Annotated in this window: 37 protein-coding genes; 24 read left to right on the top strand and 13 right to left on the bottom strand. The window is 59.4% G+C overall.

Annotated elements, in window-relative coordinates; genetic code table 11:
* Positions 1 to 565, top strand: a 565-nt coding sequence (locus tag HMPREF3130_RS11545; RefSeq protein ID WP_246815143.1) for an SIS domain-containing protein, incomplete at its 5' end; no start/stop codon positions are given.
* Positions 566 to 658: 93 nt separating this feature from the next.
* Here HMPREF3130_RS11545 and HMPREF3130_RS09520 read toward each other — a convergent pair.
* Together HMPREF3130_RS09520 and HMPREF3130_RS09515 are read right to left on the bottom strand one after the other, a co-directional pair.
* Positions 659 to 1900: an HNH endonuclease signature motif containing protein gene (locus HMPREF3130_RS09520; RefSeq protein ID WP_070429829.1), complete on the bottom strand. Its 1242-nt coding sequence runs from the start codon at positions 1898 to 1900 to the stop codon at positions 659 to 661.
* Between the two features lie 218 nt (positions 1901 to 2118).
* On the bottom strand, positions 2119 to 3180 hold the full coding sequence (locus HMPREF3130_RS09515; protein ID WP_070429828.1) for an esterase/lipase family protein: 1062 nt from the start codon (positions 3178 to 3180) through the stop codon (positions 2119 to 2121).
* Positions 3181 to 3204: 24 nt separating this feature from the next.
* Between HMPREF3130_RS09515 and HMPREF3130_RS09510 the strand changes: the two genes are divergently transcribed.
* From HMPREF3130_RS09510 to groL, 10 genes are all read left to right on the top strand, one after another.
* Positions 3205 to 4875 (top strand): bifunctional ADP-dependent NAD(P)H-hydrate dehydratase/NAD(P)H-hydrate epimerase, encoded by a 1671-nt coding sequence (locus tag HMPREF3130_RS09510; RefSeq protein WP_016422108.1) that lies wholly within the window; start codon positions 3205 to 3207, stop codon positions 4873 to 4875.
* Positions 4872 to 6485, top strand: a complete 1614-nt coding sequence (locus tag HMPREF3130_RS09505; protein ID WP_016422109.1) for a bifunctional alanine racemase/tRNA (adenosine(37)-N6)-threonylcarbamoyltransferase complex ATPase subunit type 1 TsaE — start codon at positions 4872 to 4874, stop codon at positions 6483 to 6485. The genes HMPREF3130_RS09510 and HMPREF3130_RS09505 overlap by 4 nt, the downstream gene beginning before the upstream one ends.
* Positions 6486 to 6515: 30 nt before the next feature.
* On the top strand, positions 6516 to 7166 hold the full coding sequence (gene tsaB / locus HMPREF3130_RS09500) for a tRNA (adenosine(37)-N6)-threonylcarbamoyltransferase complex dimerization subunit type 1 TsaB (protein ID WP_070429827.1): 651 nt from the start codon (positions 6516 to 6518) through the stop codon (positions 7164 to 7166).
* The gene (gene rimI / locus HMPREF3130_RS09495; protein WP_049190359.1) at positions 7163 to 7642 is read left to right on the top strand and encodes a ribosomal protein S18-alanine N-acetyltransferase; all 480 of its coding nucleotides are present in this window, start codon (positions 7163 to 7165) and stop codon (positions 7640 to 7642) included. The genes tsaB and rimI overlap by 4 nt, the downstream gene beginning before the upstream one ends.
* Before the next feature lie 38 nt (positions 7643 to 7680).
* A complete protein-coding gene (locus HMPREF3130_RS09490; protein ID WP_016422112.1) occupies positions 7681 to 9417 on the top strand; it encodes a pyruvate dehydrogenase in 1737 nt (578 codons plus the stop codon).
* Between the two features lie 55 nt (positions 9418 to 9472).
* Complete coding sequence (locus HMPREF3130_RS09485) at positions 9473 to 9901, top strand: hypothetical protein (RefSeq protein WP_042388422.1); 429 nt, start codon at positions 9473 to 9475, stop codon at positions 9899 to 9901.
* Between the two features lie 58 nt (positions 9902 to 9959).
* Positions 9960 to 11039 (top strand): tRNA (adenosine(37)-N6)-threonylcarbamoyltransferase complex transferase subunit TsaD, encoded by a 1080-nt coding sequence (gene tsaD / locus HMPREF3130_RS09480; RefSeq protein ID WP_049170057.1) that lies wholly within the window; start codon positions 9960 to 9962, stop codon positions 11037 to 11039.
* A 103-nt stretch (positions 11040 to 11142) separates the two neighbouring features.
* Positions 11143 to 11784 carry a hypothetical protein gene (locus tag HMPREF3130_RS09475; RefSeq protein WP_049169953.1) on the top strand — a complete coding sequence of 214 codons (642 nt, stop codon included), beginning with the start codon at positions 11143 to 11145 and terminating at the stop codon, positions 11782 to 11784.
* Between the two features lie 156 nt (positions 11785 to 11940).
* The gene (gene groES, locus HMPREF3130_RS09470; protein WP_005510054.1) at positions 11941 to 12240 is read left to right on the top strand and encodes a co-chaperone GroES; all 300 of its coding nucleotides are present in this window, start codon (positions 11941 to 11943) and stop codon (positions 12238 to 12240) included.
* A gap of 19 nt (positions 12241 to 12259) precedes the next feature.
* On the top strand, positions 12260 to 13864 hold the full coding sequence (gene groL / locus HMPREF3130_RS09465) for a chaperonin GroEL (protein WP_016422116.1): 1605 nt from the start codon (positions 12260 to 12262) through the stop codon (positions 13862 to 13864).
* A 119-nt stretch (positions 13865 to 13983) separates the two neighbouring features.
* Here groL and HMPREF3130_RS09460 read toward each other — a convergent pair whose 3' ends face one another.
* Positions 13984 to 14307, bottom strand: a complete 324-nt coding sequence (locus HMPREF3130_RS09460) for a WhiB family transcriptional regulator (protein WP_016422117.1) — start codon at positions 14305 to 14307, stop codon at positions 13984 to 13986.
* A gap of 137 nt (positions 14308 to 14444) precedes the next feature.
* A complete protein-coding gene (locus tag HMPREF3130_RS09455; RefSeq protein WP_038629374.1) occupies positions 14445 to 14813 on the bottom strand; it encodes a DUF5319 domain-containing protein in 369 nt (122 codons plus the stop codon).
* 263 nt (positions 14814 to 15076) lie between these two features.
* On the opposite strand from HMPREF3130_RS09455, the gene guaB reads away from it, so the two are divergent.
* From guaB to guaA, 4 genes are all read left to right on the top strand, one after another.
* On the top strand, positions 15077 to 16606 hold the full coding sequence (gene guaB / locus HMPREF3130_RS09450; RefSeq protein WP_016422119.1) for an IMP dehydrogenase: 1530 nt from the start codon (positions 15077 to 15079) through the stop codon (positions 16604 to 16606).
* Between the two features lie 50 nt (positions 16607 to 16656).
* Positions 16657 to 17805, top strand: a complete 1149-nt coding sequence (locus tag HMPREF3130_RS09445) for a GuaB3 family IMP dehydrogenase-related protein (protein ID WP_016422120.1) — start codon at positions 16657 to 16659, stop codon at positions 17803 to 17805.
* Between the two features lie 119 nt (positions 17806 to 17924).
* Entirely contained in the window at positions 17925 to 19673 is a 1749-nt protein-coding gene (locus tag HMPREF3130_RS09440) for an FAD-dependent oxidoreductase (RefSeq protein WP_049169947.1), read from the top strand.
* Between the two features lie 13 nt (positions 19674 to 19686).
* Positions 19687 to 21261, top strand: coding sequence for a glutamine-hydrolyzing GMP synthase (gene guaA / locus HMPREF3130_RS09435; protein ID WP_070429826.1), 1575 nt, complete (start codon positions 19687 to 19689; stop codon positions 21259 to 21261).
* A 4-nt stretch (positions 21262 to 21265) separates the two neighbouring features.
* Here the strand turns inward: guaA and HMPREF3130_RS09430 are convergent, their stop codons facing one another.
* Positions 21266 to 22027, bottom strand: coding sequence for a hypothetical protein (locus HMPREF3130_RS09430; RefSeq protein ID WP_070429825.1), 762 nt, complete (start codon positions 22025 to 22027; stop codon positions 21266 to 21268).
* A gap of 65 nt (positions 22028 to 22092) precedes the next feature.
* On the opposite strand from HMPREF3130_RS09430, the gene HMPREF3130_RS09425 reads away from it, so the two are divergent.
* The 3 genes from HMPREF3130_RS09425 (at position 22093) to HMPREF3130_RS09415 (ending at position 24962) form a co-directional block, all read left to right on the top strand.
* Positions 22093 to 22398, top strand: a complete 306-nt coding sequence (locus HMPREF3130_RS09425; protein ID WP_038629377.1) for an antibiotic biosynthesis monooxygenase family protein — start codon at positions 22093 to 22095, stop codon at positions 22396 to 22398.
* Between the two features lie 204 nt (positions 22399 to 22602).
* Positions 22603 to 23298, top strand: coding sequence for a hypothetical protein (locus HMPREF3130_RS09420; protein ID WP_070429889.1), 696 nt, complete (start codon positions 22603 to 22605; stop codon positions 23296 to 23298).
* Positions 23298 to 24962 carry a Y-family DNA polymerase gene (locus HMPREF3130_RS09415; RefSeq protein ID WP_049169939.1) on the top strand — a complete coding sequence of 555 codons (1665 nt, stop codon included), beginning with the start codon at positions 23298 to 23300 and terminating at the stop codon, positions 24960 to 24962. The genes HMPREF3130_RS09420 and HMPREF3130_RS09415 overlap by 1 nt, the downstream gene beginning before the upstream one ends.
* Positions 24963 to 25002: 40 nt before the next feature.
* On the opposite strand, the gene HMPREF3130_RS09410 is transcribed toward HMPREF3130_RS09415, so the two are convergent.
* Positions 25003 to 25683, bottom strand: coding sequence for an AMIN-like domain-containing (lipo)protein (locus HMPREF3130_RS09410; RefSeq protein ID WP_049169936.1), 681 nt, complete (start codon positions 25681 to 25683; stop codon positions 25003 to 25005).
* A gap of 164 nt (positions 25684 to 25847) precedes the next feature.
* Here HMPREF3130_RS09410 and HMPREF3130_RS09405 point away from each other — a divergent pair, with 164 nt between their 5' ends.
* Positions 25848 to 26759, top strand: a complete 912-nt coding sequence (locus HMPREF3130_RS09405) for a sucrase ferredoxin (RefSeq protein WP_070429824.1) — start codon at positions 25848 to 25850, stop codon at positions 26757 to 26759.
* 24 nt (positions 26760 to 26783) lie between these two features.
* Here the strand turns inward: HMPREF3130_RS09405 and HMPREF3130_RS09400 are convergent, their stop codons facing one another.
* The 3 genes from HMPREF3130_RS09400 to HMPREF3130_RS09390 all read right to left on the bottom strand — a co-directional run bounded on the left by HMPREF3130_RS09400 (position 26784) and on the right by HMPREF3130_RS09390 (position 29462).
* A complete protein-coding gene (locus tag HMPREF3130_RS09400) occupies positions 26784 to 27416 on the bottom strand; it encodes a methionine ABC transporter permease (RefSeq protein WP_224433327.1) in 633 nt (210 codons plus the stop codon).
* Positions 27417 to 27481: 65 nt separating this feature from the next.
* Complete coding sequence (locus HMPREF3130_RS09395) at positions 27482 to 28531, bottom strand: methionine ABC transporter ATP-binding protein (protein ID WP_049190340.1); 1050 nt, start codon at positions 28529 to 28531, stop codon at positions 27482 to 27484.
* Between the two features lie 64 nt (positions 28532 to 28595).
* Positions 28596 to 29462: a MetQ/NlpA family ABC transporter substrate-binding protein gene (locus HMPREF3130_RS09390; protein ID WP_016422131.1), complete on the bottom strand. Its 867-nt coding sequence runs from the start codon at positions 29460 to 29462 to the stop codon at positions 28596 to 28598.
* A gap of 247 nt (positions 29463 to 29709) precedes the next feature.
* Here HMPREF3130_RS09390 and HMPREF3130_RS09385 point away from each other — a divergent pair, with 247 nt between their 5' ends.
* The 5 genes from HMPREF3130_RS09385 to HMPREF3130_RS09365 all read left to right on the top strand — a co-directional run bounded on the left by HMPREF3130_RS09385 (position 29710) and on the right by HMPREF3130_RS09365 (position 36817).
* Positions 29710 to 32949, top strand: a complete 3240-nt coding sequence (locus HMPREF3130_RS09385; RefSeq protein WP_070429888.1) for an error-prone DNA polymerase — start codon at positions 29710 to 29712, stop codon at positions 32947 to 32949.
* 18 nt (positions 32950 to 32967) lie between these two features.
* Positions 32968 to 34932 (top strand): alpha/beta hydrolase family protein, encoded by a 1965-nt coding sequence (locus tag HMPREF3130_RS09380; RefSeq protein WP_016422133.1) that lies wholly within the window; start codon positions 32968 to 32970, stop codon positions 34930 to 34932.
* Between the two features lie 31 nt (positions 34933 to 34963).
* A complete protein-coding gene (locus HMPREF3130_RS09375; RefSeq protein ID WP_016422134.1) occupies positions 34964 to 35503 on the top strand; it encodes a tRNA (cytidine(34)-2'-O)-methyltransferase in 540 nt (179 codons plus the stop codon).
* Positions 35504 to 35570: 67 nt separating this feature from the next.
* On the top strand, positions 35571 to 36428 hold the full coding sequence (locus tag HMPREF3130_RS09370; RefSeq protein WP_070429823.1) for a bifunctional methylenetetrahydrofolate dehydrogenase/methenyltetrahydrofolate cyclohydrolase: 858 nt from the start codon (positions 35571 to 35573) through the stop codon (positions 36426 to 36428).
* Between the two features lie 20 nt (positions 36429 to 36448).
* A complete protein-coding gene (locus HMPREF3130_RS09365) occupies positions 36449 to 36817 on the top strand; it encodes a DUF3017 domain-containing protein (protein WP_005510063.1) in 369 nt (122 codons plus the stop codon).
* Positions 36818 to 36823: 6 nt separating this feature from the next.
* Here the strand turns inward: HMPREF3130_RS09365 and HMPREF3130_RS09360 are convergent, their stop codons facing one another.
* The 4 genes from HMPREF3130_RS09360 to HMPREF3130_RS09345 form a co-directional block, all read right to left on the bottom strand.
* The gene (locus tag HMPREF3130_RS09360; RefSeq protein WP_048731552.1) at positions 36824 to 37960 is read right to left on the bottom strand and encodes a homoserine O-acetyltransferase MetX; all 1137 of its coding nucleotides are present in this window, start codon (positions 37958 to 37960) and stop codon (positions 36824 to 36826) included.
* 45 nt (positions 37961 to 38005) lie between these two features.
* Complete coding sequence (locus HMPREF3130_RS09355; protein WP_048731554.1) at positions 38006 to 39328, bottom strand: O-acetylhomoserine/O-acetylserine sulfhydrylase; 1323 nt, start codon at positions 39326 to 39328, stop codon at positions 38006 to 38008.
* A 651-nt stretch (positions 39329 to 39979) separates the two neighbouring features.
* Entirely contained in the window at positions 39980 to 42202 is a 2223-nt protein-coding gene (locus HMPREF3130_RS09350; protein ID WP_049190323.1) for an NADP-dependent isocitrate dehydrogenase, read from the bottom strand.
* A 265-nt stretch (positions 42203 to 42467) separates the two neighbouring features.
* On the bottom strand, positions 42468 to 43457 hold the full coding sequence (locus tag HMPREF3130_RS09345; protein ID WP_070429822.1) for a molecular chaperone DnaJ: 990 nt from the start codon (positions 43455 to 43457) through the stop codon (positions 42468 to 42470).
* Positions 43458 to 43478: the final 21 nt, after the last annotated feature.

The raw sequence follows: 43478 nt of genomic DNA, 5'->3' as shown, positions 1-43478 counted from the left end.
CCCGGACGAGGTCACTCGCGAGTTTGAAGAGCTGGAGACCATCCCGGCACTGATTGACAAGGTCGTCGCTAAGGGCGATGAGTTCATCGACACGGCCAAGGAAATCGGTGCTATTCCGACGATGCTCTTCCTCGGCCGTCACGTTGGTTTCCCAGTCGCACTTGAGGGTGCGCTGAAGCTCAAGGAGCTTGCCTACATTCACGCAGAGGGGTTCCCGGCAGGCGAGCTCAAGCATGGCCCAATTGCACTCATCGAGGATGATCTTCCGGTCGTCGTCGTAGTGCCATCGCCGAAGGGGCGCGCCGTGCTGCACTCCAAGATTGTCTCCAACATCCAGGAGATTCGTGCCCGTGGTGCCAAGACCATCGTGATTGCCGAAGAAGGGGATCAGTCGGTGGTTCCTTTTGCGAACTACCTGATTGAAATCCCGGAGACGTCCACGCTGCTCCAGCCGCTGTTGTCTACGATTCCGATGCAGTTCCTGGCAGCTGAGATCGCTCGCCAGTGCGGTAACGAGGACATCGATAAGCCGCGCAACCTGGCTAAGTCAGTCACCGTCGAGTAGTTCGTCCTGCTTTCGTCGGTACTGCTCAATCTCCGCATCGAGTTCTTCATCCGTGAGGGACTCGATGCGTTTTGCTTCTTCCTCGGATAGGTCCTAGACCTCATCGGATACATGGCAAAATGACAACATCCAATCGAGGTTGCGTTTCTGAATCGTCTTCATCTTCCGTGTCACACGCTGATGAAAAGTTTGCTTGCCGACGTTCTTTAGCGGCCCAACCGGAACGCTAGTCGCGGTGTCCCCATTACGGGAAGTCCACACTTCTGTTCCGTCGGGGTATCTGTCGATATCCCAGCCCTCGTGCGTTTTTAGATTGTGGTGTCGGCGGCAGAGACAGTGCAGATTCTCAGTGTCAGTCGGCCCGCCCTGCTTGGGATTGTCGTGGTTGTACGGCTGAATATGGTCCAGGTCGCACTTGGCTGCCGGGACGTCGCAGCCGGGGAAGCGGCAGGTACCGTCACGCCCACGGACGCGAGCCACCTGGCTCTCAGTGGGGCGGTAACCATCCACCTTGCTGTCGGCGGAGATACGGATGTGAGTTGCGCGAGCAAGCCATTCTTCGGTGGCTACCTCGCTCAACCAGCCGACGCCATCAATCCATGCTGGCCCACCGCCGACCTCGCGGTAGACATTGATGACAATCTCGGCATTGGTCGATTTCTGTGCCAGCTGTAGTAGCGCTTCCGCCTGCGTGCACTGTTCACCACGATTGATTGCTGTGTTGCGAATCCCCTGGATCCTGGCCATGAGTTCGGTCGCGCGGTCGTTTTCAAGGATTGCTGTGACCTTTTTGTGCTTGCCATCGCCCGTGTCGGAGAGTGCGACCGCTTCGCCTTCTGGAACCCGTTGGGTGCCGTCGTTGCGGGCGCAGTCGTTGTACTCAGAAACCAAGTCGCCGATTAGACGAGACAGCGTGTAGACACCAACCATTGCTTGTCGAGGTCGCGTCGGAGTGAGCATTTCCAAAAGATGGGGCTCTACCGTGTCGAACTGATCTGGTGACAGCCCGGCAACGCCATTGGCGATGGCGCGGAGATGGGCTAACGAGAAACAGAAGGTGGATTCGATGAGAGCCCGGACTTTTGGTAGGCGTTCGAACATCAGCGCAATTTCGCACAGCGTAGAACACTTGCCGCGGCTAAGGCCGGTTCGAATGCTTATGCGGGCAAGATGGTGATTGACATCGACCTCCTCACCGGGAGCGCAGATATCGATCAGTTGAAGGTCTGCGGCGTTGATGGCACGGGCCGCGCTGCTAATGGGGTCGTCGGATTGCTGGTTGGCCCATGAGGGCTTTTGACCTGGTGCTGGAAGTTCTGTGGGCGGCGATGACATTGGTTATCCCCCTGATTACTACGTGTCCGCCGGAGAATTGAAGATTGAGTTCTGTGGTGGAGAGAAGCATGGAGAGGCTGTGTCAACCAGTCCCGCCAACCCCTGTGCACCGGACAAAGAACTTTCGCTTACAAATTTTCCCTACAACCCAAATCGTACACCTGTTTGAAAAACTGTCAATAGAATTCTGGAAATATGTTCTAAAATTCTGTGCTGAATTAGATCCGGCCCCTCCGTCCGAGCCTCCTCCGTCCGAGGCCCCTCGGCAGGGCGCCGTACAAAGGCAGGACTCGCTGTCGCGGATGATGCGGAACATCACCAGCTTCAGCGCCATCCAGTTCCTCCAAGAACTCGTGAATGCGTTCGAGCGTATTGGGGGAGTAGAGCAGTGCGAGGTGATCAGACCAGTCGCCACCGCCAGTGGCATTGTTGACGTTCGTAATGTGGTGACCCTCTTGTTCGGGCAAAAAGGCGCCGGTCCACGGGCGAACCACGGTGTCAAAAGGGGTGCCGATATTCAGGTAGTGCGGACCACGTCGGGTAATGCCACGCGCTGCGCGGTTCAGAGTCGCAATGTAGTCAGAGTCCAGCAGCTGTTGAATGCAGGCACGGCCGACAAGGCGGTCGACGAGTTTGTGCATCGGTAGGCCGCATCGCTCAAGGGCACTGAGCCTTCGGCGCATGCCCCACGCAGTAGTGCCTCGGTGGTTTCCCGCAAGAGAGATGACTGCCCGCACGGGGCTGTTGTCGGAGGCGTACTGCTCGGCTGCTTCTTCGTTGAGGCCACGGTTCAGAGCTTCGTCGTAAAGCGAATCGATGCTCGCGTTGGCGTAGCTGCGGCAGTGTAGACCGCCCTGGGAATGACCGATGAGGTCGATGCGGGGTAGGGAGAGGTGGGCACGGAAGCGGGCGAGAAGGTCGGTGACTTCAGCGAGCGCATCGCTCAAATCGGTGGTGGCTTTGACGCTACGGAGACGGCTGACCAGCGCGGCGGGGTCGGAGCCGTAATCGAGTGAGAATACGGGGCGATTCCGGGCGAGGAACGGCCCCAACATGGCGAAGGAGTTGAACGAGTTCATCCAGGTGCCGTGAACCAGGACAATTGGTGTGCGACCGTTGTATCTGTCCAGGTCAGGAGTGACTTTGCCGTCGAGGATTTCGCGAACGTCCTGCACGCCGTGGGGGATCCATTCGGGATGACGCAACGAGCGCAGGTATGCCTGCGGAAAGGCGCGCAGTAGAGGGCCGAAAACTCGCGTGCTCGGGGAGTAGTCATCCATAGGGGCTAATCGTAGGCTGGGGTTATGACATACTGCTACACAGCTGCCGAAATTCGCGCCGCGGAACAGCCCTATCTGGACGCACAAACGCGTGACGACGAACTCATGCGCCACGCAGCCGCCGCTGTGTCGGAGGTGGCGGAGCGGATGCTCTCAGAGGCATCTCCGGAGCCTGGTCGCGGTCGCGTGCTGCTGTTGGTCGGATCGGGAGGCAATGGTGGCGATGCACTCTATGCTGGCCGAAACTTGTCCTCGGATGGGCATGGCGTGGATGCGGTTTTGCTGGGCTCGAAGCCGCATGAACGGGCGCTGAAAGCTTTTGAACTCGCAGGTGGGCGGGTGCTGCCGTTGGGGTGTGACCGGGAGACGGATTTATCGAAGATTCTGTGGTCGATTAGTGAAGACTACGCATTGATCATCGACGGCATCGTGGGGCTCGGAGGTCACGGCGCGCTGCGTGAAGAGGCCGCGTGGTTGGTGCGCGAAGCGCGGTTGGGCAAAGTTCCCATTCTCGCGGTTGATGTGCCGAGCGGCGTAGAAGCCGATACTGGGCGTACTTTTGACCCGCCTGCCCAGACCATCAATCCAGACCCTGATTTGGAGGAGGGACAGAACCCGTACTTGCCATCTCACGTCGAGGCCACGACAACGGTGACTTTCGGCGGTCTGCGCTACGCGCACTCGCTGTCCGAATCCTGTGGCACCGTCGAATTACACGAAATTGCGCTCGATGCCTTCTCCCTCGAACTTCCAGGACTGGGGCAGACGCTCTATGAAAACGGTACCTACAATGCCGTCCACCACCAGACTCCGACCGTGGAGTTCTACGAAGCCCTAGGCGGGAGCTTTCCGGCACCACTTGGCGCGATGACCCCGCTCGAACCCGGTGCTGCAGACCACAAGTACTCCACTGGAGTTACAGGAATCGCCGCCGGTAGCGAGGCGTATCCCGGCGCAGGTCAGCTGTGCGTCACCGCTGCCGTGCATGCGACCAGTCCCGCGGTCATCTATGTCGGCGACGCGGCCGCACGTAACCGCATCACCGCAGCCTTGCCGACGGTCATTACGCAGCAGGACTCGGTGGATCGCAAAGAGGTACGCGTCGATGCCTGGGTCGTCGGTCCCGGTCGGGGCACTGATGAGAAAGCCGCCGAGGAACTGCGAGACATTCTGGCCACTGACAAACCAGTGGTCATCGACGCTGACGCACTGACACTGCTGTCGAAGCATGAGGACATCCGACAGCTCGTTCGTGAGCGCGGCCAGGAGCGCAACCTGCGCACTGTTCTCACGCCGCACGCCGGTGAATTCGAGCGCCTGACCGGGCACGAGGTCACTAACCCCATCGCAGATGCGCGTGAACTTGCCGAGCAGTTCTCCTCCGAAGTGTTGCTCAAGGGACGCCGCACTGTGATGGTCAATCCGACAACGCAGCGCACAGTCGTGATTGACGCGGGTAGCTCCTGGGCAGCCACGCCGGGCTCTGGCGATGTACTGTCCGGGCTCCTCGGCGCCTGGGTAGCGCGTGGCGAAGCCCTCTATCTACCAGCAATTATTCATGCGCGCGCCGCATTTTTGGCCGCGCAGACAGAGTTCGGACCAGCACCCTGCAGCGCCCAGGACATCGCCGAATCCATCCGAGATGCCACCGCATGGTTCACCAACGAAGGCAGCAGTGGCAAAATACGGCTATGACTTCCTCGGCACCAGCCATCCTGACCCATACCGTTAATCTCGACGCGATCACCCACAATGTGAAGACCGTCAAGGCCATCGCAGGGGTGTCGGAATTCATGGCCGTCGTCAAGGCGGACGGCTACTCGCAGGGTGCGCTGCAGACCGCGCGTGCCGCGCTGGCCGGCGGGGCAACGCAGCTCGGTGTCGCAACAATCGACGAGGCGCTCTCCCTCCGCGAGGAACTCCGCGCCACGCTTGACGACGGCCACGCCATCCCCATCCTTGCCTGGATCTGGGACGCAGCGGCCACCTCGTTGGTGCAGCGAGCTGTGGCTGCAGATATTGACCTCGGTCTGCCGTCGATGGTTCATGCGCTGGCCGTGGCCAATGCCGGGCGGGCGCTGTCGGTGACACCACGTGTGACGGTGATGGTCGATACGGGCTTGGGGCGCTCGGGATTCTCTATGGCCAATGGGGACTTTGAGCATGCGGTCGCTCAGCTGGTTGAGCTGCACAAGACCGGTGCTCTGAACGTCACCGGTGCTTTCACGCACTTTGCGTGCGCGGATGAGCCGGGCCACGAGAGCGTCGATAAGCAGGCACAGAATTTCTGTGCTGCGATTGCGGCACTGCGTGAGGCGGGGCTGGACGAGCTGATTAACCATGCGGCGAATTCGCCGGCATCGTTGTCACGTCCTGACCTGGCCTTCGATATGGTGCGTCCAGGGCTGGCGATTTATGGTGGCGAGCCAATTGTGGGGATCACCCATGGATTGCGTCCGGCGATGAGGTGGGAAGCGTCGGTCATATTGGTCAAGAAGCTGCCGGCGGGGCAGTCGGTGTCCTACGGACAGACGTGGACAGCTGACCGCGATACCACCATCGGCATCGTGCCCTGTGGCTACGCCGACGGTATGATGCGCTCGGCCTCCGGGCATTTCGAGGTCAGCATCAATGGCACGCGCTATCCGCAGGTAGGGCGCGTGTGTATGGATCAATTCGTCGTCGACCTGGGGCCCGACACCGAAGTCGAGGCCGGCGACACTGCGGTTATCGTCGGTGATCCCACACTGGGGGAGCCCGGTCTCGATGACCTCGCGGAGGCATCCGGCACCATTAACTACGAAATCCTCACCGCACCGAAGGGGCGTAGCGAGCGAAAGTGGGTGCGCAGCCGGCTCGCGCCAACCGCAGAGGACATGCGTGACCTCGGCGAGGAGATTGGCCGGGAGTTGGCAGCTGGGGATCTGGTGATTCTCGATGGCCCACTCGGCGCGGGCAAAACGACCCTCACGCAGGGCATCGCCCGTGGCATGAACGTGCGCGGTCGCGTGACGTCGCCGACGTTCACAATCGCCCGCGAGCACCGTCCGCTTGCAACCGACGGCGTCACCCTCATCCACGTCGACGCCTATCGACTCTTTGGCGAAGAGGGCCCCGGCTCCGATGGCGAGGCCTTCGATGCGCTGGACTCGCTCGATTTGGATACCGACCTCGAGGACAGCGTCGTGGTCGCCGAGTGGGGAATGGGGCTCGCCGAGGTGCTCTCCGAGCGCTATCTACAGGTGAGTATCGATCGTTCGCGTGACGACGATGCCCGCGTCGTCACCTGGAAGTGGAGCAAGTAGCTCCAAGTCGGTTCAAGTAGGTTACTGAGTATGAACATTTTGGCCGTTGACACATCGACTCCACAGGTCACCGCGGGAATTGTCCGCGATGGTGAAACCGTGGCCGAAAAGCTGCACCTGGATGCCCGTGCGCACAACGAGGTGCTGGTGCCGCTGATTCAGCAGTGCCTCACTGACAGTGGGGTGGCGGCAACCGAGCTAGATGCCGTGGTTGTCGGCTGTGGGCCGGGGCCGTTTACGGGCTTGCGCGTTGGTATGGCCACCGCAGCCTCCTTCGCCGACGCTCTGGGAATTCCCTGCTACGGCATCTGCAGCCTGGATGCGCTCGCGGGTGGCGTTGGCGATGAACTGGTCGTCACCGATGCCCGCCGCCGCGAGGTGTACTTCGCCGCCTACCGCGATGGCCAGCGGGTTTTCGGTCCGGCAGTGGCCAAGCCAGCCGACGTCATGGAGCTGCTCAAGGAAGAACTTGCAGCAGAAGCCGCCGACTTCGCGCCGAGCCAGGCCCGCGGCAGTCTCAGCCACATCGAGCAAATTGCCGGGCTTGAGGTTGCTGCCGAACAAGTCTTTCCCACTCCGACAGCCATGGTTGAAGCGGTCGACTTTGACTCCGCGCCGGGCCCACTGGTGCCGCTGTACTTGCGCCGTCCGGATGCCGTTGTCCCGAAGGCTATGAGATGAGCGTCGTCAAGCTAGTGCGTCTCGGACCTCCTGCGGCCAAGGCGTGTGCGGCGATTGAGGCGGAGCTGTTTGCCGGCGACGATCCCTGGCCGGAATCGGCCTTTATGGCAGAGCTGGCCGCGCCGAACAATTTCTACGTCGGGCTGATTGCAGATGTAGACGAGGACGAAGAACTGTGCGGCTATGCGGGGATTACCAAGCTGGGGCCTGCGGGGGCCGCCGAATACGAGATTCACACCATCGGGGTGGGGAAGAAGTGGCAGCGCCGGGGCTTTGGGACGCAGCTGATGGACGCGCTGATGGCAGCTGTGGCGGAGGATCCGGGCCCGGTGTTTTTGGAAGTTCGCACAGATAACGAACCCGCAATCGCTATGTATCGGCGCTATGGCTTCGAAAATATGGGGCTGCGAAAGAACTATTATCCGGGCTCTGGGGCGGATGCGTACACGATGTGTCGGCCTGAGTTGGCCAGCTAGATGTTGACGTATTGACTAATCTGCGTTAAACCAGGCACATGGCTAAAACCTTTGCAAAACAGCTCGTAGAAACCCTAGAGAAGCAGGGGGTCAAGCGAATCTTCGGACTCGTTGGAGATAGTTTGAACCCCATTGTCGACGCTGTGCGCGAGTCCTCCATTGAGTGGGTGCACGTTCGCAACGAAGAGGCTGCCGCCTTCGCCGCCGGCGCGGAGTCCCTGGTCACCGGCGAATTAGCAGTGTGTGCGGCCTCCTGCGGCCCGGGTAATACCCACCTCATTCAGGGCCTGTATGACTCCCACCGCAACGGCGCAAAGGTGCTGGCGCTGGCATCGCACATTCCTTCCCGCCAGATTGGCTCGAACTTCTTCCAGGAGACCCATCCGGAGTTCATCTTCAACGAGTGCTCCGGTTACTGCGAGATGGTCAACTCCGCTGAGCAGGGTGGCGTTGTTTTGCATCACGCTATCCAGTCGACCATGACTGGCCACGGTGTTTCCGTGCTGGTTCTGCCGGGCGACATTACAACGCATGAAGTGGAAAATGATGAGTTCGTCACCTCCACAATCAGCAGCGGTCGCCCAGTCGTATTCCCTGACGCCGGTCAGGCCGCCGCGCTTGCCGACGCAATCAACGAGGCTAAAACGGTCACGCTTTTCTGTGGCGCAGGCGTGAAGGACGCCCGCGAACAGGTGCTCAAGCTTGCGGAGAAAATTAAGTCGCCGGTGGGACATGCGCTGGGTGGCAAGATGTACATCCAGTACGACAATCCCTATGACGTCGGCATGTCCGGCCTGCTGGGCTACGGCGCCTGCCACGATGCCTCCAACGATGCTGATCTGTTGATTCTGCTCGGTACTGACTTCCCGTACAACGACTTCCTGCCGACTAAGAACGTCGCACAGGTCGATATCGATGGTCGTGCCATCGGTCGTCGTACCACGGTGAAGTACCCAGTCGTCGGCGATGTGGCTGCCACAATCGAAACCATCCTGCCGCACCTGGATGAAAAGACCGACCGCTCCTTCCTGGACAAGCAGCTGCGGAACCACGAGCGCCTGCTCAGCCACGTCATCGAGGCATACACCCACGACGTTGAGAACATGCGACCGATTCACCCGGAGTATGTGGCCGACCTGATTGATAAGTACGCCGATGACGATGCCGTCTTCACCGTGGATACCGGCATGGGCAATGTCTGGGCTGCACGCTACGTCACGCCGAATGGCAAGCGAGAGCAGATTGGTTCTTTCCGTCACGGCACTATGGCCAATGCACTTTCGCAGGCCATTGGTGTGCAGGCTGCTGACCGGGACCGTCAGGTCATTACCTTCAACGGTGACGGTGGCCTGTCAATGCTGCTCGGTGAGCTCATCACCGTGAAGCAGGAGCAGCTGCCCATCAAGATGTTTGTGTTCAACAACTCCTCGCTCGGCATGGTCAAGCTGGAAATGCTGGTTCAGGGGCTGCCGGAGCACGAGACCGACCACGACGCAGTGGACTACGCCGGAGTCGCAGAGTCGTTGGGTATCAAGGCCATCCGAATTGAAGATCCGGCCGATGCGCCTCGCCTGATTCAAGAGGCGCTGGCATACGACGGTCCGGTGCTGGTGGATATGATCACCGACCCGAATGCCCTGTCCATCCCGGCAAACATCACCTGGGACATGCTGATGGGATTCTCCAAGGCCGCTACTCGCACCGTCTTCGGCGGCGGCGTTGGTCAGATGATCAACATGGCACGGTCGAACCTCCGCAACATCCCGCGGCCATAGTGGGGGTAGCGCTCTCGAGATGCGGGAGCGGGTGCGGTGCGGTACCTCTGTTTCCATGATTAAAGGTTTTCTGGTGAACCCTGACCTGACGCATCGCATCGTCGAATTTGAGTTGGAGGCCGCTGCTACATTCCTCGGCGGAGTTTCCTCCGACCGTGTTTCGGTGGCGTTTCAGGAAGACGGCGCCGATTACGCCGCTCTCTACAACCCGACGGCCAAGGCTGAGGGCGCTGAACCGAATCCGGTCGCGTCCCTCGGCCGCAATGAGGCTGCTACGGGCAACTCGGCTTTCTTTACCGACCCCACCACCGCAATTTGCGGAACGGTCGTATTTGTCGACGCCGAGGGCAAGGATATCGGCGACGAGGAAATCGAGCGTATTAAGCACGGTATGCGCGCCGTGCGTCACTACCGCGATGACTACCCAGAGGAATACGCTCTCTGGCGTGCCGCTGTGCGGAACCTCGGTCGCCTCGAAATTTAAACTCGGTCGCTGGTAAGTGACCCGGTGGTGCGCTAGTACCATGACTGCTATGACCGAGTTGACCCTGCTGGCAATCGAGAGTTCCTGCGATGAGACTGGCGCTGCAGTGATGCGTGTGCGCTACGACGACACCGACACCAGCGCCCCCGCCATTCCCGAGGTGGAAGTGCTTGCCGACGTCGTCGCATCCTCCATGGAACAGCACGCCCGCTTCGGTGGTGTGGTCCCGGAGATTGCTTCCCGCGCTCATTTGGAAGCCCTGCAGCCAGTAGTCTCCGAGGCGCGCGCGCAAGCAGCTGCCAAGCTCGGTATCGATACTTTTATCCCAGATGCCGTCGCCGCTACCGTGGGACCCGGTCTCGCCGGTGCGCTGCTGGTCGGTTCGGCAGGCGCGAAGGCTTATGCCGCCGCCTGGGGTGTGCCTTTCTACGGCATTAATCACCTTGGTGGCCACGTTGCTGTCGGAGCTCTCGACGGCGCGGATCTATCCAACGCAGTGGCGCTCTTGGTTTCCGGCGGGCACACGCAGCTGCTGCGCGTGCAGGGGGTTGGTCGTCCGATGGAGGAGCTCGGATCGACGCTTGACGACGCAGCCGGAGAGGCATACGACAAGGTTTCGAGGTTGCTTGGGTTGGGTTACCCGGGCGGCCCGATTATCGATAAGTTGGCTAAGCAGGGAAATCGCAAGGCCATCGCGTTTCCTCGCGCCATGATGCGCCAGCAGGATGCGCGCCATGACTTCTCCTTCTCCGGCTTGAAAACCGCCGTGGCCCGCTATGTCGAAGCGGCAGAGAAGGAAGGTCGTGAATACTCCGTAGAGGACGTCTGTGCTTCCTTCCAGGAGGCGGTCTGCGATGTATTGACCAAGAAGGCCGTTCGCGCAGCTCAGGATGTGGGGGCCACTACGCTGCTGCTCGGTGGTGGTGTGGCTGCGAACTCGAGGTTGCGTGAACTCGCAGCGGCGCGAGCTACCTCGGCAGGAATTACGCTGCACGTGCCACCGATTAAGCTGTGCACCGACAACGGTGTCATGATTGGCGCAGCTGCCGCCTACCTCATTGCCGCGGGGGTCAAGCCCTCTGGCTACGCCTGCCCGACCGACCCCTCCATGCCTGTGGAAGATCCTGTAATGCAATAAGCAGTGATTGCCCCTCGGATCCATGTTAAATTTCGTTAACTGACTTTGACTTGTTTCTCTGCCATGGATCGCAGGACAATTACAGGAAAGCGCTTGCCCAAAAATGAGTAAAGACTACAGCGAGTGGGAACTTCAGCCATCCGATAATTCGCATAATCAGACTGAGCTGTTTGCGCCGCAGGGTGAACTGCAAACAACGCAAGCACCGCAAGTTGAACATCAGCGCGGTCGTGCTCGGGGAGTGCTATGGGCAGTCATCGCGCTGCTGCTTGTGGTGATTGTCGCTGTAGCGGCGGTGCTTTACCTAGTTGTGAGTGGTCGAGGTGAGCAATGGTTTGGTGCAGGTGCCAAGGATGAAGTAACGCCGAAGCTCACTGTTACTGCGACTGCGACGGAGACCGTGAAGGTGAAGTCGCCGGAGAAAGCCAAGAAGGAAACTACGAGTACGGCTACGCCCGATTATCCGATTAGTGGGGATTGCGAGGCATCGGCGTTCCCGACTACGGAGGAAAACTTTACGATTGTCGCCTGTGACGGATGGTGGGCGCTGGGTGGGCGCGCAAACAGTGGTGGACTGGCGGTCTACCAATGGGACGAAGGTGCCTGGCAAAGGAGGGAGCCAGACAGTCGTTACACAACCGGTTCTGGTGGCCCGTGCTTTAGCGATGAGTACATCAAGGAACACGGAATGACGGTTACTGTGTTCGGTCGTATGGCGTGTAACCCCGACAAGCTGACCAATTAGCATTAGCGCTCACTATTGTTGAGTGTTAGCACTTGCAGGGGTAGAGTGCTAACGAAGGTTGTTTGACACACAGTTGTTCACCCGCGACGACGGCTGTGCACGGCAGACCAACCGGCACAAGAACATCACATCACCGCATGTATGGAGGAATTCATCGTGGCGAACGTCAACATCAAGCCGCTGGAGGACCGCGTCCTCGTCCAGATCAACGAAGCAGAGACCACCACGGCTTCTGGCCTGGTTATCCCGGACTCCGCTAAGGAGAAGCCGCAGGAAGCTACCGTTATCGCAGTTGGTCCGGGTCGTTGGGCCGATGACGATGACCGCATTCCTATGGACGTCAAGGAGGGTGACATCGTCATCTTCTCCAAGTACGGCGGCACTGAGCTGAAGTACCAGGGCGAAGAGTACCTGCTGCTGTCGCAGCGCGACATCCTGGCTGTTATCGAGAACTAAAGGGAGGACGTACCCACACATGGCGAAGCTTATTGCTTTTAACGAAGAGGCTCGCGAAGGCCTCAAGCGCGGTGTGGACACGCTTGCCGACGCAGTCAAGGTCACGCTTGGCCCGAAGGGTCGCAACGTTGTCCTGGACAAGGCCTTCGGCGGTCCGCTGGTCACCAATGATGGTGTGACCATCGCCCGCGACATCGACGTTGAGGATCCGTTTGAGAACCTCGGCGCGCAGTTGGTTAAGTCCGTTGCGGTCAAGACCAATGACGTTGCCGGTGACGGTACTACTACCGCAACGCTGCTGGCACAGGCGCTGGTCCACGAGGGTCTGCGCAACGTTGCAGCCGGCGCAAACCCGATTTCGCTGAACCGTGGTATTCACGCTGCATCCGACAAGGCGGTTGAGCTGCTGAAGCAGCGCGCCACCTCGGTCAGCAGCTCTGCTGCCATCGCACAGGTGGCAACCGTTTCCTCGCGCGACACTGAAATTGGTGACCTGGTTGCAGGTGCCATGGACAAGGTTGGCAAGGACGGCGTCGTCTCTGTGGAGGAGTCGCAGTCGATTGCCACCGAGCTGTCCGTGACCGAGGGCGTGTCTTTCAACAAGGGCTTCCTCTCGCCGTACTTCATTACCGACGTCGAGGCTCAGCAGGCAATTCTTGACGGTGCACAGGTGCTGCTGGTCCGTGAGAAGATTTCCTCCCTGCCGGAGTTCCTGCCGATTCTGGAGAAGATTGCCGAGTCCGGCAAGCCGACTCTGATTATGGCTGAGGATATCGAGGGCGAGGCGCTGTCCGCACTGGTCATCAACGCTATGCGCAAGACCTTGAAGGTTGCCGCAGTGAAGGCACCGTACTTCGGTGACCGTCGTAAGGCGTTCATGGATGATCTGGCAGTTGTCACCGGTGCAACCGTCGTTACGGCTGACACTGGCATGCAGCTGAAGGACGTAGGACTTGAGGTGCTGGGTAACGCACGCCGTATCACCATTACCAAGGACGAGACCGTTCTGGTTGACGGTGCCGGCACCGCTGAGGCTGTGGAAGAGCGTCGTAACCAGATCCGTGCCGAGATTGAGCGCACTGACTCTGACTGGGATCGCGAGAAGCTGGAAGAGCGTCTGGCGAAGCTCTCTGGCGGCGTGGCTGTCATTAAGGTCGGCGCTGCTACCGAGACCGAGGTCAACGAGCGCAAGCTGCGTGTCGAGGATGCCATTAACGCTGCTCGTGCGGCAGCTCAGGAAGGCGTCATCGCCGGCGGCGGTTCCGTACTGGTGCAGATCTCCCGTGAACTCGAGGCATTCGCTGACGAGTTCGAGGGCGACGAGGCAGTCGGTGTCCGTGCAGTTGCCAAGGCTCTGACCCGTCCGGCTTTCTGGATTGCTGAGAATGCTGGTAAGGACGGTGCTGTCGTTGTCTACCACATTGGTGAGCTGGAGAACGGCAACGGCTACAACGCTGCTACTGACACTTACGAGAACCTGATTGAGTCCGGCGTCATCGACCCGGTCAAGGTCACTCACTCCGCAGTCGTCAACGCAACCTCCGTGGCGCGTATGCTGCTGACCACCGAGGCTTCCGTTGTGGATAAGCCGGAGGAAGAGCCGCAGCACGATCACGCTCACTAATTGTCAGTGAGCTAGTGCCCGGGCCTTTGGCACGTAAAATGCTCCCCACCTTTCAATCTGAGGGTGGGGAGCATTTTGGTTTTTATGTGAACCGGCTGGAGTCCGAGAGAGGGGAGGGACTACATGGCAGTAACTAGAACGCGTTCAAGTTCGCGTTCACGTGCGGCCGGCTTAGCTCGAAGGATTTCATTTCGTTCAGATTCGCTGAGACCGCCCCAGACACCGTATGGCTCACCAACCTTGAGTGCGTGACTACGGCACTGCATAAGAACAGGGCAAGAACGGCAGATAGCCTTCGCACGGGCTTCACGCAGGCTGCGTGCGCGTCCGCGCTCGCCTTCCGGGTGGAAGAAGGTCGCGGAGTCCTGCCCGCGGCAAGAGCCGTGCAGCTGCCAATCCCACAAATCCGCATTGGGCCCGGGCAAGTGGTCGATGTACGTCATCGGAATTGATGTCTCCTTCATTGAGCTTTCTTGAAGCAGTGAGCTCAAGTGTGGAGGCCAACAATGAACGGTTGGTAAACCTAAGGAGGCCAGCCGGGATACTACGCAAACAATTCCGTCAAACTCTTACCAAATTTTTAGAAACGGCCAGGTCGTCGAGAACGCAAACCGTCGACAAAGCCTGCGCAGTAGTCCCATGGGGCGTAACGGGAGGGGTCTGGATCGAATTGTGGCTCGTGAACCGGGGATGCCTGGCCAGACAGGAGCATCAGGTAGTGGTTTTCCAAAACCTCCCAGTTATAAAAGTGCTCGTCACCGCAGTCCTCACACAACATGCAGACGCCCAGTAATCCCTCTGGGCTCAAAGCGGTGCGGAATAGGCGAACTGCGGCCAGATCTTCAAGAACCTCTCGACGTTCCTGGTCTGTCAGTGGAGCAAACGGCTCATCCGGCTCGAGAAAGCTTGCCGGGTCATTGGGATCTCCTTCGAACGGATCCCGCGGCATGGATGAGAAAAAGTTGTGGTTCACAACCACTACCGTAACAGCTCTGTACGGCAATCCTGTCGATTGGCGATGCACTTAGTTGGGGTTTAGTTCACCTTGGAATAACCCTCAGCTAGCTTTCGGCTAACCCTTGTCGGGCACCTGTCGCTCCGCCTAATTGTCGCGTTTCATCACTGAAGGACTACCCTGTATATAACGTTTGGCAACCACGAAGCGATAGCGCCCCTGGCCGGATGTCGGCAAGGGTGGAGCAGGAGGAGTCCATGACCAACCCCACGGGAATTAGCCTCGGCGGAGACAATCCCAACAAGATTCCACTAGTCGGCCTTACATTCGATGACGTCCTGCTGCTGCCGGATGCTTCGGACGTTATCCCCTCCGGCGTTGATACTTCGACGCAGCTCACTCGTGAGCTGCGTCTGAACATTCCGGTTGTGTCCGCTGCTATGGACACCGTCACCGAGGCCCGCATGGCTGTTGCCATGGCCCGCCAGGGCGGTATGGGTATCCTGCACCGCAACCTGTCTATCGAGGAGCAGGCTCAGCAGGTCGAGATTGTGAAGCGCTCTGAGGCTGGCATGGTGTCCGACCCGGTGACCTGTTCCCCGGATGACACCATCGCCGAAGTAGATGCCAAGTGCGCTCGTTACCGCATCTCGGGCCTGCCGGTCGTCGACAAGGACGGCAAGCTGGTCGGTATCTGCACCAACCGCGACATGCGTTTTGAGGCAGACCTGAACCGCAAGGTTTCCGAAATCATGACCCCGATGCCGCTGGTCGTGGCTGAGCAGGGTGTGTCTGGCGATGCGGCGCTGAACCTGCTGCGCGCTCACAAGGTGGAGAAGCTGCCGATCGTCGATGGCGAAGGCCGCCTGACTGGTCTGATTACCGTCAAGGACTTCGTCAAGAAGGATCAGTACCCGAATGCTTCCAAGGATGGTTCCGGCCGTCTGCTGGTCGGTGCTGGCATCGGTACCGGCGAGGACTCCTGGAAGCGCGCGCACGCATTGGCTGACGCAGGCGTAGACGTGCTCGTTGTTGATACCGCTCACGCCCACAACTCAGGTGTACTTGAGATGGTCTCCCGCGTTAAGAAGGAATTCGGCGAGAACATCCAGATTATCGGCGGCAACCTGGCTACCCGTGGCGCTGCACAGGCCATGATTGACGCGGGTGCAGATGCCATCAAGGTCGGTATCGGCCCAGGCTCGATTTGCACCACTCGCGTTGTCGCAGGTGTGGGCGCCCCGCAGATCACCGCCATCATGGAAGCCTCTGTCGCAGCTAAGAAGGCTGGCGTTCCGATTATCGCCGATGGCGGTATGCAGTTCTCCGGCGACATCGCCAAGGCTCTGGCAGCCGGTGCATCCTCCGTCATGCTCGGTTCGATGCTGGCCGGTACCGCTGAGGCTCCGGGTGAGGTCACCTTCGTCAACGGCAAGCAGTACAAGATGTACCGTGGCATGGGCTCGCTGGGTGCTATGCAGGGCCGCGGCCTGACCGGTGAGAAGCGCTCCTACTCCAAGGACCGCTACTTCCAGGCTGATGTCAAGAGCGAAGAGAAGCTGGTTCCGGAAGGCATTGAGGGTCGTGTTCCGTTCCGCGGCAGTATCGACTCCATCGTTCACCAGCTGGTCGGTGGTCTGCGTGCAGCTATGGGCTACACCGGTTCCGCTACCGTCGAGCAGCTGCACGACGCACAGTTCGTCCAGATCACCGCTGCAGGCCTGCGCGAGTCGCACCCGCACGATATCCAGATGACTGTCGAAGCGCCGAACTACTACCAGCGCTAAACTGGCTTAGTCGAGTTAAATTCCACGGAAAGGGCATGTGAGGAAAGCTCATGCGCGACATCGTTGAAATCGGTATTGGCCGCGAGGCACGCCGGACCTACGAGTTGGACGATATTGCACTCGTTCCCACTCGGCGTACCCGGTCGTCCAAGGACGTCGATACCTCCTGGCGAATTGACGCCTACGATTTCGAACTCCCGATGATGATGCATCCGACAGATGCCATCGCCAGCCCGGAATCCGTCGCTGAGTTTGCTCGCCTGGGCGGTTTGGCGGTTCTGAACGCCGAGGGTATCTGGGCCCGTCACGCCGATGCGCAGGACAAGATCGCCGAGCTGGTGGAGTTGGCAAAGAATGCCGCCACCAAGCGTGAATCCGAGGCAGTGAACCGCAAGCTGCAGGAACTGCACTCTGCTCCAATTGATACTGACCTGTTGGTTGAGCGCATCAAGGAGATTCGCGCAACCGGCGCGATTACTGCAGTTCGTGTCTCCCCGCAGCATGCCCGTGAGCTGGCTCCGCTGGCTATCAAGGCCGGCATCGACTTGTTGGTTATCCAGGGCACGCTGATTTCCGCAGAGCATGTCACGGCTCAGGGTGAACCGTTAAACCTCAAGGACTTCATCGGCAGCCTGGACGTTCCAGTTATCGCCGGTGGCGTTGTCGACTACCAGACTGCGCTGCATCTGATGCGTTCAGGTGCCGCTGGTGTGATTGTCGGTACGGGCTTTACGACGTCCCCGGATGCGCTCGGTATCGATGTGCCAATGGCTACCGCTATTGCGGATGCTGCAGCTGCTCGTAAGGACTACCTCGATGAGACCGAGGGGCGCTACGTCCACATCATTGCCGATGGCGGCATTGATACCGTCGGTGACATTGCCAAGGCAATCGCCTGCGGTGCGGATGCTGTGGCACTGTCCAGTGTGCTGGCAACCGTCCACGAAGCTCCGGGGCAGGGCTACGCCTGGCCGTCTGTTGCGGCACACCCGAAGTACCCGCGCGGTGCGGTGTGGCCGGTCGTCGACGATGAGAAGGAATTGGTCAGCCTGGAAGAGGCTCTGTTTGGCCCTTCCGCTTCGCCGTTCGGTGACCGCAATCTCGCCGGTGGCCTGCGTCGCGCAATGGCAAAGTGCGGCTTTACCAACTTGAAGTCCTTCCACCGCGTTGAGCTGTCGGTACGTCCGAAGGGTTTTTAATTAAAGTAATCGGATAGTTTTTTCGCAAAACTACCTTACTGAAAAGCCACCTCCGCTTAGGGTTAGGAACATGAGTTCCGCGCATTAGCGTTACGCCCTTAGAGAAGGTGGCTTTTCCCATGAGTAAACAACGTGATTTCGATGTTGTAATCGTCGGTTCCGGTTTTGGTGGTTCTGTTTCTGCTTTGCGGTTGACCGAAAAGGGCTACCGAGTGGCAGTTCTCGAAGCTGGTCGACGGTTCGAAGATAAAGACTTTGCCAAGACCAGCTGGCGGCTTCACAAGTACCTGTGGGCTCCCAAGCTGGGACTCTTTGGCGTCCAGCGCGTGCACATGTTGAAAGATGTCATGATTCTCGCTGGTGCCGGCGTCGGCGGTGGTTCTCTTAACTACGCAAACACTCTGTATAAGCCGGGCACTGAATACTTCCAGCACCGTCAGTGGGGGCACATTACCGACTGGGAGTCAGAACTCACTCCGCACTATGACAATGCATCTCGCATGCTCGGGGTGGTCACCAACCCATCCGACACGCCTGCCGACGTCGTCATGCGTGAGGTAGCCGAAGATATGGGAGTGGGCCATACTTTCCGCTCGACTCCGGTGGGTGTGTTCTTCGGAGCCAAGACAGGTGGACAGGGTGCGCCAGGGCAAACAGTTTCCGATCCTTACTTCGGGGGGATTGGCCCGGACCGTACTGCTTGTACGGAATGTGGTGAGTGCATGACTGGTTGCCGTCACAATGCCAAGAACACCCTGGTTAAAAACTACCTCTACTTGGCGGAGAAGTTCGGTGCGCAGGTCTTTGACCGCACTACCGTTACTGGCCTGCATCCTCAGGCTGATGGCTCCTGGGTTATTGACACTGAGCGCACTGGCCGTTGGGTAGCTAAGGGCAAGCAGCAGTTTAGCGCTAAGCGCGTCATTCTCGCCGCCGGTGCCTGGGGCACCCAGAATTTGCTGCACCGCCAGCAGGCCGATGGGCACTTGCCGCTGCTGCCGAAGTCTTTGGGCAAGCTGACCCGCACCAACTCCGAGGCTATTTTGGGCGCGATGGGTACGAAGGTGGACCCGGAAAATGACTTCTCTAACGGTGTAGCCATCACTTCGTCATTCTTCCCAGACGAGGACACCCATATCGAGCCAGTGCGCTACGGTAAGGGCTCTAATGCCATCGCAATGCTGCAGATGATTATGACCGAAGGAGGTCGTCGGACTCCGCGATGGTTGCAGGCTGTGGGAACCGTCGTAAAGCATCCTAACTACCTGACGCAGCTCGTGAATCTGCGTAAGTGGTCGCAGCGCACCGTGATTTCTCTGGTGATGCAGAATCGCGACAACTCGATTACGACGTACCTGCAAAAGATCGGGCCGGTGCGTTTCCTGATGAGTAAGCAGGGCGAGGGGGAGCCGAATCCGACGTGGATTCCGTCGGGTAACGAAGCTACGCAACGTGCGGCGGACAAGCTCAGTGCACGTGGTCGGAATGGTCGTGTGCTGGCTGGGGGCACTATCGGTGAGTTGGCAAACATTCCTTTGACAGCTCACTTCATTGGCGGCGCAACGATTTCGGATTCACCCGAAAACGGCGTTGTTGATCCGTACTTGCGTGTGTGGGGTTACCCGACGCTCTCGATTCACGACGGTTCGGCGATGGCAGCCAACCCGGGAGTGAACCCGTCACTGTCGATTTCCGCGAATGCGGAGCGTGCAACGTCGCTGTGGCCGAATAAGGGTGAGGAAGATCAGCGTCCGGCGCAGGGTGAGTCCTACGTGCGCCTGGATCCGATTGCTCCGGTGAACCCGGCTGTGCCGGAAGATGCTCCGGCTGCACTGAACCTGGGTATGCCCGCAGTCCGTAAGTCTTGATAAGCTTTAGGGCGTGTCTGAACAGGTGACTAAGCCCGTCCTCGTCGTGGACTTCGGTGCGCAGTATGCGCAGCTCATCGCGCGACGTGTGCGCGAGGCAAAAATTTATTCCGAAGTGGTCTCGCATGATGCGACGACCGAAGAAATTAAGGCCAAGAACCCGGCCGCGCTGGTGCTGTCCGGCGGCCCGTCCAGTGCCTACGCCGAAGGTGCCCCGAAGCTCAACCCAGAGTGGCTTGAGCTGGGCATTCCGGTGTTTGGTATTTGCTACGGCTTCCAGGCGATGACTGAGGTGCTCGGCGGCACGATTGCTGCTACCGGTGACCGTGAGTACGGCCGCACGCAGCTGAACGTCGTCGATGGTGGCGGTGTCGCTCACACTGGTGTGCCGGAGACACACGAGGTGTGGATGAGCCACGGTGACGCGGTGTCTAAGGCACCGGAGGGCTTCACCGTTACGGCGTCCACCAAGGGTGCTCCGGTAGCGGCTTTCGAGTGCTTGGAAAAGCGCATGGCCGGTGTGCAGTACCACCCGGAGGTCAACCACTCGCCGTATGGTCAGCAGGTTCTGGAGAAGTTCCTGTATGAGATTGCTGGCCTGGAGCCGGACTGGACTGCCGCTAACATCGCGGAAGAGCTGATTGAGCAGGTCCGTAATCAGGTCGGTGAGACCGGTCGCGCAATTTGCGGTCTGTCTGGCGGCGTTGACTCCGCAGTTGCCGCCGCACTTGTGCAACGCGCTATTGGTGACCGTCTGACCTGTGTCTTCGTCGACCATGGGCTGCTGCGCCAGGGCGAGCGCGAGCAGGTTGAGAAGGATTTCGTTGCCGCAACTGGTGCGAAGCTGATTACCGTCGACGATTCCAGGGTCTTCCTGGATGCTCTGGCTGATATCACCGATCCGGAGACCAAACGTAAGACCATCGGCCGTGAGTTCATCCGCTCCTTCGAGCGCGCTGTCGCACAGGCGCTGGAGGGCGCTCCGGAGGGCGAGACCGTGGACTTCCTGGTCCAGGGCACCCTGTACCCGGATGTGGTTGAGTCCGGTGGCGGTTCTGGTACCGCCAACATTAAGAGCCACCACAACGTCGGCGGTCTGCCGGATGACGTTGAGTTCACCCTCGTTGAGCCGCTGCGCCTGCTGTTCAAGGACGAGGTCCGTGCGGTCGGCCGCGAACTGGGGCTGCCGGAAGAAATCGTCGCTCGCCAGCCGTTCCCGGGCCCGGGTCTTGGTATCCGCATCATCGGCGCTGTCGATGAGGAGCGTCTGGATACCCTCCGTCGCGCCGACGCCATTGCACGCGAGGAAATGACGGCCGCAGGTATGGACGAGGTTGTCTGGCAGTGCCCGGTCGTCCTGCTTGCCGACGTCCGCTCGGTTGGTGTCCAGGGTGATGGTCGTACTTATGGCCACCCAATCGTGCTGCGCCCGGTTTCCTCTGAGGATGCGATGACCGCTGACTGGACTCGTGTTCCCTACGATACGCTGGAGAAAATCTCCACCCGTATTACCAACGAGGTGCCAGAGGTCAACCGAGTGGTCCTGGATGTGACCTCCAAACCACCGGGAACCATTGAGTGGGAGTAAGCCACTAGTTGGCGAGGGCCGTGTCTGTGAGTTGTGCAAACTCGCGGGCACGGCCCTTTTCCGTCAGGGCCGAATTGTTCTTGGTGATGGTGATGCGCTTATCGGTGGTTAGGGTGTGGAGGGCTGCGCTCACGGCATCGTCGTCAAGCATGGCGAAATAGGGGAGCTGGTCGGTGAAGAAGACGTAGCCGTCGCGTAGACGCGCGATGAAGAGGACTGCGAGGATGCGGGCCTCTGGTGAGTCGGCAGGGTAGGGGCAACGCTGGGCGAAATTGTCAGGAAGGTGTGCAGCGAGGGGGAGGAATCCGAATTGCCGCGGCAGGATTGCGCAGGTAGCGGTGATGACGGCCAGAACTAGGGTCACGATGCAAGCGACCGGTGTAGAGGAGATTCGTTCGGCGACGGCGGCAATGATCCATGCTCCGGGGAAGATGAGCAGCACGCTTATACTGCTATTCCACGAGATGTCGTTTGGTGACTCACGCATTGGCTCTGCGAAGTAGGAGGGCCGAGTTTCTTTGGTGGATGTTTTTGCCTGGCGCACGAAAAGAGTGGCGCCGATGAGCACCAGTAAAAGCGCTATCATGATCCACCAGCCAATGGCGCCGATGATGTGGGCTTTAAGCAGCGCGAGCAGTGCGATCACTGCGGTGGTGGCACCAATTGCCGTCCCCAGTCGCACGGGGCTATTGATAAATTTTGTCGTGCGTTCGGCCCCGTCTTGGTAAGAGCCTGAAGAGTGTTGGTGCCGGCTGGAATCTGTCATACTTCTTAAGTTTAGTAACGGTGGAGCTATAGATTGTTGAGAGTTGTGTGGCTAGTGTTAAGGCCATGAGCATTGTAAAAATTAACGCTATTACTGTTCCTGAGGGCGCGGGAGAAGAGCTCGAACGTCGCTTTTCCGCTAACTCTTCAAAGATGACCGATGTGCCGGGTTTCATTGGTTTCCAACTGCTGCGTCCGACTGCAGGAGAGAGCCGCTACTTCGTCTTTACCGAGTGGGAGAGCGAGGAGGCCTACCAGGGGTGGCGTGAGGGCCGTGCCTTCAAGGCTTCGCATGAGGGCGAAAAGCGCAAGCCGGTGTCGTCGTCGGCTGATTTGCTCGAATTCGATGTAGTTCTGGATGTGAAGGCCTAAGTAGTACGAAATGTAGTACTCGGCTGAGGTTAGAGCGTCGCGCGGTGGTGTGCGGCGCTTTTCTTTGCACATTAATATCGAACGTACGTGCTATTTAGGGTAGTGTTTAATCCGCTTGCTGGGAAAGAATATTCGAGCAGTGTTCGTGGTGGGCAGGGCAGTGAGATGGCAGTGGGATAGCAGCGGGATGAGGTGGAACAAGAAGTGACAACGGCGGTCAATATTGCTGCGGGGCAGTCTAGGGAACAGACTATTGCGGCATTGCGGCAGGCGATGGCAGCCCAGTCTGGTGGGACTGCAACTGGTGCAACCTTTGGGCTCGGTGAGGCTCTGCCGGTGCCGGAGGCGTTGGAAAATACGTTGGCGGGAGCAGTGCGAAAAGGGGCTGTCAGTGTCATTGAACAGCCCGGTGCGGTATTGGCAGGCCTAATCGCGGAAGTTACGAAGACAGGTCATGTTGCGCTAGTTGGACTCGCTGAACAGGGGTTGCTCTCCGTAGTGGAGTTGGGCGGGAAGCTATCGAACATTGTCTGTGTACCAGATCCTGGAATGCAGCCACTTGAAGTAATTGGGCTGTTGGCGGACGGCGTTGACTTGGTGGTGGCTTCGTTGGCGCGCACTCCGCCGCCGTCGAAGGCACGTCCGCTGCAGGCACGACTGCGCACGAGTGGTTGTGCTCTGGTTTTTGTCGGGCAGCAGTGGCCGGGCGCTGAGTCGGAAATTTCCAGCTCTGTTGCTGGTGTTTCCGGGCTTGGTACTGGTTATGGCCGGATTCGAGCAGTGGATTACCAAGTCAGTGTGTCGGGGACGCGGTTTCCGCGGAGGCAGTGCCGTTGGCGGGTGGGGGAACAGGTGGAACAGAACAATGTGGTCGCGTTTCCCGCGCAGAGGAGGTCCTAGTGGTAGCGGCGGAATCGAGCCGTGTGGTGGCGCTATGGCTTCCTGATTGGCCAGTGCAGGCAGCACATCTAGCATCTGTGACGTCGCAGGCTAATCCGCTCAGTCCAGTTGCGATTGTGGGTGATAGCGGAGTAGCTGCTTGTTCTCCGAGTGCGCGCCGTGCAGGGGTACGGCGCGGGCAAAGCCGTCGCCATGCGGAAGCGTTGTGCCCGGAGCTGGAGGTTGTCGAGGAAAGTGCGGTGCGCGACGCTGCAGAATTCGAGTCCGTGCTGCAACGGTTGGAGGCGGTGGCAGCTGGGGTCGAAGCTCTACGGCCAGGCTTGGCGGTTGTGGCAGCGCGAGGGGTAATGCGTTATTACGGCGGACAGGATGTGGCCTTGGAAAAGCTGCTTGATGCCGCTGCGGTACCGGGCGTGGACTGCAGCTTGGGGCTCGCGGACGATATTGTGACAGCTATTTTGGCAGCGCGCAGGGGAGTGCTGGTAGCTCCCGGGGAAGATGAAGGCAAAAGATTTCGGCAGGGAATCTCTCTGGTGGAGCTGAGGGCGGAAAGTGCACTGGAGATGCCCGCAGAGCTTGCGAAGTCGTGGCAGGAACTCGGCCTGCGCACATTGGGGGATGTCGCTGCGTTGCCTAAGCGGGATATAGCCAACAGGTTTGGGGCGCAGGGGGCTAGATGGCACGATTTGGCCTGCCGTGGGGAAGTGCGGTTGGTGGCACCGCGATCTTTGCCGCCAGGACTGGCGGTGAGCTACCAGTCTTGGGAGAGTCCACTCCGAAGAGTGGATGAGGCCTCATTCGTCGCGCGCTTTCTAGCTGGGCAACTGCATGAAAAACTTTTTAACCATGGGTATTCGTGTTACCGCTTAGCGGTGGTGGCGCAATTTAGTGACGGCTCAGAGGTGCGCAGAGTATGGCGCTGCACTGAGCCACTGGCAGAACAGACTACGGCTGACAGGGTTCGGTGGCAGCTCGATGGCTGGCTGAATAACAGGAATCGGCAGCAGCCACGAGGGGACAGCGGCACTGTTGCTGGAACTGTTGACGGCGCTGAGGAAAATGATGGAGATGACAGCCGCGGAATTGTAGAGCTGCAGTTAGAGCCACTGGATGTGGCCGCCGCCGGGACCGTAAAGCAGGATCTGTGGCACGGTAGTGATGATGCGCGAGCCAAAGCGCGCCGGGCTGCCGAGCGTGTGCAGGGGTTACTGGGGTCAGAGGCAGTACAGCAACCAATCATGCAGGGCGGGCGTGGCCCAGGGGAAAGAGTGGGATTTGTCGCTTTCGGAGAAAAACCCAAAAACACAAAAACCGCGGAAAATAATCAGCCGTGGCCGGGAGCCGTTCTTGCTCCCAATCCGGCAACTATTCCCGCGACTGCTAATGCTGAGGTGGAAGTGCTCGATGACAATGGGCAGACCGTGGGCGTAACTGGGCGAGCGACCATGACGGCGGAACCATCTCTGGTGCGGCATGGAGTGACAACGTACCGCGTGTCATCGTGGGCTGGGCCCTGGCCGATTGACGAGCGCTGGTGGGTACCCGATGAGGCTCGCCGAGCGGCAAGACTGCAAATCCGTGCGGTAGCGCATGACGGTACCATCGTCGCCTGGTTGCTCATAGGGCATGCCGGCGCATGGAGAATCGAGGGGGCTTACGCGTAGAGGCGTAGCGAGGGGCCGGCACCGGGGAGGGGCAACCCGATTACTTCGATTGGAAGTCAATAACCAGGCGGTTCGGGTTGTTCAACGAGAAAACCTTGAACGGGGTCTTATCGCCCTTGAGCCCGACGACATACTGAGTCTGTCCCTCGAAGGTTCCGGCGCCAACGACTTCCTTAATAACGGACGTCGATGTCGGCTTGACCGGGTCAGAGGGGAAGTCCTCCATCTGGAAATCAAAGGGGTAACCCATGCTCCGCAAGTCGATTACCAGCTTGGCTGTGCCGTCGACCGAAATCGGTTTGCCGGAGCCCTGTTGGGTCGGCACATCCTCGTAACGGACGAAATATCCCGGAGTGCCCTCGCCCGTGAGTTCAAAGACAATGCGGTCGTAACCGTCGTGGGAACCGACACGGACATCTTCAATACCCAAGTAAGCGCCATCGGAAGGGGCAGCTTCTGAGGAGGAACTATTGAAATCGCCCTCCGGAGCAGCATCGTCATCCATGGTGGTTTGCGCCGCCGCAGATGAGCTAGTGGAGCTGCTAGAGCTGCTTGACAAATCGGAGGTGCCAGCGGTTGAGTCAGTCTTCATAGACACTGCAGCAGCCGAGTCTGGGGATGAGTCAGAGGAGCAAGCGCCGAGAGCCAGGCCCAATGCGAGGCACAGGGATGCCGCGATACGGGTACGGGTGCGCGAAACATCCAGCGATTTCGTATTCATACGTCTGACGGTATGTGCGCAGTTACGGAATTTCAACAAGCTGAACTACAAAAGTCGAGGTCAGAAGTATTTGTTGTCAAAGTGTTGCACAATAGTAATAAAACAGGGGTGAACGCTGCGACCTAAGACCCAATCGCAGGGGGCACTCAATTACGCTTAGGCGTATGAGCCAGGCCAAATTTGATACCACCTGTTCCGCTCAGATGACTGAGCCGCTTCCCGGTACTGCGAAGACCGGAAAGCTCTTTATTGCGTTGGAGCACCAACTCGGTTGGTCGCACGATATTTTTGACGGCGGGGTATGGGGAGCAGAGATCACCGGTCAGGTAGAGGCCTGGCTGTCTGAACGCGGCGGCGCGTTGCAGCTGATTCGAAAGCCAGGCCGAATCGGCCAGCAGCCGTGTGATGGCGTTAACGTCTATATCGCGCATTGTGAATCAGTGGATGGCTCTGAGGTTTTTCTCGAACATCGCATGGTTGCCGATGTTGAAGACCTGATGACTCTGGATATCCGCCCTGGCCAGCCCACCGAGGGGGCCACTCGTCTGGACCATCCACTGTTTCTCATCTGTACGCACGGTAAGCGCGATCGTTGCTGTGCGATTAAAGGTCGCCCGCTCGCTGCTGCGATGCACAATCTCTACCCAGAGGTTGTGTGGGAAACCTCGCACTCTAAGGGGCACCGCTTTGCGCCGGCCAGCGTGCTGTTGCCATGGAATTACAGCTTTGGACGTCTGAGTGCGATGGATGCCAAGGGGGTCATCGAAGACGCTCAGCAGGGCATCGTGCATGCAGAGGGCTGCCGCGGCCGTGGTATCTACACCCCGCAGGGGCAGGCGGCCGAGTTGGCTGTGCGTCGTCAAGCAGATGCGTGGGGCGTAGACGATGTCGCACGCGTTGACGTCGACGGCACGACTGCAGTCGTCGCGCTTTACGACGGCCCCAGCGACCGCGACAAGGTCGTGGAATATGAAGTGGCCCTGGAGAAAATCACCACGGAAGGCGTTGTGTCTTCCTGCGGTGATGCTCCAGGGCCAAAGAAGGGCTGGGCTGCGGTCGAGGTAACCCGCCGCTAGCTAGTGGCTAGCTAATGTGCGCGGCTACCTGCGCATAATCTTCTTGGAGAGCCAGTTGCCGAAGATCTGCGCCAACTGGACGATGAAGATGATGACCAGGGTTGTCACCAGGGTGACGTTCCAGTCGAATGCCTGGTAACCGTAGGTGATTGCGAAGTTGCCCAGTCCGCCACCGCCGATGTAGCCGGCCATAGCTGACATGTCGACCACGGCGATGAAGGCGAAGGTGTAGCCCAGTACCAGCGGGCCCAGTGCCTCCGGCACGACGACCGTCCGGATGATGCGCCACGGACTTGCGCCCATCGCACGGGCGGCCTCAATCACGCCGGGGTCGATGGACATCAAGTTTTGCTCCACCAGGCGCGCGATGGCGAAGGTGGCGGCAATCGACATGACGAACACTGCGGCTTCGGTGCCGATCGTGGTGCCGACCACGTTCTTTGTCAGTGGGCCGATGGCCGTAACCAGGATGATGAACGGGATTGGGCGGACAAAGTTAATCAGGACATTGAGGACCTGGTAGACAAACTTGTTGCGCAACACGCCACCGTCGCGGGTGGTGTAGAGCAGCACGCCGATTGCCAGACCTGCAACACCACCAATCAGCATGGCGACACAGACCATGTAGAGCGTCTGGCCGAATGCCTCGCCCAGCATTGGGCCGAGGCTATCCCAGTTGGTGTCCTTGCCACTCACCGATGGCAGAGAGTTTAAGAGACCGATCATGATGCAAGCTCCTCTACCTGTGTCAGTTCGGAAATAGCAGCAATGGCGGCATCGAAATCAGAGGAATCCGAGGCGGAATTACCTGTCAGCGGAGTCAACCGCAAAGTAAGGCGACCATAGGACTTCGCCTGCACATTGGCGACTGCGCCGTGTGCCACCGAGGCGGCGACACCGTGGGCACTAGTGGCCTGTGCTAGGGCACCGAGGTCAACACCGTCATTGATAGTGATGGTGACCAGGCGAGCCGCTGCGCTCTCGGCAGACTGATTCACCGAATCGCGTTCACGGCCAATTGGAACATCGCGCAGTGCGGTGGTGGCGAAGCGGCGGCCAACCTCAGTCTTGGGGTTGGCAAAGACCTCGTGGACCGTACCGGTTTCGACGATGTGACCATTTTCCATGATGGCCATGCGGTCAGCGATACCGCGTACAACCGACATGTCATGAGTAATCAGCACGATAGTGACACCCATTTCGCGATTGATGCGACGCAGCAGATCCAGGACGCCGGAAGTAGTTTCCGGGTCGAGTGCCGAGGTGGCTTCGTCGGCAAGCAAGAGCGTCGGTTCGGTGGCGAGCGCACGGGCGATGCCGACACGCTGCTTCTGCCCACCCGAGAGCTGCTCGGGGAAGGACTCCGCCTTGTCGCCGAGACCGACGAACTCCAGCAGTTCCTGGGCGCGAGCGCGGCGCTTGGCCTTCGGCATACCGGCCAGTTCCAGCGGATATTCAACGTTGCGAATCGCGTTGCGCGAATGGAAGAGGTTGAAGTGCTGGAAAATCATGCCGATATTGCGGCGCAGACCCCGTAGCTGGCGCTCGGAGATGCCGACGATGTCGGTGTCATCTAGCAAAACCTGCCCGGAGGTTGGCTTTTCCAGGCCGTTAATCATACGGATGAGCGTTGATTTACCAGCGCCGGAATAACCGATGACGCCGAGGATTTCGCCGGGTTCAACGGTTAGGTTGATGTCGGCGAGCGCGGTGACGTCGCCGAATTGCTTGTTCAGCTCGCGGAATTCGAGCTTCGTTCCCTTGTTGGTCACGAGTGAATCAGTGCCCCTTGGTCTGTGTTCCCTGGTGTTGGGCGGTGCTTAGGTGGCAGTGGCGTTAGTTCTGCTCGCGCTGCTGCTCTTCGACGCGATCCAGAATGTCCTGCAGCTCCTTAGCCGAACGGTCAACCGGAACCGAGGTGCCCTTGGAGTCCTCAGCGACTGCGTCCTGGACCTCCTTGGAGTGCCAGATCTTGGAGAGCTCCGCGTACTTCGGGTTGTCAGCATTTTCAGCCTTGGTGACAAAGACGTTGATGTACGGCTCTGCCTCCGTGGAGTTCGGGTCATCCTGGAAGATGGCGGTGTTCGGGTCGATGCCAGCGCGGTCCAGGAAGGAGTTATTGATAATGGCAGGCTTGCCCTCACCGTAGGCGGCCGGAGTCTGAGCGGCATCCACCGGCAGAACCGTGACCTTGGAAGCTTCCTTATCGATGTCAGCAGGGGACGGGGTCAGCAGGTCATCCTGCTTCAGCTTCAGCAGGCCAGCCTGAACCAGCACGTTAATAGCGCGGCCCTGGTTGGACGGGTCGTTCGGGATGACGACCTCGGTGCCCTTCTCCAGCTCATCAACCGACTTGTGGTCCTTCCAGAACAGAGCCAGCGGGACAATTTCGCTCGAGCCAATCGGAGTCAGGTCCGACTTAGCGCCGACGTTGTACTCAGCCAAGAACTTGATGTGCTGGAAGAGATTGACGTCGAGCTGGCCCTCATCGAGTGCACGGTTCGGGGTCTGGTAGTCGGAGAAGGGCTGAACATCCAGATCGATGCCCTGTTCAGAAGCCTTCTGCTCGAAAACGGTCCAGGCCTTCTTGCCGGCATCCGTGGTGCCGATACGAATGGCGTCATCCGAGCTGCCACAGGCGGTAAGGCCGGTTGCGGCGAACGCGACAGTAAGTACACCGGCGGAAAAACGCTTGAGGTTCATCGAGGGGTCTCCTTATTTAATGGGATTTGTTAGCTGAAGTTTTAAGGCAGAACTAGACCAAGCTGTCTTTAATTCTGGGGTTAAGGCTAGCACTTGCCCAGGTAGTGCTGAAAATTCAACTTCAGCCTAAACAGTCGAACGTGGCTGAGGTGTGACTTACGGATGCGTCCCGGGGGTGGCGCTTAATGCACATACTAATCGAAAATACGTTTGAATGCAGTCCGTAGGGTGGGTTAATGTTCATGGCATGGAAAACATCTCGGACGGACAGTCGGAGCAGTCCGGTCGGCCACTGAGCTGGTCGCGGATTGAGCGTATTCTATCGGGTAAATTTTCAGGAAAACTACAGCCTAATGGCAGCTTCAATGGCTGGCGGGGGCAGCTGTCAGATTCCATCGTTGGGGCTTTTGAAGCTCCGGAAAGCGGTGTTAGTGGCGGAGGGGGCGTGTCATTTTCGCCTGCGGATATTAAGGCGGAATTGCACTGTCGTTCGAGCTATTCATTCCTGCATGGCGCATCGGATCCGGAAGAATTGGTGTCCGAGGCTGCGCGTTTGGGGTTAAACGTGTTGGGGCTCGCAGATCGCGATGGTTTCTATGGAATCGCTCGTTTTGCCGAGGCTGCAGCGGAGGCTGGTATCGCCACAATCATCGGCGCGGAGCTGGGGCTTCCGCAGCGGCCCCTCACAGTGCTGGGGCGGGGGCCCGAGGGCTATCGGCGCCTGAGCCACACGCTGTGTGATGCGCATATGTCGGCAGGGGAGAAGTCCGTCGTCCGCTATCCCTCGCTGCCAGAGTTAGGGGAGGCCGCAGGTGGTTTCTGGCAGGTGCTTGCCGACGTCAGCTGGGTCGGCGACTTGGAAGAGCTCATTGCGGCCTTCGGTGCGGAGAACGTGGCGCTCGAGCACCGCCTGAGCTCCACAGCAGAGGCGGCCGATGATGAGGAGGCTATTTCGGCCGCAGCTGTGAAGTATGGCCTGCGGGAGGTGGTTTCCTCTGCTGCGACGGCGGCCTCGCCTGCGGCAAGCCGGTTGGCCGGGGCGAAGCAGGCCCTTGCTGTGCGGGAGGACTTAGGCGGGTTCGAGTCACGGCTGGAGCCCGCAGGCGGAGCTTGGTTGCGTTCGTGGGAGGAGCTATCGGCGGCAACACGGTATCTGGGGGCGCAGGTGCTGCAGGCAACACAGGACATTGCAGGTGAGTGTGCTTTTACGCTTGATCTCATTGCGCCTGAGTTGCCTCGCTGGGAGGTTCCTGCTGGTCACGATGAGGATTCGTGGCTACGGGAAATTGCTCGTGCGGGGGCGCGGCGGCGGTATGGTCCGGCCGATGGAGCTGGGGATAGCTCCGTGCAAGCGCGGGCGTGGGCGCAGTTAGAGAATGAGCTGACTGTGATTCGAGAGCTGGGTTTTCCAGGCTACTTCCTCATCGTGCATGACCTCTGTGAGTTCTGTCGCCGGGCGGGAATTCTGGCGCAGGGGCGCGGTTCGGCCGCTAACTCGGTGGTGTGTTTTGCGCTGGGGATCACCAATGTTGACCCCATTAGTGCCGGGCTGTTGTTCGAGAGGTTTTTGTCGCCAGAACGGGATGGGCCACCGGATATCGATGTAGACATTGAGTCTGGTCGTAGGGAAGAGGTCATCCAATACGTCTATGAAAAGTATGGTCGTGACAATGCCGCGCAGGTGGCCAATGTCATTACCTACCGGCGGCGCGGTGCATTGCGCGATGCGGCGCGGGTGTTGGGGTACTCGCCGGGCGTTATCGATGCGTGGGTCAGAGACCGGGAGGCGTGCCCGCCGGAGCCGGTGCAGCAACTGGCGGAGCAGCTTCGTGGGCAGCCTCGGCATCTAGGTATTCACTCTGGCGGAATGGTGATTTGTGATCGGCCGATTGCGGATGTCGTGCCAGTGGAATGGGCACGCATGGAAGGTCGCTCGGTAGTGCAGTGGGATAAGGATGACTGTGCGGCAGCGGGACTGGTGAAGTTCGACCTGCTTGGCCTCGGAATGCTGGAGGCCATCCACCATTGCATTGACTTGGTCTATGAACAGCATGGGCGCCGAGTGAACCTGTGGGAAATAGATGTCGCCGAGCCGGGGGTCTATGAGATGTTGGCACGCGCGGACGCGGTGGGCGTGTTTCAGGTGGAATCGCGCGCGCAGCTGGCCACCTTGCCCCGACTGAAGCCGAGGGAGTTCTTTGATCTGGTGGTGGAGGTGGCACTCATTCGCCCAGGCCCCATTCAAGGCGGTAGCGTGCACCCCTACATTCGCCGCCGAAATGGACTCGAACCAGTGACCTATGAGCATCCAGTGCTGGAGAAGTCCCTCGGGAAGACACTGGGCATCCCGCTATTTCAAGAGCAGCTGATGCAAATGGCCGTCGATGCGGCGGGTTTCAGTGGGGCGGAAGCGGACTCGCTGCGTCGCGCTATGGGGTCGAAGCGCTCAGTGGCCAAAATGGAAGCGCTTCATGCCCGTTTTCTGGCTGGGCTGGAGCGCACCAGTGGCATTGATGCGGATATTGGGGAACAACTGTGGAACAAGATAGTGGCCTTTGCCGCCTACGGTTTCCCGGAATCACACGCGCAGTCGTTTGCCTCCTTGGTGTATTTCTCGGCTTGGTTTAAGTACCACTATCCGGCGGAGTTCTGTGTCGCATTGCTCCGTGCTCAGCCCATGGGGTTTTACTCTCCGCAGTCGTTGATTGCCGATGCCCGCCGGCACGGTATCGGCTGCGATGGTCCGGATATCGCGGTTTCAGGCGTGGAAGCCCGCGTCATCGATGGGCGTATTCGTTTGGGGCTCGGCGCCATTGCCAGTGTGGGCAATGACGTGGCGGAACGTATCGTTGCAGCGCGGCCATTTGTCAACGCAGCAGATGTCGCCCGCAGAGCTCGGCTGGGTGTTGGGCACATGGAAGCACTGGCGCGTGCAGGGGCACTTGGGTCGCTGGGGATTGACCGTCGTCAAGCACTGTGGGCGGCGGGCGTGGCGGCGACGGAAAGTGAGGGCATGCTGCCGGGGCTCACGCTTGCCGACGCACCTGCGTTGCCCGGCATGACGGAGTTTGAGCTGGCAGCTGCCGATTTGACTGCAACGGGAGTGACCCCGGGGCAGTACCCGGTGGCCGCGTTGCGGGCAGACCTGCAGGAACGTGGAGTGGTGCCTGCGGCGGAACTGAAAGCAGTGCCCGACGGAACACGAGTAGAAGTGGCGGGAGTCGTGACGCATAGGCAACGTCCGGGGACCGCTGGCGGAGTGACATTTTTGGGAATGGAGGACGAAACTGGGCTGGTGAATGTGCTATGTACGCCGGGGCTGTGGAATCGATTTCGGCCGGTAGCGGTGAATTCGCGGGCGATGGTGGTGCGCGGTATCGCGCAGACAGCCTCTGGTGCGGTGACAATCGTGGCCGATCGTCTGGTGGATATGTCCGAGGCTCTGGGTCAGCCAGTGGTGGCAGGTCGAAGTAGAGATTTTCGCTGACTACTAGAATGGATTGTCATGCGCCAGACCTATGAATCCTCGTTAGCACCGGATGGGAGTGCAATCGCCTTTATTGTCCGCGATAGCGGCTACCCGCGTGCGGTACAGCAGGAGATTACTCCGGAGGGGCTAGGTGTGGAGCGCCCCGTGAAACTGCCGGTGGAAGGCCCGGTTACCAGGGTGCTGCACTCCCCGGATGGAAAGTGGATCGCCTGCGAGGTCTCTCCGTACGGTACGGAGCGACTGCAGACCTGGCTGGTATCCACCAATCCGGAGGTCGACGGTGCCCGCCCCCTGCGTATGGATGCGGATATGCGCGCCACACTGGTGGAATGGGATAATGATCTCCTAGCGATGAACGCGGTCGATGCCCAGGGCATTAACTATGCGCGTTTGGTCAACCCGACGGACTCAAAGTATGAGGTCATTGATAAACGCACTGACAGCCAGCTGGTAGCGGCTGAAGGTGGGTTTGGCCTCGTGCGGGTGGGGCCACGAGGTCACCGTGAGCTACTGCTGGTCGGACCGGGGCAGCAGTGGCAGCCGCTGCTGCCGTCCGATCCCGGCTCCACCACAGATGCCGGTGTCTTATTGGCGCATCCGGGGCAGGAGAAGCTGACCGCGTTCGTGCTCTCAGATCATGGCGCGGAACAGCGTCGCATCCTGCGCCTGGGTATTACTCCCGATAGCGGTATCAGCACTACTGAGCCGCGCACAGCGGAATCGACCGCAGCGGAGATTTTGGATATGAAGATCGGCATCGAAGTTGATGTCGAGGAGTTCATTGGCAATCCGGATCAAGACGTCGAAGAATTTGTCATCAGTGAGGATTCCTCCACTGCGGCTGTGCTGTGGAACAGCGGTGGGGTCAGCACGCTTGAGGTGCTTACCCTTGGCCTTCACCCGCAGACTGACGACATGCGGGTGATGGTGCGCCGCAATGTGGAATTGCCGGGCATGGTTGCGCGCGAGCTGTCAATCTCCGGTGACGGTGAGCTGATCTCCCTGACAGTAGAAGGGCCAGGCCTTGCGCCAACGGTGGAGATTCTGCGCAATATCGGTGGTGTCATTGAGCCATTGGATATGGAACGCACCGAACGGATTTTGGCTCTGGAAGAGAAGAATCTGGAGACCATGCCGGCTCCAGAGCTGGTCTACTTTGTCTCCCGCGATGGGTTGGAACTGTCTGGCTGGCTCTACCTTCCGGAGTCGGTGCGCAATAGTTCTAATGACGTCTCCGGAAACGCGCTACCGCCGGCTTTCATCCACATCCACGGCGGACCAGAACTGCAGGCGAAACCCATCCACCACGATGTTCTAGCCAGCATTGTGGAGGCGGGCTTCGTGGTGTTCACTCCTAATGTGCGCGGTTCCTCGGGGTCCGGTAGGTCATTTGAGCACGCGGGCGACCGCTATGGGCGCTTTGCCGCTATTGCGGATATCGCAGCGGCGCGTTCCTTCCTCGTTGATGCCGGGTTGGCGGACCCAGAACGCATTGCTCTGGGCGGGCGATCCTACGGTGGCTTCATGTCGCTGTTGGCCTCGGCATGGTACCCGGATCAGTTTGCGGCCATCGTCGATGCCTGCGGAATGACAAGTTTTGAAACCTACTACCAATCCACCGAGCCTTGGTTGGCGCAGGCCGCGTTCCCTCGATACGGCTACCCGTACCAGGATGCTGAGCTTCTGCGCGATATCTCGCCGCTGCACCGTGCGGAGGAAATGAAGGTTCCAACGCTCTTTATCCACGGCGAGTGGGATACCAACGTGCCTCCGCGAGAGTCCGGTCAGATGCGCAACGCCATGGACGCATACGGCGTGGCCACCGATTTTCTAGTGGTCGAGGGAGAGGGCCATAAGTTCTCGAAGCCGAGGAGCCGAGCGCTCATCGGTGAGACCATCATCGCGTTTTTCACCGAGCACGGTGTGTGCGATGCGGCGCCTGCCACGACAGCGGCAGCAGAAACCAACAACGAGCAGTAAAAGAAACAGCGGAAAAGAACTGACGGAAGAAATGAATAGCGCCACGACCGAGCCAACGAACTCCGAGCCAACGAACTCCACAGACTGGATTACGAGCCACACCTGCCACGTGCTTTTTGACCGGCCTGTCATCCCGCCGAACACCGGAAACGCTATCCGCATGTGTGCGGGCTCTGGAGCTATGCTGCATCTGGCCAAGCCATTGGGGTTCAACTTCGATGACAAGAATCTGCGTCGCGCCGGGCTGGATTACCATGACCTGGCCGATGTGCGTATTCACGATTCCATCGATCAAGCGTTGGAGGCCTTTGCCAGCCAAGGGTGCCGCATCTTTGCCTTTACCGCACACGCTGACACGTGGCACACAGATATTGAGTACACGAACACCGATGTACTGCTCTTTGGTCCAGAGCCAACCGGGTTGGAACAGTCAGTGCTCGATGATCCGCGAATTACACAATTAATCCGAATTCCGATGCTGCCAGCTCGTCGCAGCATGAATCTTTCCAACGCCGCAGCAGTGGCTGCTTATGAAGTCTGGCGTCAGCAGGGCTTTATGGGCGGTAAATAGGGGCAAGGCGAGAGCGGCTACGAGGCGTTTCTGGGCATTATTCGCTCCTGTGCCTAAGATAAATGCCATGGCAGCGACAAAGCTTGATGGCAAACTCTACCGAGACGAAATCTTTGAAGACCTGGAAAAGCGCGTTGAGCGTTTAAAGGAAGCCGGCTACACCCCGGGGCTGGCCACCGTGTTGGTTGGTGATGATCCAGGCAGCCACTCTTACGTCAAGATGAAGCATCGTGACTGTGAGCAGATTGGTATCGCCTCTATCCGCCGTGACCTTCCTGCTGATACCACGCAGGAAGAACTCGAGGCAGTAATTAACGAGCTGAACGAAAGCCCGGAGTGCACAGGCTACATTGTTCAGTTGCCACTGCCGAAGCACTTGGATGAAAACCGTATTCTGGGGCTCATCGACCCGGAGAAGGACGCCGATGGCCTCCACCCGGTAAACCTGGGCAAGCTGGTCCTCAACGAGCCAGCACCACTGCCGTGTACCCCAAACGGCTGTATCCACCTGCTGCGACGCTTCGGCGTCGAGCTCAACGGTGCCAAGGTTGTTGTTATCGGCCGCGGTGTCACCGTTGGTCGTCCAATCGGCCTGATGCTCACTCGCCGCAGCGAGAACTCTACCGTGACACTATGTCACACCGGCACCAAGGACTTGGTCGCTGAAACCCGTCAGGCTGATGTCATCATCGCCGCTGCTGGTGTCGCTCATATGCTTACTGCAGACATGGTCAAGCCTGGCGCCGCTGTGCTCGACGTGGGAGTTTCGCGTGTCGACGGCAAGCTGGCCGGTGACGTTGCTGATGACGTCTGGGACATTGCCGGTTACGTATCCCCGAACCCAGGTGGTGTCGGCCCACTGACTCGCGCTTTCCTCGTACGCAATGTCGTCGAGCGCGCTGAAAAGCTCGCTGGCCTGGCCTAGTCAGCCAGGAGGAACAACTCGTGTCGAAAAGGGAAATTGCGCAGCGTGCCCGGCGGGAAGATCTGCCGGATCCAATGCTGAACCCGCACAGCCCAAAGACCCCGCCGCCGGGGGCATCGTGGCCAATGTGGGTGCAGTATACGATTTACGGCGCGCTCTTTTTCGGCATGTCCGCCTTCGTTGTGTTCCTGGGGCTGGAGCGGTGGCGACGCGCCACATTCATGCTGGGAAGCACAATGATGCTGCTCGGCGTGGCTAGGCAGTACCTGCCTGACAGCATTTTAGGTGTGTTCTCCGTACGATCCCGGGCCTTTGACCTATGGTTTTGCTCCATAATCGGGATGGGAATCGTATTCCTCGCAGTCAGCGTGGATGCGCTGGGAAGCTAGCTGACATTAACTGACATCGCGAGCGAGGAAACTACGCACAATCGAATCCACTCGCTCGAACTCCGTCAAGAATCCGTCGTGACCCACGGCGGATTCAATCTTTTCCAGCCCCAAGCAGTTGCCCAGATTGCGGGCGAGGTGCTCCTGCTGGTGGAAGGGGTAGAGAATGTCCGTGTCCACACCGGCAACCATGGTCGGCACGGTTGACGAGTGCAGCGCCTCGTTGAGGCCACCGCGATCACGGCCAATATTGTGCCGATTCAAGGTATCGGTGAGCACGACATACGAGCCGGCATCGAAACGCTGAGCCAGCTTCTTCGCCTGATGATCCAAGTAGCTTTCTACCTGGAATCGATCTTCCGTGCGCATCGCGCCCAACGGATCCTCACCGGGCTGCGCTGCCGCGCCAAAGCGGTCATCCATCTCCAGCTCGCCACGGTACGTCAAATGCGCGACCCTGCGTGCAAAACCCAGACCTCGGGCCGGAGTCACACCGCGGTCGTAGTAGTCGCCGCCATGCCAATCGGGATCGGACTCAATGAATTGAATCTGCGCAGACTGAATACCAATCTGCCAAGCAGACGCACGTGCGCCGACACACATCACCAATGCCTTGCCGACGAAATCCGGGTGCATCAGTGACCATTCAAGTGCGCGAGCCCCACCCAGGGAGCCACCAATGACAGCTTGGAGGCGGGAAATTCCCAGTTCTTGCAGCGCCAGGTGCTCCACCGTCACCGTGTCGCGCACGGAGATTGCGGGGAAGCGAGAGCCCCAGGGCTTGCCGTCGTCCGGATGTGGACTGGAAGGGCCGGTTGTACCGCGACAGCCACCGATGACGTTGGTGCAGATAATGCAGTACTCGTCGGTATCCAGTGCGCGGGCAGAGCCAATCATCCCGTTCCACCAACCCGCAGTCGGGTGGTACTCATCCGAGGGGCCGGAAGCGTGGGCGTCGCCGGTTAGAGCGTGCTCGAGGAGGATGACATTCGAGCAGTCGTCGTTAAGCCGACCCCAGCGTTCGAACTCGACAGTGACGTCGGGGATGACCGCGCCAGCCTCGGTTGTGACATCGCCGATAAAGACACGCCCCGGCTCGCCCTCGGGTGGGAGGGCGGCCGGGGTAGATGGGGAAAAGCTCATGCCTTATAGACTACTTAGTCCGTTCTGTGTCCGTGTACAAACGGTCTACGCGAGTGCTGCGAAGCCGCCCTCGAGATCGGCGATGATGTCATCGATGTTCTCGATACCGACAGAGAGGCGAACGGTGGCCTGGGAAATACCGGCGCGAGTCAGACCCTCCTCATCGGACTGGGAGTGAGTGGTGGTGGCCGGGTGGACAACCAGCGAGCGGACATCACCGATGTTGGCGACGTTGGAGTGCAGCTTCAGAGCGTCAATGAACTTCCAAGCCTTGGCGGTGTCGGCATCCTTCAGGTCGAAGGAGAGCACGCCGCTGGCGCCGGAAAGGCCCAGCTTGTTCAGGGTCTCGTACCACGGGGAGCTCGGCAGTCCAGCGTAGTTGACCTTGGCGACCAGCGGGTGGTTCTCGAGGAACTCAGCGACAGCCTTGGCGTTCTCATTGTGGCGCTCGATGCGCAGAGCCAGGGTGTCGAGGCCCTGAGCCAGAACCCAAGCGTTGAACGGAGCCGGGGCAGCGCCGGTGTCGCGGAGAATGCCAGCGCGAGCACGCAGTGCGAAGGCCGGGGCGCCCAGGTCGGCGAACTTCAGGCCGTGGTAAGCCTCGTCGGCCTCGGTGAAGTTCGGGAAGATGGAACGGCCGTTGCGGGTCTGAGTCCAGTCGAACTTGCCGCCGTCGACGATGACACCGCCAAGGGAGGAGCCGTTACCAGTCAGGAACTTGGTGGTGGAGGAAACCACGACGTCAGCACCGTGCTCGAGCGGGCGCAGCAGGGCCGGGGTCGGAACCGTGTTGTCGACAATCAGCGGAACGTTGTTGCGGTGTGCAACCTCGGCGATGGCCGGGATATCGAGGACGTCGATCTGAGGGTTGGCGATGGACTCACCGTAGAAACCGACGGTGTTGTCCTGAACTGCTGCCTGCCAGGACTCCGGGTCATCCGGGTTCTCGACGAAAGTGCAGTCGATGCCAAGGCGCGGCAGGGTGACCTTGAACAGGGTCTCAGTACCGCCGTAGAGGCGTGGCGAAACGACGAAGTGGTCGCCTGCACGAGCCAGGGTGAGGACAGCAGCGGTCTCAGCTGCCTGGCCGGAGGAGAACAGTACGGCAGCGACGCCGCCTTCGAGGCTGGCGATGCGCTGCTCGACGGCATCCACAGTCGGGTTGGTCAGGCGGGAGTAAATCGGGCCTGCATCCGAGAGGTTGAAGCGGTTGGCAGCGTGCTCAGCGGAATCGAAGACGTAGGAGGAGGTGTTGTAAATCGGCAGGTTGCGCGCGGAGGTCTGTGCGTCCGGAGCGAAGCCGGCGTGAATAGCGCGAGTGGACAGGCCCCAGTTGGCGGCGTTGCTGTTGTCGTACTTGGTGGTCATTTCAGATACTTCCTTGCGGTTTTTTGAGGTCGTTCAAAACGTTGCTTACAAACAATAGTGAACCAAGCTGTCTATTGCAAAGTTTTGGAAAAACCCAAGGTAAGAGGGTGTGTGTATCTGTGTCGAGAGTGCTATAGCCCGCTTAGTACGGATTGGTTTGATTAGTTCTGGGGCGTGGTCGGTTGTGGGGGGTGGAGGCTGCTGTATATGGGGGCGTGGGTGGCGCGTGGTGGGTGGTGGGTGGTGCGTGGCGAGTGGTGTTCGACGGGTGGCGGTTTGCCGAAGGAGTTAGTGCCTACCTTTATGACAGTTTGAAGGCAATTTTTTGGACAAAAGTGTCATAAAGGTAGTCAGTAACTCATGGGGTGAGGCACTGCGGTGCCGGGGCATCGGGCGCTGCGGTGCCGAGTGTCGAGGTGAGCCAAACAGGGGACTGAGTATGGGCGAAGGGTACCGTAAAGCGCCGAAAAGCACTGGGTACTGTCAAGACCGTTACGGAAGTCAGGGCATAGAAAAAGCCCCTCGCGCCATGTGCATCAAATGCAACATGAGCGAGGGGCTATCGCCCGAAACCGGCGGTCAGCCTAGGTCGGCCTAGACCAGCCTGGGCCAACCAGGTCAGCCAGACCAGCCAGGAGCAAGCAGCTAGTCCTACTTCTTCAGACCGTCGATGATCTCGTTGAACTCAGCGGACGGACGCATAACTGCGGAGGTCTTCTCATCGTCCGGCAGGAAGTAGCCACCCAGATCAGCTGGGGAACCCTGAGCATCAATCAGGGTCTTGGCGATGGACTCTTCCTTCTCCGTGAGAGCCTTAGCGACCGGTGCGAAAACTTCCTTCAGCTCGGAGTTCTCGTCCTGCTTGGCCAGCTCCTGTGCCCAGTAGAGAGCCAGGTAGAAGTGGGAGCCGCGGTTGTCGATTTCGCCAGCCTTGCGGGACGGCGACTTGCCCTCGTCGAGCAGGGTAGCGGTTGCCTTGTCCAGGGCCTCAGCCAGGACGCGTGGACGTGGGTCGTCGTCATGCTCAGCGGCGTAGCGCAGGGACTCGGCCAGTGCCAGGAACTCACCCAGGGAGTCCCAGCGCAGGTGGTTTTCTTCCTGAACCTGCTGGACGTGCTTCGGTGCGGAACCGCCTGCGCCGGTCTCGAACAGGCCGCCCCCGGCCATCAGCGGCACGACCGACAGCATCTTGGCGGAGGTGCCCAGCTCCATGATCGGGAACAGGTCGGTGAGGTAGTCACGCAGAACGTTACCGGTTACGGAAATGGTGTTCTCGCCGCGGCGGATGCGCTCGAGGGAGAACTTGGTAGCGGACACCGGATCCATGATGCGGATATCCAGACCCTCGGTGTCGTGGTCTGCCAGGTACTCGTTGACCTTGCTGATCAGGTTGTTGTCGTGCGCACGCTGCGGGTCCAGCCAGAACACTGCAGGGTCGCCAGTGATACGAGCGCGGTTAACGGCCAGCTTCACCCAGTCGCGGATTGGGGCGTCCTTGGTCTGGCAGGAGCGCCAGATGTCACCCTCGGCGACGTGGTGCTCAATCAGAACCTCGCCAGCGGAGTTGATGACCTGCAGGACACCGTCAACCGGAATCTGGAAAGTCTTGTCGTGGGAGCCGTACTCCTCAGCCTTCTGAGCCATCAGGCCGACGTTCGGGACAGAGCCCATGGTGGCCGGGTCGAAAGCGCCATTGGCGCGGCAGTCCTCGATAACAGCCTGGTAGACGCCTGCGTAGGAGGAGTCCGGGATGACTGCGAGGGTGTCGCGCTCCTCACCATCCGGACCCCAGCCCTTGCCGCCGTTGCGGATCAGGGCCGGCATGGAAGCGTCAACGATGACGTCAGACGGAACGTGGAGGTTGGTGATGCCCTTATCGGAGTTGACCATGTAAAGGGCCGGACCTTCCTTCAGGTCCTTCTCGATAGCGGACTTGACGGCCGCCGCAGTAGCGTCGTCAAGCTTGTGTAGACCATCGAGCATGGCGCCCAGGCCGTTGTCCGGAGTCAGGTTGGCGGCAGCCAGCTTGGACTCGAACTTCGGGAAAACAGATGGCAGAAAGGCCTTGACAACCTCGCCGAAGATCAGCGGGTCGGAGACCTTCATCATGGTGGCCTTCAAGTGGACGGAGAACAGGATGTTCTCGCGCTGTGCGCGACGAATCTGAGCGCGCAGGAAGTTGTCCAGGATGTGGACGTTCATGCCCGTGCCGTCAATAATCTCGCCCTTGAGGACCGGCATGTCCTTCTTCAGGGTGATGATCTGGCCGTCGTTAGCCTCGAGCTGGTAAGTCAGCTTGTCGTCGGCCGGCATGACAACGGACTTCTCGTTGTGGCGGAAGTCGTTGGAGGCCATGGTGGCGACGTTGGTCTTGGAATCCGCGGACCAAGCGCCCATGCGGTGCGGGTGCTTGCGGGCGTAGTTCTTCACCGGCTCCGGAGCGCGGCGGTCGGAGTTGCCCTCACGCAGTACCGGGTTAACGGCAGAGCCCTTGACCTTGTCGAACTTGGCGCGGTCGGCGGTCTCTTCCTCGCCTTCCGGCTGCGACTTGTACTTCGGAATGTCATAGCCCTTTTCCTGCAGCTCTGCGACAGCGCGCTTAATCTGCGGGACGGATGCAGAGATATTCGGCAGCTTGATGATGTTGGCGTCCGGCTCCTTGACCAGCTTGCCCAGGGCTGCCAGCGCATCCTCTACCTTCTGCTCGTCCGAAAGACGCTCCGGGAACTGAGCCAGAATGCGGCCTGCGAGGGAGATGTCGCGGGTTTCAACATTGACACCAGCCTGGCTTGCAAATGCCTCCACGATTGGCTTCAGCGAGTAGCTCGCCAGCAGAGGGGCTTCGTCAGTACGGGTCCAAATAATTGTCGCCATAATTCATGTCTCCTATCTGTTTTGTTCCACGATAACCCAGTTTTGAATCTTGGGTTGTGTCGGGGCATAGCGCAAAAACAGTGATAGTGATATGAATAACGCAATTATGTGAGGCAAGTCACGAAATGTGCAATTATTTGTCGCTTATTCGCCGCTTTTCATTCCATTTTTCGCTTTACGACGGCCCCCGCGCTCAAACCCTTCAAATACGAAAAACCGCGCTGGGGTGTCGTGCACGCCGGCGCGGTTGTTCAGGGCAGCCTATTTAGTTCTGTGTATTGTTCGGAGGATTGTTCTGGCCGAACTGGTAGCCCTGAGTGTTCTGAGACTGGGGGTACTGCGGAGCATAGCCCTGCCCCGGCGCCGACTGGGTAGTCCTGACCAGTTTCTGGCCGCGGAACCATGCGCGCATGTCCTTGAGGAACATAAGAACACAAGCCGCGATCAGCATGGCACCTGCGAGGAAGAGGACTACATCCACCCAGGAGCTCAAGAACAGGAGGGGGATGATGGTCATAGCCAACGCCAGTGGTGCCACGGTGACGCAGAAAAAGATTGGTGCCGTCGAGTCTTCACCGCGGAGGATGGAGTGAATCCAGTATGCGGTCAAGGTGACAAGCATCATTCCCATCAGTAGGAGGACTGGAACAAGAACGAGGGCGGCTGCAGCGCCCATAATGTAGCCGATGTCATCCCAAGAATCACCCAACGATGACTCTAGGCTGCCGAGATCGTTGGCGCCCTGGATGCCGAGCGTGATTGCGTACAGAACTGCGATGATGCCAATCAGAGTTGAAAAACTGACCAAGCCGGTAGTGATTCGGGGGATGAGTGGCATGCGCTGCCACATGTTCTGCAGTGTGGCGTTTGCAGGCAGCGGTGGTACATCCGTGGTCACCGTGGTGGTTACTGTCGCAGGACTGGTTTGAGTTGGGGCGGACCACTGTGCTTGCTGGGTTTGCGTCTGGAACGAGGATTCCTGCGCAGTGGGTACCGGGCGATTTGCCAGCCCGCGCAGCGTCGCAATGGTGATGGTGGCGTTCTCATCGGCCAGCAAAGCGTCGTATTCGCGACGACGTCCCTCATCGCCAAGCACTTGCAGCGCAGTGAGCTTCTCCTGGAACTCGCCGGAGTACTCCGAGACTCCAGCATCTCGCAGTTCGGAGAGTTGATTAGAAAGATTTGCATGGAGCTCTTCGGTGCTGGCTGCGCTATCCAGCTTCAGAGACTCATAGAGGTTGTAGCGGTCGCCCATAGTGAATCAAGATCCTATCGG

Source organism: Corynebacterium sp. HMSC14B06, from assembly GCF_001807075.1.
GTDB classification, from domain to species: Bacteria; Actinomycetota; Actinomycetes; order Mycobacteriales; family Mycobacteriaceae; genus Corynebacterium; species Corynebacterium jeikeium_D.
The sequence above is the reverse complement of the archived record's forward strand: the minus strand, read 5'-3'. Positions and strand labels throughout refer to the sequence as shown.

What these genes read in the sequence shown, in the direction of transcription:
- HMPREF3130_RS09520 (WP_070429829.1), bottom strand. Translation starts at nt 1,900, where the DNA reads ATGTCATCGCCGCCCACAGAACTTCCAGCACCAGGTCAAAAGCCCTCA.
- HMPREF3130_RS09515 (WP_070429828.1), bottom strand. Translation starts at nt 3,180, where the DNA reads ATGGATGACTACTCCCCGAGCACGCGAGTTTTCGGCCCTCTACTGCGC.
- HMPREF3130_RS09510 (WP_016422108.1), top strand. Translation starts at nt 3,205, where the DNA reads ATGACATACTGCTACACAGCTGCCGAAATTCGCGCCGCGGAACAGCCC.
- HMPREF3130_RS09505 (WP_016422109.1), top strand. Translation starts at nt 4,872, where the DNA reads ATGACTTCCTCGGCACCAGCCATCCTGACCCATACCGTTAATCTCGAC.
- tsaB (WP_070429827.1), top strand. Translation starts at nt 6,516, where the DNA reads ATGAACATTTTGGCCGTTGACACATCGACTCCACAGGTCACCGCGGGA.
- rimI (WP_049190359.1), top strand. Translation starts at nt 7,163, where the DNA reads ATGAGCGTCGTCAAGCTAGTGCGTCTCGGACCTCCTGCGGCCAAGGCG.
- HMPREF3130_RS09490 (WP_016422112.1), top strand. Translation starts at nt 7,681, where the DNA reads ATGGCTAAAACCTTTGCAAAACAGCTCGTAGAAACCCTAGAGAAGCAG.
- HMPREF3130_RS09485 (WP_042388422.1), top strand. Translation starts at nt 9,473, where the DNA reads ATGATTAAAGGTTTTCTGGTGAACCCTGACCTGACGCATCGCATCGTC.
- HMPREF3130_RS09475 (WP_049169953.1), top strand. Translation starts at nt 11,143, where the DNA reads ATGAGTAAAGACTACAGCGAGTGGGAACTTCAGCCATCCGATAATTCG.
- groL (WP_016422116.1), top strand. Translation starts at nt 12,260, where the DNA reads ATGGCGAAGCTTATTGCTTTTAACGAAGAGGCTCGCGAAGGCCTCAAG.
- HMPREF3130_RS09460 (WP_016422117.1), bottom strand. Translation starts at nt 14,307, where the DNA reads ATGACGTACATCGACCACTTGCCCGGGCCCAATGCGGATTTGTGGGAT.
- HMPREF3130_RS09455 (WP_038629374.1), bottom strand. Translation starts at nt 14,813, where the DNA reads ATGCCGCGGGATCCGTTCGAAGGAGATCCCAATGACCCGGCAAGCTTT.
- guaB (WP_016422119.1), top strand. Translation starts at nt 15,077, where the DNA reads ATGACCAACCCCACGGGAATTAGCCTCGGCGGAGACAATCCCAACAAG.
- HMPREF3130_RS09445 (WP_016422120.1), top strand. Translation starts at nt 16,657, where the DNA reads ATGCGCGACATCGTTGAAATCGGTATTGGCCGCGAGGCACGCCGGACC.
- HMPREF3130_RS09440 (WP_049169947.1), top strand. Translation starts at nt 17,925, where the DNA reads ATGAGTAAACAACGTGATTTCGATGTTGTAATCGTCGGTTCCGGTTTT.
- HMPREF3130_RS09430 (WP_070429825.1), bottom strand. Translation starts at nt 22,027, where the DNA reads ATGACAGATTCCAGCCGGCACCAACACTCTTCAGGCTCTTACCAAGAC.
- HMPREF3130_RS09425 (WP_038629377.1), top strand. Translation starts at nt 22,093, where the DNA reads ATGAGCATTGTAAAAATTAACGCTATTACTGTTCCTGAGGGCGCGGGA.
- HMPREF3130_RS09410 (WP_049169936.1), bottom strand. Translation starts at nt 25,683, where the DNA reads ATGAATACGAAATCGCTGGATGTTTCGCGCACCCGTACCCGTATCGCG.
- HMPREF3130_RS09405 (WP_070429824.1), top strand. Translation starts at nt 25,848, where the DNA reads ATGAGCCAGGCCAAATTTGATACCACCTGTTCCGCTCAGATGACTGAG.
- HMPREF3130_RS09400 (WP_224433327.1), bottom strand. Translation starts at nt 27,416, where the DNA reads ATGCTGGGCGAGGCATTCGGCCAGACGCTCTACATGGTCTGTGTCGCC.
- HMPREF3130_RS09390 (WP_016422131.1), bottom strand. Translation starts at nt 29,462, where the DNA reads ATGAACCTCAAGCGTTTTTCCGCCGGTGTACTTACTGTCGCGTTCGCC.
- HMPREF3130_RS09385 (WP_070429888.1), top strand. Translation starts at nt 29,710, where the DNA reads ATGGAAAACATCTCGGACGGACAGTCGGAGCAGTCCGGTCGGCCACTG.
- HMPREF3130_RS09380 (WP_016422133.1), top strand. Translation starts at nt 32,968, where the DNA reads ATGCGCCAGACCTATGAATCCTCGTTAGCACCGGATGGGAGTGCAATC.
- HMPREF3130_RS09375 (WP_016422134.1), top strand. Translation starts at nt 34,964, where the DNA reads ATGAATAGCGCCACGACCGAGCCAACGAACTCCGAGCCAACGAACTCC.
- HMPREF3130_RS09370 (WP_070429823.1), top strand. Translation starts at nt 35,571, where the DNA reads ATGGCAGCGACAAAGCTTGATGGCAAACTCTACCGAGACGAAATCTTT.
- HMPREF3130_RS09360 (WP_048731552.1), bottom strand. Translation starts at nt 37,960, where the DNA reads ATGAGCTTTTCCCCATCTACCCCGGCCGCCCTCCCACCCGAGGGCGAG.
- HMPREF3130_RS09355 (WP_048731554.1), bottom strand. Translation starts at nt 39,328, where the DNA reads ATGACCACCAAGTACGACAACAGCAACGCCGCCAACTGGGGCCTGTCC.
- HMPREF3130_RS09350 (WP_049190323.1), bottom strand. Translation starts at nt 42,202, where the DNA reads ATGGCGACAATTATTTGGACCCGTACTGACGAAGCCCCTCTGCTGGCG.
- HMPREF3130_RS09345 (WP_070429822.1), bottom strand. Translation starts at nt 43,457, where the DNA reads ATGGGCGACCGCTACAACCTCTATGAGTCTCTGAAGCTGGATAGCGCA.